A 48,102-nucleotide genomic window follows, 5' to 3' on the forward strand; every position below is an offset into this window, starting at 1 on the left:
AGGACGCCGCCCTTTCAAGGCGGTAGCACGGGTTCGAATCCCGTTGGGGGCACGCAAAACTCTATGCATTTATTTGTTGATGCATAGATTTTGGTCCTGTGGAGCAGTTTGGAGTGCTCGCCACCCTGTCAAGGTGGAGGCCGCGGGTTCAAATCCCGTCAGGACCGCTGCAACCGCAAGGTTGCGTGGCTGGGTAGCTCAGTTGGTACGAGCGATCGCCTGAAAAGCGATAGGTCGCCGGTTCGACCCCGGCCCCAGCCACAACTAAGGCCCCGATCTCCGGATCGGGGCCTTGTTGCGTATCCACGGAGTCCCTCAGCGGAAGGGAGCCCAGCGCGGCCCGCGAGAACCTCGTCGGAGGAGTTCCGCGCGTCCCGAGTCCCGAGTCCCGAGTCCCGAGTCCTACGGTGAGCAGGGCCGCGGCGAACGTGGCGGCGGCAGATTACCGGCGGGCCTAGTCGTCGGCGTAGTCGGTCGAGACGGCGAGCTGCCGCCATGCGGCCAGTTCGGCGGCGCGGCTGTGCAGCGTGTCGTCCAGGGCGCCGACACAGTCGCTGCCCAGGGGCAGTCGCGCGGGCGGCTGCCCCTGGGCAGTCGTCGCGACGATGGCTTCGGCGGCGGCTACGGGGTCGCCGGGCTGGCTGCCGCGGCGTTCGGCGAGTTGCCTGGCGAAGGTGCGGACGGTGCCGTCGTAGGCGTCGATGGGGTGTTCGGCGTGCCGGAAGCTGGTGTCGTCGAGGAAGTCGGTGCGGAAACTGCCCGGCTGCACGCATGTGACCGTGATGCAATACGGGGCGGCCTCGGCGGCCAGGGCCTCGGAGATGCCTTCCACCGCGTGCTTGGTGCCGGCGTAGGCGGACAGTCCGCCGACGGTGGCGATGGCGGCGATGCTTGAGATGTTGACGATACGGCCGCCGCCGGCGGCGCGCATGAGGGGCAGCACGGCGCGGGTGACGGTGAGAAGTCCGAACACGTTGGTGTCGAAGAGCTGTCGCACTTCGGCGTCGGAGGTCTCCTCGACGGCACCGAGCAGGCCGTACCCGGCGTTGTTGACCAGGACGTCGATGCCGCCGAACGCACTGACCGCTTCAGCGACGGCGGCGGTGACCTGGTCGGGGTCGGTGACGTCCATGCGCACGGCCAGCAAGTTGCCGGCCTCATCCGGGAAGTGCTTGGCGACGGAGCGGGGGTCGCGGGCCGCGGCCACCACCCGGTGGCCTGCGCGCAGTGCTGCGGCGGTGATCTCCCGGCCGAAGCCTCGGGACGCTCCGGTGACGAGCCAGACGCTCATGGTCGGTGTTCCTTTACAGAGTCGGTGGTGGTACCCAGGCGGTGGCTGCCGAGCAGCGCGAGTGCGTCTGCGGCGGGGCTGGCCGGCGCTGCCTGGTAGACGACGAGCTGCTGGCCCGGGCTGGAGTTGACGGTCAGGGTCTGGTAGTCGAGTTCGACGTCGCCGACCAGGTGGTGGCGGAACCGCTTGGTCTCCGCGACCTTGTTCCGCACGTCGTGACGCGCCCACAGCTGGGCGAAGTCGGGGCTCTTCAGCGACAGCTCGCCGATGAGCGCGATGGTCGCGGGGTCGTCGGGGTCGGCGCCCGCCCCGGCGCGCAGTGCGGCGGTGCAGTTCTCGGCGATCTGCGGCCAGTCCCGGTAGAAGGTGCGGGCTGCCGGGTTCAGGAAGACCGCGGTGACCAGATTGGTCTCCTCGCCCATCCAGTCGAACAGGGCCTCCCCCAGCGGGTTCGCGGCAAGCTGGTTGAGGCGGCGGTCGAAGATGAGCGCTGGGTTGGTGTGCCAGTCGTCCATGAGGCGGACCAGCGATGCGTGCGCGTACTCGCGTCGGCCCCGGGCCTTCCGCGGCGGCACGGGGCCGGCCAGGGTGCGCAGGTGCGCGGCGGCGTCCTCGCCCAGGGCGAGCGCGCCCGCCAGGGCGTCGACCACCTGGGGTGAGGGGCGCCGGTCGCGGCCCTGCTCCAGGCGGATGTAGTAGTCGGTCGACACGCCCGCGAGCATCGCCACTTCCTCCCGGCGCAGCCCCGGCGTGCGGCGCACCCCGCCGGGCAGGCCGTGCACCTGGGGGTCGGCGGCGGCCCGCCGCGCCCGCAGGAACTGGGCCAGGGGGCCCATGTCTGCGGTCACGAGAACGAGCCGAGGGTGTCGGTACCCAGACTCCACGCCATCGTCAGGTGCTGCCGTGCCACCTTCCATCCGTCGGCGGTGCGCACGAGGTTCCAGGTGTAGGAGCCACCGATGTCGAAGTGCGCGCCCTTCCGGCCGGCGTCGGGGACACCGACGAACAGCATGTACCCGATGCCGGTGGCGGTGTCGCCGTCGATCTCGAAGTGCGTGTTGAGGAGGTAGTGGAACATCGAGCCGTACGCGTCCTCGGCCGCGATCACCGTCTCCTTGATCGTGGACGCGCCGTACAGCGGTTCCCACGGGCCGAAGGCCAGCTCGGCGTCGGGGGTCCAGCAGTTGATCCAGGTGTCGTAGTCCTTGTGGTCCAAGGCGCGCCAGCCGCGCACGAGCAGCCCGCGGATTGCTTCCTTGTCCACCAGGTCGTGCAGCGCTTTCGCGAGCTGTGGAGACTGAACGGCGGTGTCGGTCATCGGATTTCCCTTTCGGTGCCCGCCCCTGCCTGCGGGGGAGTGCACTCAACGTAGGGACGGGCCGAGGGATCTGGGTGGACCTGCCGCTCCCACCCAGGGCCCGTGCGGTGGGGCGCCCCGGACTCGCCGGGCTCAGGGCAGGACATGCAGGCCGAGTGCGGTGGCGATGACGGCGGCTTGGTCGGGGTCGATGACCGCCTTGTTCAGCTTGGTGGTGAGCGGGTCGAGGCCATCGAGGTTGCTGTACCGCAGGTCGCATTCGGTGAGGTCGGCGCTGTGGAGCCAGGCCGCGGACAGGTCGCAGCCGGTCATCTCGGCCTTGCCCAGCAGGGCTCCGGTGAGGTCGGCCTCACGCATCCGGACGCCGCGCAGGGTGCAGCCGCGCAGGTCGGCGCCCGGAAGGCCGGCGAACGACCAGTCGCCGCCCTCCACCATCACCGCGCCCCAGCTGCACGAGTCGAACATGCTGCCGACGAACTTGCAGCGGGTAAACGCCGCGTCGAAGAACGAGCAGCGGACGAAGGTGCAGTTGGTGAACGCGGCGTCGCGGTGCACCGAGGCGTTGAACCGCACACCGCGGAACGTGCACTCGGTGAAGACCGCGCCGTCGTCGACGAGTTCCATCATGTCCACGTCGACGAACAGCACCTGGTCGAACCGTTCTCCGTGAAGTTCCGCGGCCCGCCACTCCGCCGCACGGACGGTACCGGTGGTCGGCGGTGCGGGCGCGCCGTGCTTGCGGTCAGCCACGGCGGGCCCGGAGCGGGCGGCCGGGAGTGGTCTCGTGCGTCATGCGGCAGGTCCTCCGACCTTTTGACTGAACGGCCGTTCACGCTACAGTTTGGCATGAACGAACGTTCAACCGAAAAGGTGAGGAAACCGGAGATGCCCAGAAGTCCCGAAGCTTCGGCCGCCGTCCGGGACGCCACCCGGGCCCGAATCCGCCGGGCGGCGGTCCTGGTGATGGCGGAGCAGGGCTACCAGGCCACCACGCTGCGCCAGGTCGCCGCCCGCGCCGGGGTCGCTGACGGTCTGCCGTCGCGCTACTTCGGCAGCAAGGCCGGCCTGCTGATCGACATCGCGGACGGCTGGCGCGACCGCACCAGGGCTGCTCTCGCCGCCCACCCCGGCGGCGGTCCGGAACACACGCTGCGGCTGCTCGTCCGCTCGGCCCTGCTGGGACTGGACACCGCTCCCGAGGAGGTCGACGAGGGGCGCGCGGTCGCCGCGCTGCTGGCCGACCCCGAGGCCAGGAGAGTCCTGCGCGACGCCGGAGCCGACATCGCCTCCGCCGACCTCCTGCAAGCCCTGGCCGACGCCGTCTCCCAGACCGGCTCACCCGACCCCGAAGGCGACCGGCTGCTCCTCCTGGCCGGAATCCGCGGCGGACTCGTCCTCGCTGCCGAAGACCCCGATTTCCCCCTGCGCCGCCTGGAGGAAGCCCTGCTCGACCGGGTCCTCAGGCACGCCCGGTAAGCCGGCCCCCCGCGCCCGGGCCGCCCCCGCACACCCCTGAAGGAAGCACCGCATGGACAGCACGCCCGTTCCCTCCGGCACCATCCGCCCGTTCCAGGTGTCCGTGCCCCAGGCCGCCCTCGACGACCTGGACGAGCGCCTCGCCCGCACCCGCTGGCCCGACGAGCTTCCGGACACCGGCTGGGAGTACGGCGTGCCGGTCGGCTACCTGCGCGACCTCGCCGAGTACTGGCGCACCGGCTACGACTGGCGCGCCCACGAAGCCCGGCTGAACGAGTTCCCGCAGTTCCTCACCGAGATCGACGGCGCCCGGGTGCACTTCCTGCACGTCACCTCGCCCGAGCCCGATGCCGTGCCGCTGATCATGACCCACGGCTGGCCCGGCTCGGTCCTGGAATTCCTCCACGTCATCGGACCTCTGACCGACCCACGCGCCCACGGCGGCGACCGGGCCGACGCCTTCCACGTCGTGGTCCCTTCCATCCCCGGGTTCGGCTTCTCCGGCCCCACCCGCGAGACACACTGGGACTACCGCCGCGTCGCCCGCGCCTGGGCCGAGCTGATGGAACGCCTCGGCTACCGCCGCTACCTGGCGCAGGGCGGCGACTTCGGCTCCGGCATCTCTCGGGAACTCGGCCTCGTCGCGCCCGACCGGTTGATCGGCATCCACCTCAACAGCCCGCCCACCTTTCCCGCCGGCGACCCGTCCGGCCTCGACGACCTGGACCGCGAACGGCTGGACAGCTGGACCCGCCACCAGCAGGAGACCTCCGGGTACGTCGCCGTCCAGTCCACCCGGCCGCAGACCCTCGCCTACGCCCTGCACGACTCCCCGGTAGGTCAACTGGCCTGGATCGTCGAGAAGTTCAAGGAGTGGACAGACTCGGTCGGCACCCCGGAAACCGCCGTCGACCGCGACCACATGCTGACCAACGTCACGCTCTACTGGCTGACCGGCACCGCCGGGTCCTCCGCCCGCCTCTACAAGGAGTCCGCACGCGTGTGGGGCGCCGCCGAGGAATCGCAGGTCCCCACCGGGATGGCCGTCTTCCCCCATGACGTCACCCTGCCGGTCAGGGCGTTCGCCGAACGACTCGACCGCATCGTGCACTGGACCGAGATGGACCGCGGCGGCCACTTCGCCGCCATGGAGGAACCCGACCTCCTCACCGCCGACATCAGGGCGTTCGCCCGCGCCCTGAAGGAGACGAGCCGATGACAAGGCGGTGGTTTTCCCGCCTCGACCACCAAGACTTCAGCGTCGTCGACGCCGGGACACTCGATCTCAGCGACGGCGTGTGGTGGCCAGTGGACCCCGGCTCACCCGAATGGGACGGCGTAGGAGCGGCACCGGGCCGCTACCGACTGCTGCTCGCCCTGCGGGAGGCGTCAGTCGTCGCCGCCGTCGTATGCCTGACGGACGAGCCCCCTGCCACCTGGAGCCCGGTCGGTACGCAGTGCCTGTGCCGGACAGGGCTGCTGTGGCTGACCGGACAGACGTCAACCGCGCCCGAGGTTCTGGCGGAGCGGGTGGCCGCGGCGCTGCCCCGGCTGGACCGCGACGGTGACGAGGACCCCGTCGACCTGGTGACCGAGGCGCTGGGCCAGGACGTCCCTGAGGGAGTCCCCGCCGCGTTCGCCGCAGGGTGGGAGCGCTACCCGGAGGGTCTCTGGATCATCTGGGGCGGCCACGAAGGGCCCGGTGTCACCCCTGGCCACGACCCGGAAGGCCGCACCACGGCACTCCTGCTGTGGTGAGCACCTGACGCTGTCGGGGATCTCGGGGCAGCACGGCCCGAGGAACCGTGCCGTGGCTTCCTCTTTCCGGCCTGCTGATCCCGGAGTTGACCGTGCGGGTCGCTCGCGCCAGTAACCCGAGGGGCACGACGGCGATGGCGATCCGCGGCCACCCCGGAGGGCCGCGGAGCAACGAGGGCTTCGAGCAGTGGCACCCGTGGGACGGACGGCCGGGGCTGTCGCCACGTCGCAGGGGAACACCTCCGCCACCTCCCGGCATCACGTTTCGCAATGTCGCAGCATCGACTCACGCCCCCGGAATGATGGGCATCCCCCATCGACTCAGCCACCACGATTTGCAGACGCAACAACAGGCCGCCCCGCGCTGGCACCTCAGCGCGGGGACAGGATCGAGGGGGCGAACGAGGCTCAGCCGACCCCAGAAGGGGCTTAGCTACCGGGCTCCCGTACATCGCCGCAGGTCAGCAAGGTGACGATGTCGGGTTCGCATCCCGTTGGGGGCACGCAAGAGCATGTGCGAGACTAGTGCTCGCACGTGTGCTTGGTCCTGTGGAGCAGCTTGGAGTGCTCGCCACCCTGTCAAGGTGGAGGCCGCGGGTTCAAATCCCGTCAGGACCGCTTGCAGTTCATTTCGGTGAACTGCGCGGCTGGGTAGCTCAGTTGGTACGAGCGATCGCCTGAAAAGCGATAGGTCGCCGGTTCGACCCCGGCCCCAGCCACCAGCAACGCGGTGGGGCCCCGATCTTCGGATCGGGGCCCCACCGCGTTCCCGGCCGTCTCTCGCACGCGGGCCACGGGCGACGCGCAGCCACCGCCGATTGCCCGCCTCCGGGCAGAGCACTCCCCCCGGCGGCCCGGCCCCACACCCCCCACCTGAACGGTGCAGCCCCGGCCCGCCGTGCGGCATCGCTCGGCGGGCCGGGGCGGCTGGGCATCAGCCCTGCTGGACGCCGGGGCGCCGGTCCTCGACGACGTAGCTCGCCCGGGTCGAGACCGGGGCGCCGGGGCGGGTGACGTACGGCAGGACGCGGAAGTCGCTGCGCCAGCGCCGCTCGTTGACGTTCACCCGGACGTAGCCGCGCTGGGCGTTGAAGAACTTCATGTGCGGGTTGGCCGCCAGGAAGGTGCGGCCCTGGTCGGTCATGTCCGAGCCGTCCGAGCCGCTGCTGATGGAGGTGCCGACGAACTCGGTGGCCACGGTGGCCGAGTCGGGGTTGCTGAAGTCGCGCTTCAGGTCCCACGCGTAGTTGGTGTGCCGGTCACCGGTGACCACCACCAGGTTGCGCACCCCGCGGTCCTGGGCCGCCGCCAGCACCCGGTCGCGGTCGGCCACGTAACCGTCCCACGGGTCCAGCCACACGTTCGTCTTCTCCGGGCTGGGGTCCCAGTCGGTCTGGCCCATCGGGCACTGGTTGCCCAGCACCTGCCACCTGGCACGGGAGTTGCTGAACCCGTCCAGCAGCCACCTGCGCTGCTGGGCGCCGAGGATCGTGCGCTGCGGGTCGAAGCGCTCGGTGCACTCGGCGGAGTTGCCGTCGCCGCACGGCTGGTCGTCGCGGTACTGGCGGGTGTCGAGCATGGTGAAGTCGGCGAGGGTGCCGTAGTTCAGCCGGCGGTGCAGGCGTACGTCGGGGCCGACGGGCATCTGTGCCCTGCGCAGCGGCATGTTCTCGTACATGGCCTGGAAGGCCGCGGCCCGCCGCTGCCGGAACACCGCGGGGTCCTGGTCGGGCTCCTTGTCGACCTGGGAGATGTCGCCGGCCCAGTTGTTCTCCACCTCGTGGTCGTCGATCGTCATGATCCACGGGAAGCGGGCGTGGGCGCGTTGCAGCGGGGCCTCGGACTTGTACAGCGCGTACTGCAACCGGTAGCGGGCGAGGTCGAAGGTCTCACCGTGGAACTTCTCGTCCGTGGTCACACCGCGCTTGTTCTTGCCCACGCCGGACTCGTAGATGTAGTCGCCCAGGTGCACGACCAGATCGAGGTCTTCCTCCGCCATGTGGTCGTAGGCGGTGAAGTACCCGTCCTGCCACGCCTGACAGGACGCGAAGGCGAAGTTGAGGTCGCGGGGGCGGGACCACGCGGCGGGCACCGTACGGGTTCTGCCCACCGGCGAGATGTGACCCCGCACCCGGAAGCGGTAGAAGTACACGCGGTCGGGCGCCAGGCCGTGGATCTCCGGGTGCACCGAGTGCCCCAGCTCCGGCAGCGCCACCACGCTGCCGCGCCGGACCACGTAGCGGAACCGCTCGTCAGCGGCCACCTCGTAGTGCACCCGCACCGGCTTGGGGGACATGCCACCCGTGCCGTCGGCGGCGAAGGGCTCCGGCGCCAAGCGCGTCCACAGCACCACCCCGTCGGGCCGCGGGTCGCCGGACGCGACACCGAGGGTGAAGGGGTCGGCACTCTTCGCGGGCGCCGCGAACGCGCTTCCAGCGCTCCACGCGCCGGTACCCAACAACACGGCAGCAGCACTTGCGCCGCCAACGCCAACCACCCGGCGGCGGGTCATCTCTCCAGAGCGCGTGGGCATGGATCTCCTCCTGCGACAGAAAACGGAATGATCCGCTCGATGTTCGGGAGTGCCCATGACATCCATGCCGGTGCCGCATGGCTTCTTGGTTAAAGGTTCAAGAGGAGGCTCAGCCGGAAAATCACGGTGCTGTCAGCACAGAGGCGTGGAGTCGCAAAGAAATGAGGACATAGGAAAGCAAGAGCGCAATACGCCGGAAATCATTGATCAGAATTGATTTCCGACCTTTCATGATTTGAGTCGTTCATGACCCGGGCAGTGATTCCGGGGATTCCCACTCCCATCCCCCACACCAGGATCACGGCCTCAATAGCGCGCCATCCCTCCGCTTTACGTCCACACCGGCTGACGGGAGCGGGCGCGGGGCGCCGACAGGGCCCGTACGTCCTGACCCCGCGGGGCCGGGTCACAGAACCGTCGGCCCCGCGGGGTCATTCATGCGTGCGCCGGGCAGCGCCCGCGGGGGCGCACTACGCCTGGGCGCCGTTGCCCCGCGCGAGGAGGGTGAGCAGGGCGTCGGCGGCGGGTCCGGAGGAGGCGGGGTTCTGGCCGGTGACGAGCAGGCCGTCGGTGATGACGTAGGGCTGCCAGTCGCCGACCTTGGAGTAGTCGGCGCCGAGCCGCTTCAACTCGTCCTCCACGAGGAAGGGGACGACGTCGGTCAGTTCCACCGCGGCTTCCTCGCCGTTGGTGAAGCCGGTGACCCTCCGCCCCTGGACGAGGGGCGTGCCGTCGGGGTTGGTGGCGTGGCGCAGGACACCGGGGGCGTGGCAGACCAGGGCGGCGGGCTTGCCCGCGCGCAGGACGGTTTCGATGAGTCGTACGGAAGCGGGGTCCTCGGCCAGGTCCCACAGCGGGCCGTGGCCGCCGGGGTAGAAGACGGTGTCGAAGTCGTCGGCGGAGACGGAGTCGAGCCGGAGGGTGTCGGCGAGGGCCGCCACGGCCTCGGCGTCGGCCTCGAAGCGGTGGGTCTGATCGGTCTGGAAGGCGGGTTCGTTGCTCTTCGGGTCCAGCGGCGGCCGACCGCCCCGGGCGGAGGCGAGGACGACCTCGGCGCCGGCGTCCTTGAAGCGGTAGTAGGGGGCCGCGAGTTCCTCCAGCCAGAAGCCGGTCTCGCGGCCGGTGGTGCCGAGTTCGCCGTGCGAGGTGAGAACGATGAGGATCTTCATGCCGTGAGTCCTTTTAGTAGACCGGTCGTCTTTACTGAGGTGCGGCAAGCGACCGGTGCGTTCAGGTGACCTGCTTGGGACGGGAGACCTCCCGAACCCGGGAACCCTTCTCGGGCCCGGGCGCGGGCCCTACGGATCCGGAGGCGGGCCCTACAGGCGCAGGAGCTGACGGGTGACCGTCGTCGCCGTGTCCAGCGGGCCTACGTCGCGGTGGATCTTGGCCATGACGCTCGCCCCGAGCCACATGTCGTACAACGCCTGCGCAAGGTCGCGCGGCGCGCCGTCGACGGATATCGAGCCGTCCTCCAGACCGGCCGCGATCGCCCGCTCCAGGCGGTCGACGACGGCGGTGGTGCCCTCCTTGAGGGCGATCCGCATCGCCTCCGACAGGTCGGAGACCTCCGCGCCGAGCTTGACCGCCAGGCACTTGCCCTGACATGCGTCGACGCTCTGCGTCTCGCGCCAGTTCCGCCAGTAGTTCATCAGCCGCTCGGCCGCGGTCAGGCCCGGCTCGGCGAGTACGCGGTCCAGGTCCGCCAGGTAGTCGGCGAAGTAGGCCCGCATCATGGCCTCACCGAAGGCGTCCTTGGAGGCGAAGAAGTGGTAGAACGACCCCTTCGGCACCCCGGCCGCGGAGAGCACTTCGTTGATGCCCACCGCGGAGAATCCCTTGCGGGACATGATCCGCTGGGCGGCGTCGAGGATGCTGCGGCGGGTGTCGCCCTGTGTGGTTGGCATGGCTCGACCCTAGCTCCCATTAGACCAGTCGTCTATCGCGTTGCGCACGTCAGCGGTCAGCCGTACGACCCGGCGCGTCAGCGGCCGACGAAGTCCAGCAGGATCTCGTTGACCTCGGCCGTGTGGGTGGTGAGCAGCCCGTGCGGCGCGCCGTCGATCTCCACGTACTCGGCGGCGGGCAGGGCCTCGGCGAAGCGGCGGCCGGTGGCGTCGATCGGCAGGGTGCGGTCGCCCGTGCCGTGCACGATCAGGGCGGGGACGTCGATCCGCGGGATGTCGGCCCGGAAGTCGGTGGCCCAGGTCAGCGGGGCGGCGGCGGAAGCGATCGGCCCCGCGCCCGCCGCGACGTTCCAGGCGTTGCGCACGGCCTCCTCGCTCACCCGGGTCCCCAGGTTCTCGTCCAGGTTGAAGAAGTCGGCGTAGAAGCCGGTGAAGAAGGCGTAGCGGTCCTTCTTGACCGTCTCGGACACGCCCTCGAAGAAGGAGAGCGGGGCGGCGCCGGCGGGGTTGTCGTCGGTGATCGCCAGATACGGCTCCAGTGACGCGAGGAACACGGCCTTGGCGACCCGGCCGGAGCCGTAGACGGACAGGTAGCGGGCGACCTCGCCGGTGCCCATCGAGAAGCCGACCAGGATCGCGTCGCGCAGGTCGAGCGTCTCCATGACGGTGTTCAGGTCGGCGGCGAACGTGTCGTAGTCGTAACCGGTCGCGGGCTGGCTGGACTTGCCGAAGCCGCGCCGGTCGTAGGTGATGACCCGGTGGCCCGCCGCCAGCAGCGCGGGGACCTGCCCCTCCCAGGAGTTGCCGTCCAGCGGGTAGCCGTGGATCAGCACGACCGGCCGCCCGGCACCCTTGGCCCCCTTGTCTTCGTAATGCAGTTCGATGTCGGTGCTGTTCTCCGTACCGACCTTGATGCGTCCCATGTCGCCTTCCCCTTCCGGGAGTTCGATGTCCTTCGCGTTCCGACATCGATGACTATACGACCGGTCTACTCGACCCGCTACCCCTTCCGCGGCGGATGTCGGCCAAGCCGCTCCCGCAGGGGCCGGCGGCAGCCACGGCCCGCCCCTCCGGCCGGCCGCCCCGCCGGCCGGGGCCACCACCGGGCCCGTCCCGCACCCGGGGAGCCAAGCGCCAGGGCCCGCGACGTGCGGATCAGGGCACCGTGACGACCACCTTGCCGCGGGTGTGGCCGCCGGCGTTCAGGCGCTGGGCCTCGGCCGCGCGTTCCAGGGGGAAGGTCTTGGCGACCTCCACGGCGATCTCGCCGGCCTCGGCGAGGTCGGCCAGCGCCGTCAGGTCAGTGGCGTCGGGGCGCACCCACAGATAGCGCCCGCCGAGCGGGACCACCGCCGGGTCCACGATCGACGCGATCCGGCGGGGGTCCTTCACCAGGTCGGCCGAGACCGTCACCGCATCGCCGCCCACCAGGTCGAACACCGCGTCCACGCCCTCCGGCGCGAGCTCCCGCACCCGGTCGCCGAGGCCGTCGCCGTAGCGGACCGGCTCGCCGCCGAGGGCGCGTACGAAGTCGTGGTTGCGCGGGCTGGCCGTGCCGATCACCCGGGCGCCGCGGTGGCGGCCGAGCTGTACGGCGAGCGAGCCGACGCCGCCGGCCGCCGCGTGCACCAGCAGCGTGTCGCCGGGGCCCACCCGCAGCGCGCCGATGAGCGCCTGGTACGCCGTGAGCCCGGCCAGCGGCAGTCCCGCCGCCTCCGCGAAGCTGAGACCGGCGGGCTTGCGGGCCAGGGTGCGCACCGGGGCCGCCACGTACTCCGCGAACGTGCCGCCCGACAGGGAGTCCTTCCGTACGTAGCCGATGACCTCGTCGCCCTCGCGGAACTCCGGGGTGTCGAGCCCGCCGCGGACCACCACTCCGGCCACGTCCCAGCCCGGCACCACCGGGAAGGCCACGTCGAGCAGCGAGTTCAGGTGGCCGGCCTGCGCCTTCCAGTCGACCGGGTTCACCGCGGCGGCCTCCACCCGCACCAGGACCGCATCGGGCCCCACCTTCGGCTCGGGCAACTCGCCGTACTCCAACACCTCAGGGCCGCCGTAGGCCCGGTAACTCACAGCCTTCATGGACGCGTCCTCCTTGGACGTGGGGGTGTGGGGCGGGTACGAGGAGTGGAGCGGTGTCGGAGGTACGGGGCGTGGCGCGGCAGCGGAGGGGCGTCGCGCGGGCGCGCCGCCGGGGCCGGGCCCGCCGCCCGAGCGGGGACGCCGCCCGAGCACGGACGCCGGGTGCCCCGGCGCGCCGTACCCGGGCCCCCGACCACGCTAGGCCGCCGGCTCGACGACGAGCGCCCGCGCCGCACGGCCGCCCGGGTGGTGGCGTCACGGGGCTTTGGGCCGTCTGCCGGGTTCAGGCCCGGCCCGCTCCTCCCCCGGCCCCCCGGCAGGAGGGACAGCCGCCCCGCCCGCTCCCCCGGCAGGCCAGCGCCCTCCCCCGGCGAGTCCCGGCCACCCGCGCGGCCCCCGCAGGGCCCTCACGCGCGCCCCCGTTCGCAAATGGTTCGCCAGCTCTTTCGTCGAGGTGAGATCCTTGGCCGCGTATGTCCACTCAGCCTGCCCCCGCCCTGCCCGCCCTGCTGGGGCGGCTTCCCGAGCTGATGCTGCGCGATGAGCAGCGGCTGGGGCGCCGACTCGACGGTGCGCGCGGGATTCGTAAGCCCGAGGCCCGTGCGGCCGTGCTCGCCGAGATCGCCGGCCAGATCGAAGCGGCCGAACGGCGGGTGGCCCAGCGCCGCGCCGCAGTGCCGCAGATCAGCTATCCGGAGTCGCTGCCGGTCAGCCAGAAGAAGGACGAGATCCTGGCGGCCATCCGCGACCACCAGGTGGTGATCGTCGCGGGCGAGACCGGTTCCGGCAAGACCACCCAGATTCCGAAGATCTGCATGGAGCTCGGACGCGGCGTGCGCGGGCTCATCGGCCACACCCAGCCGCGCCGGATCGCGGCCCGTACGGTGGCCGAGCGGATCGCCGACGAGCTCGGCACCCAGCTCGGCGAGACCATCGGCTGGAAGGTGCGGTTCACCGACCAGGTCGGCCCGGACACCCTGGTCAAGCTGATGACGGACGGCATCCTGCTGGCCGAGATCCAGACCGACCGCGAGCTGCGCCAGTACGACACGATCATCATCGACGAGGCCCACGAGCGCAGCCTCAACATCGACTTCATCCTGGGCTACCTGGCCCAGTTGCTGCCCCGCCGCCCCGACCTCAAGGTCGTGGTGACCTCGGCGACGATCGACCCGGAGCGGTTCGCCCGGCACTTCGCGGCCTACGCGACGGTCGGCGGCGCGGCGGGCACCGCGGGCCCGGCCGGCCGCAGGACCCGCCGGGGCGTCCGCCGCGGCGACCGGGCACGCGACGCGGCGGGCCAGCGGCCCCAGGACGAGGGCGCGCCGGCGAGCGACGGCGCGGCAACGCGCGGCAGCGCGCCCACCGAGGACGGCACGGCCCCGGCCGGCCGGGCCGAGCCCACGCCCGCCGACCACCCGCAGGGCCAGCCCGCCGGCCACCCCCAGAACGACCCCGCCGCCCGGCCGGCCGAGGCCCCCGCACCGGGCACCGGCACCGGCACCGGCACCGGCACCGAGCCGATCGCCGCGCCGATCATCGAGGTCAGCGGCCGTACGTACCCGGTCGAGGTGCGCTACCGGCCGCTGCTCGAAGAGGGCGGCCAGGACGGCGACCGGGACCAGGTCACGGCCATCTGCGACGCGGTGGACGAGCTCCAGCGCGAGGGGGAGGGCGACGTCCTCGTCTTCCTCTCCGGCGAGCGGGAGATCCGCGACACGGCCGACGCGCTGGAGAAGAAGAAGCTGCGGAACACGGAGATCCTGCCGCTGTACGCCCGCCTCTCGCACGCCGAGCAGCACCGCGTCTTCCAGCGACACTCCGGCCGCCGCGTCGTGCTCGCCACCAACGTGGCCGAGACCTCGCTGACCGTCCCCGGCATCCGGTACGTGATCGACCCGGGCACCGCCCGCATCTCCCGCTACAGCCACCGCACCAAGGTGCAGCGGCTGCCCATCGAGCCGATCTCGCAGGCCAGCGCCAACCAGCGGAAGGGCCGCTGCGGCCGAACCAGCGACGGCATCTGCATCCGGCTGTACTCGGAGGACGACTTCCTCACCCGTCCCGAGTTCACCGACGCCGAGATCCTGCGGACCAACCTCGCCTCGGTGATCTTGCAGATGACGGCGGCCGGGCTGGGTGACATCGAGCGGTTCCCGTTCATCGACCCGCCGGACCGGCGCAACATCAAGGACGGCATCGACCTGCTGCACGAGCTGGGCGCCATCGAGGCCCAGCGCCCCGCGGCCGGTGGTGACGGCGACGGCGGTGCGGACGCCAGCGGTCCGGACGCCGGGGACGCCTCGGAGGCCGACGACGCCGACACCCGTGTCGAAGCCGAGGGCGGAGCCGGCACCGGTGCCCGTGCCGAGGGCGGCTCCCGCGGCGCCGGCCGGCCGCCCCGCCGCGGTTCGGGCGCGCAGGGCGCCGGCCGCAAGGGCCGCGGCCAGCGGCTGACCACGCTCGGTCGCAAACTCGCCCAGTTCCCGGTCGACCCGCGGCTCGCCCGGATGATCCTGGCGGCCGAGCGCAGCGGCTGCGTGCGCGAGGTGATCGTGATCGCCGCCGCGCTCTCCATCCAGGACCCGCGCGAACGCCCGGTCGACAAGCAGATGCAGGCCGACCAGCAGCACGCCAGGTTCAAGGACGAGACAAGCGACTTCCTGGCACTGCTCAACCTGTGGCGGTACGTACGGGACCAGCAAAAGGCGCTGTCCTCCTCCGCCTTCCGCCGCATGTGCCGCTCGGAGTTCCTGAACTACCTGCGGATACGCGAATGGCAGGACATCTACAGCCAGTTGCGTACGGTCGCCAAGAACATGGACATCGAGGTGTCGTCCACCGACACCGAGATCCCGGCCGACCAGGTGCACCAGGCGCTGCTGGCCGGTCTGCTGTCGCACATCGGGCTCAAGGAGATCGCCGAGGACGCCGCCAAGACCGGCCAGAAGGGCCAGGGCAAACCGGCCGGCAAGCCCGCGGGCAAGGGCGACTACCTGGGCGCGCGGAACGCCAAGTTCGCGGTCTTCCCCGGCTCCGCGCTGTTCAAGAAGCCGCCGCGGTGGATCATGTCGGCCGAGCTGGTGGAGACCTCCCGGCTGTGGGCCCGGGTGAACGCCAAGATCGAGCCGGAGTGGGTCGAACCGCTCGCCCAGCACCTGGTCAAGCGCACCTACAGCGAACCGCACTGGGAGCAGAAGCAGGCCGCGGTCATGGCGTACGAGCGGGTGACGCTGTACGGGGTGCCCATCGTCGCCCAGCGCAAGGTCAACTTCGGCAGGATCGACCCGGTCACCAGCCGCGACCTGTTCATCCGCAACGCCCTGGTGGAGGGCGACTGGCGCACCCATCACCAGTTCTTCCACGACAACCGCAAGTTGCTCGGCGAGGTCGAGGAGTTGGAGCACCGGGCCCGCCGGCGCGACATCCTGGTCGACGACGAGACGCTGTTCGACTTCTACGACCAGCGGGTGCCCGAACACGTCGTCTCCGGCGCGCACTTCGACTCCTGGTGGAAGCACAAGCGCCGGGACGAACCGGAGTTGCTCAGCTTCGAGAAGTCCATGCTCATCAACGAGCAGGCGCAGGGCGTCAGCAAGGACGCCTATCCGGACACCTGGTGGCAGGGGCGACTGAAGTTCCGGGTGACCTACCAGTTCGAACCGGGCGCGGACGCGGACGGCGTGACCGTGCACGTACCGCTCCAGGTGCTCAACCAGGTCACCGCCGACGGCTTCGACTGGCAGATCCCGGGCCTGCGGCAGGACCTGGTGACCGAGCTGATCCGCTCGCTGCCCAAGCCGATCCGCCGCAACTACGTGCCCGCGCCCGACTACGCGCGCCGCTTCCTTGAGCGGGTCACGCCGACCGCGGGGCGCAGCGGCGGCGGCGCGGCGCAGGGCAGCCTGACCGACGCGCTCGGCCGGGAGCTCCAGCGCATGGTCGGCATCAAGATCGACCCGTCGGACTGGGACCAGACGAAGGTCCCCGACCATCTGAAGATCACCTTCCGGGTGGTGGACGAGCGGCGCCGCAAGCTCGCCGAGGACAAGGACCTGGTGGCCCTGAAGGCCAGCCTGCAACCCAAGACGCAGGCCGCGATCAGCAAGGTCTTCGCGACCTCGAAGGAGAGCGCGGGCATCGAGCAGCGCTCCGGCCTGACCTCCTGGACCGTCGGCACGCTGCCGCGCACCTTCGAGACCCGGCGCGGCGGCCAGCCCGTCAAGGCGTACCCGGCGCTGGTGGACGAGGGCGCGTCGGTGGCGGTCCGGCTCTTCGACTCCGAGCCGGAGCAGGAGCGCGCGATGTGGGCCGGCACCCGCCGGCTGATCCTGCTCAACCTGCCGTCGAACCCCGCCAAGTTCGCACAGGGCAAGCTGGACAACGCCGCAAAGCTGGCGCTCTCCCGCTCCCCGCACGGCAGCGTGCAGGCGCTCTTCGACGACTGCGTGTCGGCGGCCATCGACCGGCTGGTCGCCGCCCGCGGCGGCCCGGCCTGGGACGAGGAGTCCTTCCGCAAGCTCTTCGACGCCGTACGGGCCGATGTGACCGACGCGACGATGGACGCGGTCCGCAAGGTGCGCGAGGTGCTGGCGGCCTGGCAGGCGTGCGAGCGCCGGCTGCGGGCCACCACCAGCCCGGTCCTCGCCCCGTCGCTGGCCGACGTCAGGGAACAGCTCGGCGCGCTGGTCAAGCCGGGTTTCGTCACCGAGCACGGCATCCGGCGGCTGCCGGACGTGATGCGCTACCTGGTCGCCGTCGACCGTCGGCTCCAGCAACTGCCGCACCACGCCGAGCGGGACCGCACCCGCATGGCGAAGGTGCACGAGATGCGCGACGAGTACCTCTGGCTGCTGGAACAGCTCGCCATCAAGCACCCCGGCCGCCCGGTCCCCAAGGAGGCCCAGGAGATCCGCTGGATGATCGAGGAACTCCGGGTGAGCTACTTCGCCCACGCCCTCGGCACCGCCTACCCCATCTCCGACAAGCGCATCGTCAAGGCGGTCGACGCGGCGGCCCCGTAACCCCCGTAACCCCACCCACGCGCCCCACCAGGGCCCCGCAGCACCGCCAACCGGCACGCTGCGGGGCCCTCGTCGGTACGCCCGGGCGGCCGGGGCTCCGGGGACTCCGCGGGCTCTGGACTCCGCAGGCTCTGGGGCCGCAGGCTGTGCGGTCGTCGCCGGGGCGCCTGGCTGGGGCGGCGCCTGGCCGGAGGCGCGTGGGCCGCACGCGGGACCGCGCCCCGGCAGCCGTGCCGGGCCCCTCCTCGGGAGCGTGGGGGCGCGCTTCGGTGTGGCCGGCGCCGGGTTGGCCGTACGAGCCGCCCCGGCCCGCGCACCGTGCCGTACGCGCACGGGGCCGACGCGTACGGGGCCGGTGGCCGTCGGGGGCATCCACCTCGCGCACGGGCGTGGGATGACGGGCATGGGACGAGGGACCACCCCCACGTGCGCGGGGAGCAGCGCCCGCCCCCGCCCCCGCCCTCGCGCGTGGGTGCGCGGGGTCGCTGTTGGGTGGGTCGGGAACGCGGTTCGACCCCACCCCCTGACCTGCTGTAGAGTCTCTTCTCGCAGCCGGGTCCACCGCGACACGGCGCGAAGAGATGGTCCTGTGGAGCAGTTTGGAGTGCTCGCCACCCTGTCAAGGTGGAGGCCGCGGGTTCAAATCCCGTCAGGACCGCAGTAATGAAGAGGCCCGCATCCCCCGAAGATGCGGGCCTCTTCGCATGTGCGCCCCACCAACAGCGCCCCGCCGGCGCCTCACCCTCCCCACCACCAACCCCGGCCGCTGCCACCAACCAACCCACCCCCCAACCCGCCCACCAACCCAGCACTCCACCCGTCCCCACCCCGCCCCACCACCGGCAACCCGACCGCAACCCAGCTCCGGCCCGGCGCCCCCCTCGCCCGATTCGCCCGAATCACCCACCACCGCCGATGGCCGAAACCAGCCCCTCCAACCCCCACCACGTCCCACGCACACCCACCACCAACCGGCCGCACCGACCCCCTCACCCAACCCCACCCGACCGCCCCGCCCCTGGGAACGGTCAACACCCCCACACCCGCGCAGCACCCCGCCCCCGCACACACCCCGCAGACCCACACCCGTACGACCCGTACGCCTCGCCCCCGAGCCCGGCGTACGCCCACAGCCCCAGCCGGGGCGAGCAGCCCCGTAGGCGCACGCCGGCGGGTCGCCGGCCGACGGGGGCCCACGCCGGGGCCGCCAGGGGGCGCTCCCGCCGCATTTCGCAGCCTTCCTGCCGGCCTTCGACCAGGTCCGCGGGGGCGGCCGGCACGCGCTCCGGCAGAACGGAACACGCTGACCCGTATGTGTTCACCCGTCCCTGCGCCTTGACTGGCGCACGCGCCGGCGGTACCCAGTCAGGAAGGCCGTGGGGGCCGGGAGGTACGTACATGGCGACGTCGACCAGGCACGAGACGAGGGCGTTGCTGCGCGCCCATCTCTCCGCAGCGATCGGATACCGGCACCTGACCCGGCACTGCCCGGTCTGCCACCGGCTGTTACGACTGGCCCTGGAGCAGCCGGGCCCGTCGGTCGCGCCCGCGGCGAGCACCCCGGCCGGCCGGACCCGTCCACCGGAACCGGGCACCGGACCGACCCGGACGCCCACCGGGCCGGCCGCCGACACGACGCGGGACGAAAGTCCCGCCGGCCAGTGACCAACGGCGCTGTGTACGCCCCGTGTCCGGTGACAGGGTGAAGGCGTCCGGATACGAGGAACGCATATCGCACTCAAGGCATAGCGACAAGTACGAGTCGCTGTGACGGGTGTCACCGAAAGACTTTCTACAGTGGGGGAACTTACCCCCCTCCTACACCCTCTCAATTTAATATGTGCAATTGCACCCTGCCGTAGGAGCGTCGCCGCGGGGGCTCGAAAGTGGGCCGGTTCGGCCGGTATGTCGCCCGGCGGGCCGCGCCGGGGCGACCCCCAGCTACCCCCTCGTCACGCGGGGGCGAGTCGGACGCGCGACGGGCGGCCCCGCCGATCGGGCAGGGCCGGGGCCGGAGCAGGGCGGGAGCGGGCACAAAAAAGATCGCGCTGGACCCGGCGGAGTCCAGCGCGATCGACGACTTACCCAAGTCACACGGGCGTGGCGCCTGTTGGGGCAGACGCCGGTCGTATGGAGCAAACGGGCGCAGACCGGATTGGGGGACCCGGTTTTGCCCGGTTATGCGGTTGTTCAGGCTTCGCTGCGCTGCTGCGGGATGCCCGCCAGGAGTGCACGGACCTCCGCTTCGCGGTAGCGCCGGTGTCCTCCGAGCGTGCGGATGGACGTGAGCTTGCCTGCTTTTGCCCAGCGTGTGACCGTCTTCGGGTCCACGCGGAACATCGTGGCAACCTCAGCCGGGGTCAGCAGCGGCTCGGCATCAGGGGTGCGAGCGGTCATGAGCGGCCTCCTCGGGAGAACCGAACCATCACGGTTCTTTCCTCTAAATTCTGCACCTTGACCCGCGTTGCCCGAAATGGCGGACGCGGGCCGAGTCGGTTATAGGACGAACGGCTTGTCCTCGGCACTACAACTACACCATCTGTCCAGCCACGTCGGCCAAACCGATGGAATTGCCCTCTCAGGTGTTCAACCTCGACGGAAGCCGATGGACCATGCCATAACGGACAGTCACTCCACCGTGACGATCAGTCACAGAGGGACCACGCGTCACCAGACCCACCAAGGAGCGCAATAGCGATACTTCCGCCCTTAGTTGGACGGAAGGAGCCCTTCCGGGACTCCTTGTCCTATTTTGGCACGAGGGTGGGGGATGGCCGCAAGGCCCGAACTTAGTGCTTTAGATCACGGTTGAGGCAATCGCCCCGGATCAGGACCAACGTCCCGATCCGGTCACGCCAGCACCCGCCGGCGCGTGACGACGCTCCCCAGCTTGACCCGGCCGCGCCGTACGCAACACCCCGTAACGCCCCTGAACCGCCGTCTGTGACGTTACTTCAGCTAGATCGTTGCCGATCCCGGACAGCGCTCCAACGTTCCGTCAGCCGCTCATAGGCGGCCCCGGCCCGCGCGCCGTCGCCGTCACGCAGCGCGGACAGGCCCTCCGCGACGTCCGCCGCCGAGTGGTCCTCCTCCAACTGCTGCTCCGGGAGGGCGTGTACGAGGCCGCCGTAGTCCAGCTCGACCAGCGAGCGGGGGTGGAATTCTTCAAGCCAACGCCCCACGTCCACCAGGCCGTCGATCAACGGACCCTCGTCCAGCGCCTCCTTGAGCGCCTTGAGGCCGCGCGCCACCCGCCGCCTGGCCTCCACCATCGGCGTGCGGTACCGCAGCACGAGGCCGTCGTCGCCCTTGGCGTACTCCCGCTCGGCGTCGGCGAACAGCACGAACCAGCGCACCGGCACGTGCCAGGTCGCGCTGCGAATCCACGGCCTGGCGTCCGGATTCCGTTCGAGCCAGCGCTCGAAATCGGCCACCGCCTGGCGGCGCACCACCAGCGGCAGCGCGGCGTCGATCAACGGCGCGGGCAGGTGCTCGGCGACCTCCTCCAGCGCGATCCAGCCACGGAGCCTGGTGCGCCAGGGGCAGATGCAGGTGACGCCGTCCACCACGGCCACGAACGCGTCGTCGCTCTCGTGCACCGGAACCGGAACCGGCGGCACCGGAAGCAAGTCCGCGAGCGAGCGGCGCAGTTCGTCCTGGGCACTGGGGGTGCGCTCGCGGCGCGCGTACTCCGCCCAGTGACTGCGCTCCGGCTCCGGAAAAGCGGCCAGTGGCTCATAGACCCGCAGATAAGCCGCGTACGGGACAATCACCGAAGACGCCAAGGCCACGCCCGCTCCCTCATAGGCCGAAGTTCCGTCCCGGGGGGCCTCGCCGCGCCGCCCGGCCGCTCGCATCGTCCCACGCACACCGCTCCCGGGTGAGTGATCCTCCGCACTGTGCGCTACCTCTGACGCCACAGGTCTTACGCTCTTGCCAACCGGCCCTCCCCCACCCCCCGGAGGGCGCCCACCACGACTTATGGGAGTCACCACCGTGACTGACGTACGTCCGACCGTCAGCGTCGACGGTCCGACACCGAGCCGCGCGAGCGATCCGCTTTCCGTGCTCTTCCAGTCCGACCAGGGCGGCCACGAGCAGGTCGTGCTCTGCCAGGACCGCGAGACCGGGCTCAAGGCCGTCATCGCCATCCACTCCACCGCCCTGGGCCCGGCCCTCGGCGGCACCCGATTCCACGCCTACGCCTCCGACGAGGAAGCCGTCCTGGACGCGCTGAACCTCGCCCGCGGCATGTCGTACAAGAACGCCCTCGCCGGCCTCGACCACGGCGGCGGCAAGGCCGTGATCATCGGCGACCCCGCCAGCACCGCTGACGGCGGCATCAAGAGCGAGGAGTTGCTGCTCGCCTACGGTCGGTTCGTGGCCTCGCTCGGCGGTCGGTACGTCACCGCCTGCGACGTCGGCACGTACGTGACCGACATGGACGTAGTGGCCCGCGAGAACCGCTGGACCACCGGCCGCTCCCCGGAGAACGGCGGCGCCGGCGACTCGTCCGTGCTCACCTCCTTCGGCGTCTTCCAGGGCATGCGCGCCTCGGCCCAGCACACCTGGGGCGAGCCCACCCTCAAGGGCCGCACGGTCGGCGTCGCGGGCGTCGGCAAGGTGGGCCACCACCTGGTCGCACACCTCGTCGAGGACGGCGCCAATGTGGTGATCACCGATGTGCTCGGGGCCTCCATCGACCGGGTCCGGGAGCGCTTCCCGCAGGTCAAGGTGGTCGACTCGACCAGCGACCTGATCACCGGCGAGCTCGACGTGTACGCGCCGTGTGCGCTCGGTGGCGCGCTCGACGACGTCAGCGTGCCGGCCCTGACCGCCAAGGTGGTCTGCGGCGCGGCCAACAACCAGCTCGCCCACCCCGGCGTCGAGAAGGACCTCGCCGACCGCGGCATCCTCTACGCGCCGGACTACGTGGTGAACGCCGGTGGCGTGATCCAGGTCGCCGATGAGCTGCACGGTTTCGACTTCGACCGGGCCAAGGCCAAGGCGACGAAGATCTTCGACACGACGCTGGCCATATTCGACCGGGCCAAGTCCGAGGACATCCCGCCCGCCGAGGCGGCCGACCGGATCGCCGAACAGCGCATGGCCGAGGCCCGCCGCGGCTAGTCGCCGACCGGCCGGGGCCGAAGGTCCCGTGGAAGCGAGGACGCCGGCTACGGCACCACCCCCCGCCGCGGCAGCCGCCGTCGCTTCCGCCCTCCCCGGCACCTGGCCCGCACCGCAGCACTGTGGGCCCCCGCCGCGGCGCCGCCGCACCTGAGCGGCGCCGCGGCGGACCGCCCCGCCCCGCGGAGCAGCCGTGATCCGGCCCACCTCCGCCATCAGCGGGCGGCGCACCCGGCCGACGGCAAGGACGAAGGACAGTGGTGTGGTGTCCGCGAGCACGCCTCGCGGACACCGCACCGACCGAACGCCTTCCGGTCCGCACCACGCGCGGCACCCGGCACACACCACCCGCACCGCCCGCACCACGTGCGGCACCCGGGCCCCGGGTCCTCCGCGCCCCCGGCCGCGACGCCCGCAGGGCCCGCCGCACAGCGCTCACGCACCCGCGCGGCCGTCCGTGAGCGGCCGAAAACCACAGCATCAGGCGGCCTCCGGCCCCGCGCTCCCCGCCCGGCCGTCGCCCGGCCCCACACAGTCCCGTACCGGAGCCCGCACGGCCGCGTACGGGCCCCGAGCGCGCCGCTCCGCGCCCGCCCGCGCACACCGGCTCCGCGCCCAGCAGCGCGGGGTCGCCGGGGGCCGCCGGCGCACGCCACCGTGAACCCGCCGGGCGCAACCAGGACAGCCCGCGCCGCTGCCGCGCCTCCATGCTCCCGGGCGGTCAGGAGCGATCTGGGCCGATCAGGAATCGTCGCAGCTTCGGACACAGCCGGCACCGTGGACGGACGGAAGTGCGCCCGTACCGGACGGCGAGAGATGCCACATGCGCGACAAGCGGTCTGAAATGCGCGATCCCGGGGCGATCACCGCCAAGCGTTGGGCTGGTTCGCGCCTGGCCGTCACCCGTTCGCAGCCCGTCGGCCATCGGCCCGACCGATGCCGGCCGGCTGCGGGTCACTCGTGGGCAGACCGCGGGCCGCCGCCGGGCTCCGGGCGGGCGTGAGGGAGAGATCGCTCACGGCCCGTCGGCGGGTCGGCGCCCAAGACGGGTTAAAATCGCTGCTGACCAGCGAGGACGGGGCGCCTCGCCGGTTCTGCCGAGTGGCACGTGCCGTGGGCGACGTACCGTATGGCCAAAGAAGCAGGTACCGTTGAAGCCCTACGGACCGGTCTCTCCGTCGAGAGCCCGCTCCGACTCATGAACGCGTGTCAAGACTCTGGGGCCGTCGAGCCCCGTCACCGAGGGGGTCGAGCCATGGGGCGCGGCCGGGCCAAGGCCAAGCAGACAAAGGTCGCCCGCCAGCTGAAGTACAACAGCGGTGGGACGGATCTCTCACGCCTGGCCAACGAGCTAGGCGCATCGACGACAAAGCAGCCGCCGAACAGCGAGCCGCACGACGATGAGCTGGATGACGACCCGTACGCGGAGTACGCGGATCGTTACAACGACGAGGGCGACGACGAGCCGTCCGAGTCGTCTGCTCATCGCCGTCGCGCTTGACGTCGCGCGTCCACAGCACGTCTTCGGCGTTCACAACACCGACACTGACCCGGTCCAGGGCCCGCCCCGGACCGGGTTCTGTGCTGCCTTCAGCTTCAGCTCGCGTAGTCACCGGTCAGGGTCACGGCCTCGGTACGGTCACCGCGCTCGGTGATCTCTCCGGCGATCCAGGCGCCCACGCCGCGGTCGGCGAGGGTGGCCAGGGCGACGTCGACTGACTGCGGCGGCACGATCGCGATCATGCCGACGCCCATGTTCAGCGTCTTCTCCAGTTCGCTGCGCTCGACCGCGCCGGCCTGGCCGACCACGTCGAACACCGGGTCCGGGGTCCACGAGGCGCGGTCGATGCTGGCGTGCAGACCGTCCGGGATGACCCGGGCCAGGTTGTTGGCGAGCCCGCCGCCGGTGATGTGCGAGAACGCGTGCACCTCGGTGGTCCTGGTGAGCGCCAGGCAGTCGAGCGCGTAGATCTTGGTGGGCTCCAGCAGCTCTTCGCCCAGGGTGCGGCCGAACTCCGGCACCTCGCGGTCCAGACTCCAGCCGGCCCGGTCGAAGAGCACGTGCCGCACGAGCGAGTACCCGTTGGAGTGAAGTCCGGAGGACTCCAGGGCGATGGCGACGTCACCGGTGCGGATGCGGTCCGCGCCCAGCAGCCGGTCGGCCTCGACCACGCCGGTGCCCGCACCCGCCACGTCGAAGTCGTCGGCGCCCAGCAGGCCCGGGTGCTCGGCGGTCTCGCCGCCGACCAGCGCACAGCCGGCGAGCACGCAGCCCTCGGCGATGCCCTTGACGATGGCGGCGACCCGCTCCGGGTAGACCTTGCCGACGCAGATGTAGTCGGTCATGAAGAGCGGCTCGGCGCCGCACACCACCAGGTCGTCCACGACCATGCCGACCAGGTCGTGGCCGATGGTGTCGTACACGCCCAGGCGGCGCGCGATGTCCACCTTCGTGCCGACGCCGTCGGTGGCCGAGGCGAGCAGCGGGCGCTCGTAGCGCTTGAGCACGGAGGCGTCGAAGAGCCCGGCGAAGCCGCCGAGGCCGCCGACGACCTCGGGCCTGGTGGCCTTCTTCACCCACTCCTTCATCAGCTCGACGGCGCGGTCGCCCGCTTCGATGTCGACACCCGCGGCGGCGTAACTGGCGCCGCCGCCGACGGGAACTGTCTCAGGCATGGCTGGAACCTTCAGATTGTGATGGGGGTGCGGGTTACGGACGACGCAGTGCGTCGGCCCCGCCCACACCGGCGGTCAGCGTCTGCACGCCGTCCGCGTCGGGCTTGGCCACCCCGGCCGTCTCCGACTCCAGGAGGTGCTTGCCGAGCAGCTCCGGGTCGGGCAGGTCCATCGGGTACTCGCCGTCGAAGCAGGCGCGGCACAGCTTCGGCTTGTCGATCGTGGTCGCCTCGATCATCCCGTCGATGGAGATGTACGCGAGCGAGTCGGCCCCCAGCGACTTGCCGATCTCCTCGACGGAGAGCCCGTTGGCGATCAGCTCGGCGCGGGTGGCGAAGTCGATGCCGAAGAAGCAGGGCCACTTGATGGGCGGCGAGGAGATGCGGATGTGCACCTCGGCCGCGCCGGCCTCGCGCAACATCCGGACCAGTGCGCGCTGGGTGTTCCCGCGGACGATCGAGTCGTCCACGACCACCAGTCGCTTGCCCCGGATGACTTCCTTGAGCGGGTTGAGCTTGAGCCGGATGCCGAGCTGCCTGATGGTCTGGCTCGGCTGGATGAACGTACGGCCCACGTAGCTGTTCTTGACCAGGCCCGAGCCGTACGGGATGCCGCTGGCCTCGGCGTATCCGACGGCCGCCGGCGTGCCGGACTCCGGGGTCGCTATCACCAGGTCGGCGTCGGCCGGCGCCTCGGCGGCCAGCTTGCGGCCCATCTCGACGCGCGAGAGGTAGACGTTGCGGCCGGCGATGTCGGTGTCGGGGCGGGCCAGGTAGACGTACTCGAAGACGCAGCCCTTGGGGCGCGCGTCGGCGAACCGGGACGAGCGCAGCCCGTCCTCGTCGACCGCGATCAGCTCGCCGGGCTCGATCTCCCGGATGAAGCTGGCGCCGCAGATGTCGAGCGCCGCGGTCTCGGACGCGACCACCCAGCCGCGCTCCAGCCGGCCGAGGACCAGCGGGCGGATGCCCTGCGGGTCACGGGCCGCGTACAGGGTGTGCTCGTCCATGAAGACGAGGCTGAAGGCGCCCTGCACCTTGGGCAGCACGCGCTGCGCCGCGGCTTCGATGGTCAGCGGCTTGCCGTCGTCATCGGCCTGGCCCGCGAGCAGCGCGGTCACCAGGTCGGTGTCGTTGGTCGCGGCGACCTGGGTGGCCCGGCCCCCGTCCCGCGGCAGCTCGGCGACCAGGTCGGCCAGCTCGGCGGTGTTGACGAGGTTCCCGTTGTGACCGAGAGCGATCGACCCGTTGGCAGTCGCCCGGAAGGTCGGCTGCGCGTTCTCCCACACCGAGGCACCGGTGGTGGAGTAGCGGGCATGGCCCACGGCGATGTGGCCGCGGAGCGAACCGAGGGAAGTTTCGTCGAATACCTGGGAGACCAGACCCATGTCCTTGAAGACCAGGATCTGGGAGCCGTTGCTCACTGCGATTCCCGCGGACTCCTGTCCACGGTGTTGCAGGGCGTACAGCCCGAAATAGGTGAGTTTGGCGACCTCTTCGCCGGGAGCCCAGACACCGAAGACGCCGCAAGCGTCCTGGGGGCCCTTCTCGCCGGGAAGGAGATCGTGGCTGAGTAGTCCGTCACCACGCACAAAAGACACTGTACCCGCGGTTGAGGGTCAGACGTTCGGTCCACCCGGGCACGGCCACTCACCCTCCGTAATCACTTCCGCCCCATCCGCCCGGAAAAACGGGCTGTCACTCGGGGTGTACGTCCTGCCGGTAGGACGGAACGGCGCCGGCCGCCGGGCGGCTGCCGGGCCCAGATGAGATGAGGGACACATCGGGGCGGGGGTCGGTGGTCCGTGGGGGCCGGGTCCGTGGGGGCCGGGGCGGGGCCCGGTGGTCGCTCGGGTTGGGGCCCGGCGGTTGGTGCGCCCGGAGCCCGGTGGTCGCTCGGGCTGGGGCCCGGTGGGTCCGTGGGACCGAAGCCCGGCGGTTGGCGGGCCGGGGCCCGGCGGTTGCGGGCGGCTGGCGGGGGCCCGGAGTGCGGCTGGGGAGCGCCCGTCAGCCGTCCCGGTCAGCCGTCCCCTCACCGCACCACGTCGTAGACGACCTTCTGCACACCGTTCCCGTACGCCTCCTGTTCGACCAGGTGCAGCTTCTGTGCGTCCTTGTCCGTGGTGCTGAACAGGCGCTCGCCCGCGCCCAGCAGGAGGGGGAAGACCAGCAGGTGGTAGCGGTCGATGAGGGCCGCGTCGGAGAGGGCGTGGTTCAGCTTGGCGCTGCCGTGGATGATGATGGGGCCGCCCTCGGTCTGCTTGAGGGCCGCCACCTCGTCCAGCGAGCGCAGGATCGTGGTCGGGCCCCAGTTGGTGACCAGGTCGGACTCGGCGAGCGTGGTGGAGACCACGTACTTGGGCATGTCCCGGTAGCCGGTGAACTCCGCCATCTCCGGCCAGACCGGACTGAAGCCCTCGTAACTGACCCGGCCCAGCATCAGCGCCGTGGCCTCCTCCTGCTCCCGGCCCTTGATCTCGAACGCCTCGGGCAGGAACTCCACGTCCTTGAAGGTCCAGCCGGCGTTGCGGTAGCCGCTCTCGCCGCCGGGGGCCTCCATGACGCCGTCCAGGGAGATGAAGGCGGTGCTGATCAACGTGCGCATGTCGGATGCTCCTGGGTGGGTTCGGGTCGTCGCAGCACGACGGTCGCTCGTCAGCCCGGGGGCCGGAGCCGAGGCTGGGCCGGGAGCCCGTCCGTCTGCTCCGCACCCTAGGGGCGACCTCTGACAATCGGCCGTCGGTGCAGGTCGGACCGTGTGCGGTCGGCGCGGTGCCGTTCCCGGCCGGCCGTCGCGGAGGGCGCGCCGCGGGCACTTGGGCGCTCGGCCCGCGGCCCGCCGGGCGCCGGCAACCAACCACCCGGCCAAGCCCGCAGACACCCCAACCCCCAGGCGCTCAGCCACCCGGCCACCGGCCCCCAGCCCCCGCACCCGGCCGCCGCGCGCCCCGGTCGAGGGCCCGGGTCGGGCCCTCGGCGAGGGGGCACGCGGCGGCGTGGGGCAGCGCGGCACGGGGGTGTGTGTCGGCTTGTGCGGGGGTGGACCGCGGGGTGGGGCGGCGTTACGAGGCAACGCTCAACGCGGGCCCGCCGATCCCCCAACTTCCGTATATACAAGGGTAGTTGCCGTCAGCGACGACGAGTGCGGGGGTCAGCCGACGGCGTTCGGGAACGCCTTCTTCAGGTTCGCCTCGGTCGCCAACTCGTCCTGTGCGCGGCCCGGCTTGTCGGCCTTCGGCTGCTGGCGGTAGGTCTGCGCCTTGTCCGTGCTCTTCAGGTCGCGGTCCAGGCCGAGTGCGGCCCGTACGTCCTGCTCCTCGTCCAGGTTGAAGGTGCTGTCCACCTTGGCGAAGACCGCGCCGCGGGTGAACGCCTTGGTGCCGGCGGCCTGGTTGAGCTGGGCGGCGGCGCGCTCGGTCAGTCGGACGCGGGAGTCCAACTTCACCTGCCGCTCCTCGACGTTCAGGGTCTGCCGCGAGATGAGCTCGCTGCGGGCGTAGCCCAGCGCGAACGACTGGGCGTCGTTCACCGAGCCCAGCACCGCATTGCGGGTCAGGTCGCTCTCGAACTCCGCGAGCCTGGCCACCTGGCGGGTCTTGGTGTTGACCACCGCGAGCCCGCGGTCCTGGTAGAGGACCCGGCCGCCGATGCGGCCGTCCAGGTTGGTGATCACGCCGCTGGTGACGTCGAGTTGGAGCTGGGTGCCGGCGGGGGCGGCCTCCCGGGTCTGGCCCTGGCCGTCGACGCGGACCAGGCGCAGCCCGTGTTCCCGCAGCCGCTCCACGGTCTGCGGCGTCACTGCGAGGTGGGTGCTGCCGTCGACGACCGCGATGGCGCCGCGGGGCGCGTCGATCGGGGCGGCGGGGGCGGCGCCGGCCGTCCCCGGGGTGAGGGCGAGGCCGAGGGCGACGGTCGCGGTGGCGGCCACCGCACCGGCACGGCGCGCGGCGCCGCCGGCGGTCGGACGGGGGGCCGGGGGGAGGATCGGGGGGAGAGAAGACATTGCGTGACGTTCCTTTCTGAAACGGTCGGATCGCACTGTCCACACAAGGCGACTTCCGGTGACGCCGCGACTTCAGCGGGTGATTCGGGTGGCGCGGGTCACCCGCTTGCCCGGCCGGCCCAGCACAGTGCGCCCGGCCCGTGTTCATCCCCCTGGCATTGACAGGTGCGCGTGCCGTCGGACAGGCTCCTGGACCATGCCGCTCGTCCTTGATCCTTCGATCTTGCTGGTAGCGCGCCGCCACGTTGACCTGGTCCGTGTCGCGAGCGCGATCTGTCGCCACGCCTGAACGGCCCCGCCGAACGGCTCTGCTGAACGGATCTGCTGAGCGCCTCCGCGCCGGCCGCGCCCCGACGCACCTCGCGGACGCGTCGACGTCCACCGCCTCCCGTCCCCCGACGCCACCGCCCGCGCCCGCGCGGTAGGAACTGCGGCGCCCCGGCGGGCGGTTCCGCCCGTACTGCCGCGCGTTCGTCGTCCGCCGCGGCCGTCTGACCTCGGTCGTACGCGGACGTCGTACGCCATTGCCGTACGCGGATGTCGTACGCGCAGGTGTCGTACGTGGACGTCGTACGCCGGTGTCGTGGGTCGGAGCCGTCGATCCGCAGCAGTCGATCCACAGCCGTGCCGCTGCGCCCTGAGGTGCCGTGCGCCCGTACGCCCATGCGTCCGCGCATCCCGTTCCGGTGCCGCCGTGCGTCCGCGCCCCCTGCGTCCGTGCCACCGCACGGACGCTCCCCCACCGCCCCCACGCCCCGTGATGACGCGCGCCCGGCGCCTCCACAGCCGCCGCGCGCCGCGTCCCCTCCCCAGCTAAGGACTCGCCGTGACCTCCTCGCACCAGCCGAGCCCCGCCGAACGCCCCGCCCCGACCGGGCAGTCGGCGCACGCACCCACCGACCCGGCGCCCGCCACGCCCTCCGCCCCGGACGCCGCCCGTACGAGACCCGCCACGACCGGCACGGCCGGCTCACCCACCACGGCCGACACGGCCGGCGCCACCCACACCCCGCTGACCCGGCGCGCCTTCGGTGGGGTCGTCGGGGCCACCGCGGCGACCGTCGCCGTCGGTACCTCCGCAGCCGCCGCGACCGGTGCCGAGTCCGCGGCGCAGGTCGCCCCCGCGGCGGCCCACGGGTACGGCCCGGGCCACGAGGGCGGCGGCGAGCGGGAGTTCGAGGCCGCCACCGGCCGGCACTCGCGGCGCCCCAACATCCTGTTCATACTCGCCGACGACCTCGGCTGGGCCGATCTCTCCTCGTACGGCTCGCCCGACATCCACACCCCGCACCTGGACCGGCTGGCCCGCCAGGGCGTGCGGTTCACGCAGGCGTACTCCGGCTCCGCGACCTGCTCCCCCACCCGGTTCAGCCTCTACACCGGCCGCTACCCGGGCCGCGCCAAGGGCGGGCTCGCCGAGCCGATCGCCGACAAGAGCGTCGGGCTCGACCCGAACCACCCCACGCTCGCCTCGCTGCTGCGCGACTCCGGGTACGCCACCGCCCTGATCGGCAAGTGGCACTGCGGCTACCTGCCCGACTACAGCCCCACGGCCTCCGGTTGGGACGAGTTCTTCGGCAACTTCGGCGGCGCCCTTGAGTACTACTCCAAGCTCGGGCTGAGCGGCGAGTACGACCTGTACGAGGGCGACGCCGAGTACAAGGACCTGCGCTACTACACGCGGATCATCACCGAGCGGGCGAGCGAGTACGTACGGCCCGGGCACGGCGGCAAGCCCTGGCTGCTCAACCTCAACTACACCACCCCGCACTGGCCGTGGATCGCCGACGGCGACGAGGCGGAGAGCGCCCGGCTCACCGCCCGGATCAGGGCGGGCGAGAAGGGCGTGCTCAACCACCGCGAGGGCGGCTCGCTGGCCACCTACCGGAAGATGGTGGAGGACCTGGACCGCTCGATCGGCACGGTGCTCGCCGCGCTGCGCGACTCCGGCGAGGAACACAACACGCTGGTGATCTTCTCCAGCGACAACGGCGGCGAGCGCTGGTCCTACCAGTGGCCGCTGTCGGGCAACAAGTTCACCCTCGAAGAGGGCGGCATCCGGGTTCCCAACATCGTGCGCTGGCCGGCCAGGCTGCGCCCGCACCAGGTCAGCCACGAGCCGCTGGCCACGTACGACTGGACGGCGACGCTCCTTGAGATAGCCGGCGCCCGGCCGCACCCGGCCTACCCGTTGGACGGCGCCAGCCTCGCCGGCTACCTGCTGCGCGGCCAGCGGCTGCCCGAGCGCGACCTGTTCTGGCGGGTGCGCGGCGAGCGCGCGCTGCGCCGCGGCGACTGGAAGTACTACCGCGGCGCCGACGGCCGCGACAAGCTCTTCCACCTCGGCGACGACCCCCGCGAACAGGCCAACCGCGCCACCGTCGACAAGGCCCGCCTGGCCGGACTGCGCACCGCCTGGGAGAAGGTCGACGCGACGCTGCTGCCGTACGAGGACTGAGCGGCGGGGCGCTCGGGGCCGCCCGGGGCGGATCTGGGGGTGCCCCGCGGTGGTCGCGGCCACGCGCGCGGGGCCGCGTGCGGGAGGTGTCCGGAGCGGGGGGGGGGGGGGGGGGGCCCCGCGCGCCCACGCGCGCGGGGCCGAACCGGGGGAAACGGCCGGGGCGGTCCCGTTTCGCGCACCCACGCGCGCGGGCGCGCACGAGGCCGTGCCGGCGGGGCGCCCGCAGCCGCTACCCCAGCACCGGCAGGTACTCCGCCAAATCGGCCCGTTCACCGCTGGCGCTGACCGTGCCCGCGTCCAGTTCGTGGGACCAGGGGGTGCGGCCGGTGGCGAGCCTGAGCCAGGTCAGCGGGTCGGTCTCGACCACGTTCGGCGGGGTGCCGCGGGTGTGCCGGGGGCCGGCCACGCACTGCACCACCGCGAACGGCGGCACCCGCAGTTCCACCGAACCGCCGGGCGCCCGGGCCGCCAGCGCATCGGCCAGCAGCCGGGTCACGGCGGCCAGCGCCTGCCGGTCGTGGGCGACGGCGGTGCCGGTGGCCGCGGTCAAGTCGTCGCCGTGCACCACCAGTTCCAACAGCCGGGTGACGAGGAAGTCGTCCACCGTCATCCACCCGTACCGGGAGTGGACCAGGTCCGCGCCGGCGGCCGAAGCCACCGCGGCGGCCAGCTCCGCCGCGCCGGAGTCGAAGCGGGCCAGCAGTTCGGCCGGCGCGCCGGCGCCGGACAGGTCGTCCGCCTCCGCGACGGCGATCCGCGCGATCTCCTCGGCCTGCGTGCCCAGCGCGACCACGTAGCCGCGCAGGTCCAAGTCGGCGGCCGTGCCCGGCGGCGCGGGTTCGGCGGCCAGTCGGCGGGGCAGCGTCTCCAGGCAGACCGCGACGTGCACGATCAGTTGCCGCACCGTCCAGGCCGGCAGCCGCGACGGCGCGGCCAGCAGCGGCCCCGCGTCGGGCGCCGCGCACAGCACCGCGACCGCCTCCCGCACGGCTCTCACCTGCCCGTCCAGGGCGGCTCGCACCTTCTGCGGGTCGTAGCTACGGGCGCGGGGTTTACGCGAAGCGGAAGCCATGCCCGCCAGGGTAGAGCCAGGGCACCACCCGGCGGCCCACACGTCCGCGGCCCCGCCCGCGCCACGCGCCCCCGTGCGCCGTACGCTCCGTGCGCCGGGAGGCCCGTACGCCGGAACCCGTACGACGAGAACCCGTGCACCGGGCCCGTACGACAAAGAGCCATGTACGACAAAGCCCCGTACGGCAAAACCCTGTGCGACAAGCCCCGTGCGCCAGAAGCCGCCCACGCCGAAGGGCCCGTACGAACCATCCGTACGGGCCCTCCCGGCGCGATCAGTCAGCCGTCGGTGCTCAGACGAGCAGCCCCGGGATGGTCGCCTCGTGTGCCTCGCGCAGCTCCGTCAGCGGGATGCTGAACTGGCCCTGCACCTCCAGCGCGTCGCCGTCCACCACGCCGATGCGGGTGGCGGGCAGGCCGCGGGCGCCGCACATGTCGGTGAAGCGCAGTTCCTCGCTGCGCGGCACCGCCACCACGGCGCGGCCGGCGGACTCCGAGAACAGCGCGACGAACGCGTCGTCAACCGCCGTGCCGGACGCCGAAAGGCCCTCCGGCAGGACGATCCGGGCGCCGTGCCCGCCGCGCAGGCAGGACTCCACCAGGGCCTGCACCAGGCCGCCGTCGGAGAGGTCGTGCGCCGCGTCGATCATGCCGTCGCGGGAGCCGGAGATCAGGATCTCGGCCAGCAGCCGCTCCCGCTCCAGGTCCACCTTGGGCGGCAGCCCGCCGAGGTGGTCGTGGACGACCTGGGACCAGGCCGAACCGCCGAACTCCTCGCCCGTGTCGCCGAGCAGGTACAGCAACTGGCCCTCGGTGCCGAAGCCGATCGGCGTGCGGCGCGCCACGTCGTCGATCACGCCGAGCACCGCGACCACCGGGGTCGGGTGGATGGCCGCCTCGCCCGTCTGGTTGTACAGCGAGACGTTGCCGCCGGTCACCGGCGTGCCGAGCTGCTGGCAGCCGTCGGCCAGGCCGCGGATGGCCTCCGCGAACTGCCACATGACGGCCGGGTCCTCGGGCGAGCCGAAGTTCAGGCAGTCGGAGATGGCGAGCGGCTTGGCGCCGGCCGCGGCGACGTTGCGGTACGACTCGGCGAGCGCGAGCTGCGCCCCGGCGTACGGGTCGAGCTTGGCGTACCGGCCGTTGCCGTCGGTGGCGATGGCGACGCCGAGGCCGCTCTCCTCGCTGACCCGGATCATGCCGGAGTCCTCGGGCTGCGCCAGCACCGTGTTGCCCTGCACGAAGCGGTCGTACTGGTCGGTCACCCAGGACTTGGACGCCTGGTTGGGCGAGGCGACCAGTGCGAGGGTCTGCGCGCGCAGCTCGTCGGCGGTGCCGGGGCGGGGCAGCTTGCCCGCGTCATCGGCCTGGAGCGCGTCCTGCCAGTCGGGGCGGGCGTAGGGGCGCTCGTAGACGGGGCCGTCGTGGGCGACCGTGCGCGGGTCGACGTCCACGATCTTCTCGCCGTGCCAGAAGATCTCCAGCCGGTCGCCGTCGGTGACCTCGCCGACGACGGTGGCGATGACGTCCCACTTCTCGCAGATCGCCAGGAAGCGGTCGACCTTCTCGGGCTCGACCACGGCGCACATGCGCTCCTGCGACTCGCTCATGAGGATCTCCTCGGGCGAGAGCGTGGAGTCGCGCAGCGGTACGTCGTCGAGTTCGACGCGCATACCGCCGGAGCCGTTGGAGGCGAGCTCGGAGGTGGCGCAGGAGAGGCCGGCAGCGCCCAGGTCCTGGATGCCCACCACCAGCTTCTCGGCGAACGCCTCCAGGGTGCACTCGATGAGCAGCTTCTCCTGGAAGGGGTCGCCGACCTGCACCGCGGGGCGCTTGGACGGCTTGGTGTCGTCGAAGGTCTCGGAGGCCAGGATGGAGGCGCCGCCGATGCCGTCGCCGCCGGTACGGGCGCCGTACAGGATGACCTTGTTGCCGGTGCCGCTGGCCTTCGCCAGGTGGATGTCCTCGTGCCGCATCACGCCGATGGCACCGGCGTTGACCAGCGGGTTGCCCTGGTAACAGGCGTCGAAGACGAGCTCGCCGCCGATGTTGGGCAGGCCCAGGCAGTTGCCGTAGCCGCCGATGCCGGCGACGACGCCGGGCAGCACGCGCTTGGTGTCCGGGTGGTCGGCGGCGCCCATCCGCAGCGGGTCGACGACCGCGACCGGGCGGGCGCCCATCGCGATGATGTCGCGCACGATGCCGCCGACGCCGGTGGCCGCGCCCTGGTACGGCTCCACGTACGAGGGGTGGTTGTGCGACTCGACCTTGAAGGTGACCGCGTACCCCTCGCCGATGTCGACCACACCGGCGTTCTCACCGATGCCGACGAGCAGCGCATCGCTCTCGGGGGCCTTCTCGCCGAACTGGCGCAGGTGCACCTTGCTGCTCTTGTACGAGCAGTGCTCGGACCACATCACGGAGTACATGGCCAGCTCGGCGCCGGTCGGGCGGCGGCCGAGGATCTCCCGGACCCGGGCGTACTCGTCTTCCTTCAGGCCGAGTTCGGCCCAGGGCAGCTCGACGTCGGGCGTCTCGGCCGCGTGCTTCACGGTGTCCAGGGTCATGCGGAGACCAACTTCCTCAGAATCGAGGTGAAGAACCCGAGCCCGTCGGTGCCGCCCGTGCCGACCTGCGGGTCGACCGCGTGCTCCGGGTGCGGCATCAGGCCGACGACGTTGCCCGCGGCATTGGTGATGCCGGCGATGTCGCGCAGCGAGCCGTTCGGGTTGACGTCGAGGTAGCGGAAGACGACGCGGCCCTCCGCCTCAAGTTCGTCCACGGTCCGCTGGTCGGCGACGAACTGGCCGTCGATGTTCTTCAGCGGGATGTGGATCTCCTGGCCCTGGCTGAAGTCGCTCGTCCAGGCGGTGTTGGCGTTCTCCACGCGCAACTTCTGGTCCCGGCAGACGAAGTGCAGGTGGTTGTTCCGCAACATCGCACCGGGCAGCAGATGGGTCTCGGTAAGGACCTGGAATCCGTTACAGATACCCAGGACCGGCATGCCCGCCTTGGCCTGTTCGATGATCGATTCCATCACCGGCGAGAAGCGGGAGATGGCCCCGGCCCGCAGATAGTCGCCATACGAGAAGCCACCGGGCAACACCACGGCGTCAACCTGATGAAGATCCTTGTCCCGGTGCCACAGCGGAACCGGCTCAAGCCCCGCGATACGGACCGCGCGCTGGCTGTCGCGATCATCGAGGGTGCCCGGGAACGTGACAACTCCCACGCGTGCGGTCACGACTCGACCTTTACGACGAAGTCCTCAATGACGGTGTTCGCTAGGAACGTTTCCGCCATCTCGCGGATACGGGCGAGGGCGTCGTCATCGACCGGTCCCTCCACCTCAAGTTCAAAGCGCTTGCCCTGACGAACGTCGGAGATCCCGTCGAAGCCCAGGCGGGGCAGTGCGCGCTGCACCGCCTGGCCCTGCGGGTCGAGGATCTCGGGCTTGAGCATGACGTCGACTACGACGCGTGCCACTGGCACTCCCGGTGGTGTGGTGCGGTGTGAGTTCTGGGGAGCAACCCCCAGGGACCCGAAGGCAGATGACATAACCCTACATCCCCCCAAAATCTACGCGCATAGATAAGGTGAACCCCCGGTCACGTTTAAGCATCGGCGTGGCCGAACCCTGGGGAAAGCCGGGGGGAAAACGTATCGTCCCGATTGTCGAGAGACACGCGGAGAGAATTCCCAGGGCTTCACAATGCAATGCCCACCGCTGTACAAATGAAAAAGCATTGATTCCTCACCTCCGGAACCCATGCATCGCGGCACTTCATCCAGCGAGTGCCAGGCGGTGCAGCCCGAAAGGACCGATATCCGTGGCACAGCGCGTAGTGGTCACAGTCTCTGACGACATCGATGGCGGAGAAGCCTCGGAGACGGTCACGTTCGGCCTCGACGGTAAGTCGTACGAGATCGACCTCAACTCTGCCAATGCGAAGAAACTGCGCGGCGCCCTCGCCCCGTACATGGAGGCGGGCCGCAAGCGCTCCCGCTCCGGCAAGACCTACCGGCGCACCGCCGTCGCCCCCGACCCGGCCACGGTGCGGGCCTGGGCCCAGTCGCACGGCATGGAGGTGCCGCCGCGCGGGCGCATCCCCAAGAAGATCTACGAGGCGTTCAACTCGGCCGGCTGATCCGACCGATCCGGTCCGGGGATCGCGCCCGTACGCGTCCCGGATTCGCCCACGCGCCCCGGCGGGAACCACCGTCGGGGCGCGCCCGGTAAGGCCCGGACCATCTCCCGCGAACCCGGAGTTGCATCGCACCCCCTTTGATCGGCTAGAGTCTGGAGCACGCCGAAGGGGACGGGCCGAAAAGCCCAGAACTTCGATCATGCGGGTGTAGCTCAGTAGTAGAGCGCCCCCTTTCCAAGGGGGAGGCGCAGTGTGCGATCCCTGTCACCCGCTCCACTGCTCAACCGGTCTATTCGATCAGGTAGAGTGGTCCACACGCCAGCCGATGAAAGTCGGTCGGTGGCAAATGCGGACGTGGCTCAGTTGGTAGAGCATCACCTTGCCAAGGTGAGGGTCGCGAGTTCGAATCTCGTCGTCCGCTCAGTGAATATGTCGAAGGCCCCGGTCATCACGACCGGGGCCTTCGACATATGCCCGCACCTTCCGCTCTCCCCCATCCGGCGCCCCCTCTTCCGGTGCCCCTTCTCCTGACACCTCAGGTTCCGCGGCCTCCGGCTCCCCTTCGCCTTCCCCCTCCCCCGGGGTCCTTCGTTCTTCTCAGCCCTTCCGACCTTTCCGATATCTGCGCGCGAGCAACCGCTATCCGCTCCCCCGGCAAACGACCAGTAAAGAAGTCCCGGTGGGTGACCCGCCCGGTGGGTGGGTGTGTGGGTGTGAACCTGCCCGGTGGGGGGTGGGTGGTTCCGGCCGATGGGAGTGGCTGGTCGGCCGGTGGGGGTGTGGGTGGGTTCCGGCGGCGCCGTGGGGTGGGTCGTCCGGGTCGTCCGGTGGACGTGGTGTGGCGGTGGACACATCGGCGGGCGTGGGACGCCGGTGTGCTCCGTTCGCCCGCAAGGTTGGCTATAGTAGGACGCGCACCACACGGAAACGTGCGGTTCATGCGGACGTAGCTCAGTTGGTAGAGCGCAACCTTGCCAAGGTTGAGGTCGCGAGTTCGAACCTCGTCGTCCGCTCGGTGAAGGCCCCCGGTCAGTGATCGGGGGCCTTTTGCATGCCCAGGGTGGGTGGGGGCGCGTCCCTGAGTGCGGGTTGGGTTGCTCGCCTCAGGGTGGTCACCCCGGGAGGCAGGGTTGCTCGCCTCGGGGTGCGGGTGCGGGTGCCGGTGGGTGGGACGGGGCGTGGGTGAGGCTGTCCGCGCGGCCCCGGGGCTAGTGGGGGGCCGTCCGCCCGGCCCTGGGCCTGGTGGGGCCTGCGGGGCCGGGCGGGGGCCGCGGGTGGCGTCAGGACCAGGTCAGGCCCGTGAGGCGCTCGTACGCCTCCACGTACTTGGCCCGGGTCTGGTCCACGACCTTGGCGGGGAGCGGGGGCGGCGGCAGCTCGCCGGTGCGGTCCCAGCCGGCCGCCGGCGAGGTCAGCCAGTCGCGGATGAACTGCTTGTCGAAGGACGGCTGGTCACGGCCGGGCTCCCACACGTCGGCCGGCCAGAAGCGGGACGAGTCCGGGGTCAGCACCTCGTCCGCGAGCACCAGCCGGTCGCCGTCGTAGCCGAACTCGAACTTGGTGTCGGCCAGCAGGATGCCGCGCTCCCTGGCGATGTCGCGGCCCCTGCCGTACACGGCGAGCGTGGCCTGCCGCAGCTCGGCCGCGCTCTCCGCGCCGACCTGTCGGGCCACCTCCTCGTAGCTGACGTTCTCGTCGTGGTCGCCGACGGCGGCCTTGGTGGCCGGGGTGAAGATCGGCGCGGGCAGCTCGGAGCCGTTCTGGAGGCCGGGCGGCAGGGCGAGGCCGCAGACCGTGCGGTTCGCCTCGTACTCGCGCAGGCCCGAACCGGCCAGGTAGCCGCGGGCGACGCACTCCACCGGGACCATCCGCAGCGCGGTGCAGACCACGGTGCGGCCCGCCCAGTCGGCCGGGGCACCGGCGGGGAGGTCGTCGACGGTGTTCCAGGCCCGGGCGACGTGCCCCGGCATCAGGTCGGCGAGTTGGTCGAACCACCAGAGGGAGAGCTGGGTGAGGACCCGGCCCTTGTCCGGGATGAGGCTGGGCAGCACCCAGTCGTACGCGGAGACCCGGTCGCTGGCCACCATCACCAGTTCGCCGGCCGCGTTCCGGTACAGGTCACGGACCTTTCCGGTGTGCACGTGCACCAGGCCAGGCACCTGAGCGGGTTCGGGCTTCTCGATGAATCCGGACACGGTTCCTCCCGGTGGTTTTGTCCAAGAACCTCGATTCTCGCGTATCGGGTCGGATGCGGCCGACCTGGGCCCGCCCAGGTCGGCCGATGCACCGCGGACCGCCGGGGTGCGCCGCCGCACCGGGCCCGATCAGGGGCTCAGTCGCGCTTGCAGATGCGGTCGAGGAGGTTGGCGGTGGCCCGTTGGATGCGGGCGTCGACGTGGCCGGGGCGGTCGAGCGCCGGGGACCAGGCGAAGGTGCCGGCCGCGAAGACCAGGGCGCCGCTCGGCGCGCGGTACAGCGAGGTCTCCTGGTGCCGGGGGGTGCCCTCGCCGTCCTCGTACGGGGAGTGGGCGAGCAGGATGCGACGGACGTGCTGCGGGAGGCTGGTGCGCGGGAAGTAGCGGTCGGCCTCGCCGGCGACCATGCCGGGCAGTTCGTCGCCCTCGCCGGCGCCCGTCGCCTCCCACAGCCAGTGGTCCGCGTTGCGCACCACCAGCGGGGCCGGTTCGGGCACCCGGCCCGCGTACTGGATGCCGATCAACTGCTGCTCCGGGCTGGCCACCTCGCGCCACAGCGCCGGGCGGCCCGGGCCGCGGCGCTTGCGGCAGGTCAGCAGCCGGTCCGGGCCGGCCGGCGACGGGGTCAGATCGACCTGCCAGTACATGGTGTTGGCGGACAGGAAGACCAGCGAGGTGCCGCCGTCGCGCGCCTGCTCGGCCTTGCGGCGCATCGGGACCGACCAGTACTCGTCGTGACCGGGGAAGACCATGCCCCGGTAGCGGCCGGGGTCGATCCGGCCGGCGTGCAGGTCGCGGGTGTTGGCGTAGCCGAGGTCGTAGCCGTACCGCTCGGCCCAGCGGATGAAGTCGTACGCGTGGCCGACGTGCAGCGGGAGCCCGGCGCTCGCGTACGGCCGGTCGAAGGAGAGCGTGGTCGCCGCGTCCTCCTCGCCGAGCAGCCGCCCCTGCTCGTCCCACGCGTGGTAGAGGCTGGCGCCGGTGCGGCCGTCCTCGGGGTAGAGGTTGTACGCCTGCCAGGTGACGTCGGGCAGGACCAGCAGCAGGTCGGCCGGGTCCTGGTCGCGCACCGTGAACGGGATGTGGCTGCGGAAGCCGTCGCGCGTGGTGAGCACCGCGACGTACGCGCCGACCTGCCAGTACGAGGGGACCTGGAGCCGCCAGGAGAGCCACCAGTGGTGGCAGGAGACGGTGCGCTCGGCAGCGAGCGGGGCGGGCTGGACGATGCCCGCCAGCCGCGGGCTGGTGGTGATCTTCGCGGCGCCCTCGCCGCCGTAGTGGCCGATGCGGTAGATGTCGACGCTGAACTCCTGCGGCGGGTTGACCGTCACCCGGAAGTCGATGGCCTCGCCCGGGGCGACGGCGCCGGCGCTGGCGAACCCCTTGATCTGGCGCTGCACGTCGTCGGCCATCCGGGGGCCGCTGCGGTCGCCGGTGCGGCCGGTGCGGCGGGCGGCTGCGTACGCGCCCCAGCGGGCGTGCAGGCGGTCGTCCGCGTCCGTCGCCCGCGCGTCGTGGCCGCGGGGCAGCGGGAAGGTGGTCGCGCCGGGCGCATCCACATGGTCGACGTACCAGGGCACGACGTGCCCGGTGTCGTCGAAGTAGTGCTCGCTCCCCCGCAGCCAGGGCAGTGGGCCCTGGCCGAACGGGTCCGAAACGGCGTGTGCGACAGCGCCGGACTCCCAGCGCCGGATGTGCTCCGTGCCCACGTGCGCTCCCCTCCCTGCGTACCGCATCCGGGTCCGCACGACCGAGCGCGCCGTGCTGTCGGGTCGCTGCGGACCGGGCCCCGTCCGGGGGGGTCGTCACACCCCGTCACCCGGCGGGCATCGTCGTCCCCGCCAGCCGGCCCCTGTTGGCCCCTGCGCTTTTCTCTCGAATGACAACGACTGATCCCAGCACATCACATTTCGCGCCCACACCGTCACTGTTCGTCGCGAAATGGTGTGCGGAACCGGCGGATCGATGCCCGGCGGGGCGCACACCCGCCCCTCCCGACGAGCACCCGCACGCCCCGTGTCCCCCGGGGCGCACGCGGTGGGGCGATAGGGGCGCAGGGGCACGGTCGGTAACGGGCTGGGGGTGTACGGGGTGAGGGGTGTGCGGGGCTGTGAGCTCGCGGCGCTGTGGGTGTGCGGCGCTGCGGGTGTGGGGTGGGTGTGCGGCGCCGTGGGGTGGGGCGGGGCGTCCTGGGGCGGCGTACCGGAGCGGGCGGGCGCGCTCTCGGGGGCTGCCGGTGGGTGCGTGGGGCTGCGCGTACGCGCGTACGCGGGGGAGGTGAGGGACGCACTCGCGTACGCGGGTGGGGCGGGGCCCTGGCCGGGTGGGGTGGGGTGGGGTGGGGTTGCGCGTACGCGGGCGGGGTGGAGCCCGTGCCGAGTGGGGTGGGGTTGCGCGTACGCGGGTGGGGTGGGACGGACCCGTGTCAGTGAGGTGGGCTTCGCGTGCGCGAGTGGGGTGGGGCTGCGGAGACGCGAGTGGGGTGGAGCTGCGGGTACGCGCGTACGCGGGTGAGTGGGTGGGCCTGCGCCTGGATGGACCCCGCGCCCGGGTGGGGCCCGACCGGGAGGGCCCTCACCGGGTGGGGTCTGTGTCGGGTGGGTCAGACGAGGCGGATGGGCTTGTCGGGGCGGGCGCCGACGTCGTTGAGCCAGGTGCGGAGCGGCTCGGGGTCGCCGTCCTCGACGAGGCTGAGCACGTGGGGCGCGAGGTCGGTCCGGCGCTCGCCGTCGATCAGGAGGGACGGGCCGTCGAGCCAGTCGAGCCCGGGGGCGGCGCCCGCGGTGTCCATCGCGGCGCAACAGACCATCGCGGTGACGTGGTCGGCGAGCAGTTCGCGCCCCGTACGGGGTGGCTGGAGCGGGAAGAGCGGGGCGAGCCCGTCCAACCAGGGCTCCCCGCCGGCGCCCACACCCGGTACGGCCGCCGCCGGCCCGTGCGCACCGGCCGAGGCCGCCGACCGGCGCTGCTCGGCCTCCTCGCGGGCCAACTCCGTGGTGAGCCGGGCCGCGAGCCGGTCGGCTATCGCCGCGGGATCGGCATCCGCCCCACCGGGCACGGCCAACTCCGCGAACATCCGGTCCAGCGTGGGCTCCACCCCGAGGTCGGGGCCGAAACCCGCGTCGGGCCCCGGGGTGGGGGCGGCGGCCGGGCTCAGCGCGTCGGCCTCCGGCCCTGAGGTGGTCGAGTCCGAGGTGGTCGGGACCGAGCTGGTCGGGTCCGAGGTGGTCGGCTGGGGGGTGACCGCGTCCGGGGCGGCCGGGCCCGCCGGGCCGAGGGCGGCCGAGCCTGACGCGGCTGGGTCTGCGGTGGTGACACCTGCCGTGGAGGCGGCTGCTGCGGGGCCGGCCGGGCCCGAGGCGGCCGGGCCCGGGGCGTGCGCCTCCGGCGGGGTGGGGGCGGCTGGCACGGGTCTCGTCGGGGCGGGCTCGGTCGGAGTGGACCCGGTCGGGGCGGGTTCCGTCGCGGCGGTCGGCTGCGCAGTCGGTTGCGGGTGCTGCGGTACGGGGGGTGGGGCGGGGGTGGCGTCGGCGGCCGGCGGGGGCGTGGCCGGGGCGCTGTCCTGCGGGGTTGTGGCCTGGCCGGCCGGCGGGGTGGCGGGGCTCGGCGCCGCCGGCGGGGCGGTCGCGTGGGATCGGTCCGTCGATGCGCAGGGCTGGGCGCCGGCAGGTGGGGTGGTGGCCTGACCGGCCCGGAGGGCGGCGGGGCTCGGGGCAGCCGGCGGGGCGGTCGCGGGGGCCTGGCCCGTGGGCTGTGCCGGGTGGGGACGGTGGGTCGGTGGGTGGGGGAGGGTGCCGAGGGCCGCGTGCAGGCGGGCTGCCTCCTGGCGCCACTTCCGGTCCACGACCTCCTCCGGATACTGCTCCCAGTCCACCGGGGACCACGCCGGGCTGGGCGTCGCGGGGCCGCCGTGGAAGAGGCGGGCCGCCAGCAGCGAGGTCGCCTCGTCGATGGCGCCCGGTTCTTCCAGCAGGTCACACGCGGGCCGCTCGCCCAGGCGGGAGGCGAAGCCCTCGGCGAGCCGGTCGCGGCGGGAGAGTTCGGTCAGCGCGGCCACCACACCGGCGTCCAGCCGCGCCGGCCAGCGGCCCATCCGCCAGGCGGGCAGCGCCACCCGGGTGAGCAGCCGGTCCCAGCCGGCGTAGGCGAGGCCGACCTGTTCCTGGGCGACGATGCGCAGCCCGTAGTCCACGTGCTGCGCGCGCTGGGCGGCGGCAGCAGCCACGCCCCGCTCCATCTCGGCCGCGTGGTCCCGGCAGGCCCGCAGCAGCAGCCGTGCCACCCAGCCGACGAAGGCGTACCAGGGGCGCCGGACGGCACGGCCGACGGCGGCCAGCGGCGCGCGGACGCCCCGGCGCGGGGCGGGCCCAGGCGCGGGCGTGGGCGGCGCAGTGGTGCTCGCGTCGGCCGCCGCGAAGGGCCCCGCGCCGGCGGCTTCGGCGCCGGGCTGGTGAGCAGAGTCCAGGGTGTCGAGGGCACCGGGTGGGTCGAAGGGGTCGAGCGGCCCGGAGCCGTAGCGGCCGGCGGGCGTGGCCGGGGGCGGCGGCCCGTCGGGCCTGGCGTGGGGGGCGCCCACCGTGCTGCCCGGGGCGGCGCCCGCCGTGGTGGCCGGTGGTGCGGTGCGGGTGGTGGTCGCACCGGTGCGCTCGGGCGCGTACGCGACCGGGCCCGGGTGGGCGGGCGCCGGCCGCCGGAGGTGTGCGGGCGCTTCGGGCGCGGGGTCGGCGGGGGCGGCCCCCACCTCGTACGGCGCGCGGACCCCGGCGGAGCGGGCCGAGTGGGCCGGCGCGGCGACGGCGGCCGGCACCCGCCCCGCGGGCGCACGCCCGGGCGTACGGGCAGCAGCGGCGGCGGAGTCCTGGTCGACGCCCGGGGCGACGGGGCCGTACACACCCCCTGCGTACGGAGCCGGCGCGTACGGGTCCGGGCCGTAGGGCTCCGGGGCGTACGCCTGCGGGTCGCGGGCGTCGGTGAGCAGGACCGGGTCGGGGGCCGGGGCCTGCCACGGGCCCGTCGTCCGCTCGTCGTCCGGGCCGTCGCCACGCTCCGGCCCGGGGCGCGGCCCGGCGTGCGCGTCCCCGTACGGATCGGCGGCGGGGTACGGATCAGCGTCGAGGTCCGCGTACGCGTCATGGGGCGGGTGGTCGGCGCGGACGGCCAGGGCCACGGCGGCGTCCAGGCCGCGCACGAAGCGGCGGGCAGCGGCGATGTCCGGGTGGGCGGCGGGGCCGGTGCCGGCCACCACCGGGGCCAGCAGCGCGCGGAGTTCGGCGACCCGCATCCACCACAGGAAGGGCGAGCCGATGACCAGCACCGGAGCCGTGGACGTGGCGCGCTCAAGGTCGTCCGGGCGGGCCGGCGCGCGGTCGGCGGCCGGCCCCGGTCCCGGCACGGGATCGGGCGCGGGGTCGCACCAGGGGGCGTGCGCGGCGCCGCGGGCGAGGCCGGCGGGGGCGCCGTGCGCGGCGTTGACCGTCGCATCGGGGGGCGGCGCCGCGCCGGGGGGCGGCTCGGGCGCACTCCGCGCGGGCGCGTGCGTGGCCGGGGTCTGTGCCTCGCCCGCCGGTTCCGCTGGCCGCCGCGCACCCCGTCGCAGCCGGCCGAACCTGCTGGTCCTGCGGCCGATGGCGCCGGCCGCGGCGCGGCGGCGGGCGCTGGCCCTGGCCCGTCGGGCGCTGTGTGTGCGGTCTTCCAGCCAACTGTCGCAGTCTGGTGTCAGGGCTATCGCGGACGGGGCGGGCACGCCGAGTTCGTCGGCGAGGTCGTGCACCAGTCGGTACAGGTCGGGGGCGCTCGCCCGCGGGATGGGCACGGTGGGGCTGAGCGCGGGGCGCGCCCGCGCGATGGCCACCGTGACGGCCGCGGCCACCAGCAGGGTCAGCGCGGCCAGGCCGACGGCGACCCAGCGCGCGGTGCGCCAGCCGGCGCCCGCGCCGCCGATGTGGCCGGTGCTGCCCCCGACGAGGAGCAGCACCGCGACGGCGGTCGGCAGCAGCGCCACGGCCTGCGCGGCACCGCGCACGCGCAGCACCGCGAGCGCTCGTGCACGAGCTCCCGGCGTATCGGCTTCCGGACCTGCCATGAGACGGATCACCCCCTACTGCCCTGCGGTGAATGCGACAGCGGACGTCGCCGGCGTGCGTACCCCACCACTGTCGCACCGGCTACTGACACCGCAATGTCGGTGTGCGAAGGGCCCCCGGCCCGCGCGGCAGCCGCTGCGCCACTTGCCGCAGCGTGCTTGCGCGGCACACTAGTTGCGGCCGGGAATCACGTCACCCAGATAGCCAAGCGCTCACTCAATGGAATGGCTTCATACAGGGGTAGGAACCATTCCGGTCAGATAGCGGAACCTGCGCCTGATGGGTGAACGACGAGGCCGGGGGCGGTGCCTCGGCCGAGCGCCCGTGCGGCGCCGGGGCGTGTGCCCAGGGCGTGCCGCAGGGGGTGGTGCGCCGGCGCGGCCGTACCGAGCCCGCCGACCCGCACCCGCCCCGGCCGCCGCCCGGGGCCCCGCGACCGCTGCCGCCCCAGGTCTTGGACCGACCACCATCGCCGCAGGTCAAAGCGGGTGTACGGGCCGGCGTCCGGCCCGCCAGCCGACCCCCGCGACCGGCTCCAGCCACCAACCGCTCGCCGGCGACGGCCACCGTAACCGTGCCGGTTTCGGGGCCCGGGGCAATGCCCCGCCCGGCATCCCGCTCGCGCCGCCCGGACCGTCTCCGCCGCCGTGCCCACCGCAGTACGCCCGCCGCACCGGCGCCGCCCACAAGTGGCTGGACGCCCGTCGTACCGTCGGGTGTTCCGTCGGTGGCACGGCCAGGTCGGGGCCAGTACGGGGGCCGGCACGGGGCCGCCGTCACGCACCGTGGGTGATGCGGGCCGCCGGCAGCCGGCGTGCGGACCGCCGCGCCCTGCGGCCCGGCCTGCGGCGGGAACACGCCGGCGGGGGCGGGCGGCGGGTATGCGCCGCGGGCGCGGCGGATGCGTCCGGTCGCCGGGGCGTCGAAGGGGCGCCAGGGGGTGCGGGAAGCCGCGGGCGGGTGCGTTCGGCCGCGCTCGGCGGTGTGGCGGGGGTGCGAGCGCCGTCCGCCGGCGGGTCGGTGCTGGGGCGCCGATGCCGCGGGGATCGAAGGCCGTGGGCTGCGCGGGCCGCGGCGGCGCCGACCGCGCGACGATGCACCCGACCGCCCGCCCCGCGTACGCGCGTACGCCGGCGGCGGGCCCGGCCGTACGCCGATCGCGCTCCACCGACCGGGCCCCGTACACCATCGGCCTGACCCGTACGACGCCAGCCCGGGGCCCGGCACACCGGACGCCGCCGTACCGCTCCCGGCAGGGCCAGGGCCGGGGCGCCGGGCACGGGCCAAGCGGGCACGGGCCAGGGGGGCCTTAACCTCCGCGCGCCCCGCGCGCCCGCGCGCGATGGCGACGCCGCGCGGACCACACACCGGGCAGCACCACGGCCACCAGGCCAACCGCGCCCAGGGGCCGGACCGCTACCGGCTAACGCCTACTGCGGCTCCGCCGCACGCGCGGCGATGTCCGTCCGGTGGTGGGAGCCGTCCAGGCCGATCACGTCGAGCGCTCCGTACGCGCGCTCGCGTGCCTTCGCCAGGCTGGAGCCGGTGGCCGTCACGGACAGCACCCGGCCGCCGGAGCTGACGACCTCGCCGGACTCGGCCAGTTTGGTGCCGGCGTGCAGCACGTACGTCTTCTCGTGCTCGGCTGCCTCGGCCAGGCCCGTGATGGGGTCGCCGGTGCGCGGCGTGCCGGGGTAGTTGTGCGAGGCGATGACGACGGTGACCGCGGCGCCTTCGCTCCAGCGCAGCGGCGACTGGAGTTCCAGCGTGCCGGTGGCCGCCCGCAGCAACACGCCGGCCAGCGGCGTCTTGAGCCGGGCCAGTACGACCTGGGTCTCCGGGTCGCCGAAGCGGGCGTTGAACTCGATGACCCGCACCCCGCGCGAGGTGATGGCGAGCCCCGCGTACAGCAGGCCGGAGAACGGCGTGCCGCGGCGGCGCAGTTCGTCGACGGTCGGCTGGAGGACGGTTTCGAGCACCTCGTCGACCAGCTTGGGGTCGGCCCACGGCAGCGGCGAGTAGGCGCCCATGCCGCCGGTGTTGGGGCCCTCGTCGCCGTCCAGGGCGCGCTTGAAGTCCTGCGCCGGCTGGAGCGGGAGGACGGTCTCGCCGTCGGTGATCGCGAACAGCGACACCTCGGGACCGTCCAGGAACTCCTCGATGACCACCCGGTCGCAGGCGAGCGCGTGCGCGCGGGCGACGGCGACGTCCTCGGTGACCACGACGCCCTTGCCGGCCGCGAGACCGTCGTCCTTGACGACGTAGGGCGGGCCGAAGGCGTCGAGCGCCTCGTCCACCTCTTCGGCGTTGACGCAGACGTAGCTGCGCGCGGTGGGAACGCCCGCCGAGGCCATGACGTCCTTCGCGAACGCCTTGGAGCCTTCGAGGCGGGCCGCGGCTGCGGACGGGCCGAAGCACGCGATGCCGCGGTCGCGCACGGCGTCCGCGACCCCGGCGACCAGCGGCGCTTCCGGGCCGACGACGACCAGGTCCACACCGAGCGAGCCGGCGAGGTCGGCGACCGCGATGCCGTCGAGGACGTTCACCTGGTGCTGCTCGGCGACCTCGGCGATGCCAGCGTTGCCGGGCGCGCAGTGCAGCGCGGTGACGTCGGGGTCGAGCGAGAGTGAGCGGCACAGGGCGTGTTCGCGGGCGCCGCCGCCGATGACGAGGACCTTCACGGGCCCAGCCTAAACGTCGCCGCCCGCGGCCCCGCACCCGCGGCACGGCAACGCGGTGCCGCGGGTGCGGGGCCGGGTCGAAGTGGCGGGCGGGAGAGGTGGCGCGCGGGCGTACCGGGCGCGCCGCGAACGCCCGCACCCTCGCGAACGTCTCGCCCTCCCACACACAAACGCCCTCGCGAACGCCCTCGCGCGCGAGGAGGCACGGCCACACCCGTACACCTGGCCGCTGCCGTGGGGGGGGGGGGGGGGGGGGGGGGGGGGGG

General features: G+C 72.6%; 32 protein-coding genes, 9 tRNA genes and 2 pseudogenes (1 of these 43 cut by a window edge). 20 read left to right on the forward strand and 23 right to left on the reverse strand.

Going from position 1 to position 48,102, the window contains the following annotated elements; genetic code table 11:
• The 3 genes from ACMA1D_RS27615 to ACMA1D_RS27625 form a co-directional block, all read left to right on the forward strand.
• Nucleotides 1-52, forward strand: a tRNA-Glu gene (locus ACMA1D_RS27615) (it extends 21 nt beyond the left edge of the window).
• Between the two features lie 40 nt (nucleotides 53-92).
• A tRNA-Asp gene (locus ACMA1D_RS27620) sits at nucleotides 93-167 on the forward strand.
• A gap of 20 nt (nucleotides 168-187) precedes the next feature.
• Nucleotides 188-261: transfer RNA gene (locus tag ACMA1D_RS27625), tRNA-Phe, on the forward strand.
• Between the two features lie 193 nt (nucleotides 262-454).
• Here ACMA1D_RS27625 and ACMA1D_RS27630 read toward each other — a convergent pair.
• From ACMA1D_RS27630 to ACMA1D_RS27645, 4 genes are all read right to left on the reverse strand, one after another.
• Entirely contained in the window at nucleotides 455-1,291 is an 837-nt protein-coding gene (locus ACMA1D_RS27630) for an oxidoreductase (protein ID WP_414726725.1), read from the reverse strand.
• Nucleotides 1,288-2,139 (reverse strand): helix-turn-helix transcriptional regulator, encoded by an 852-nt coding sequence (locus ACMA1D_RS27635; RefSeq protein ID WP_414726726.1) that lies wholly within the window; start codon nucleotides 2,137-2,139, stop codon nucleotides 1,288-1,290. Before ACMA1D_RS27635 ends, ACMA1D_RS27630 begins: the two co-directional genes overlap by 4 nt.
• Nucleotides 2,136-2,609, reverse strand: coding sequence for a nuclear transport factor 2 family protein (locus tag ACMA1D_RS27640; protein WP_414726727.1), 474 nt, complete (start codon nucleotides 2,607-2,609; stop codon nucleotides 2,136-2,138). Before ACMA1D_RS27640 ends, ACMA1D_RS27635 begins: the two co-directional genes overlap by 4 nt.
• 132 nt (nucleotides 2,610-2,741) lie before the next feature.
• Entirely contained in the window at nucleotides 2,742-3,359 is a 618-nt protein-coding gene (locus ACMA1D_RS27645) for a pentapeptide repeat-containing protein (protein WP_414726728.1), read from the reverse strand.
• A gap of 135 nt (nucleotides 3,360-3,494) precedes the next feature.
• On the opposite strand from ACMA1D_RS27645, the gene ACMA1D_RS27650 reads away from it, so the two are divergent.
• From ACMA1D_RS27650 to ACMA1D_RS27670, 5 genes are all read left to right on the forward strand, one after another.
• Nucleotides 3,495-4,085, forward strand: coding sequence for a TetR/AcrR family transcriptional regulator (locus tag ACMA1D_RS27650; RefSeq protein ID WP_349994021.1), 591 nt, complete (start codon nucleotides 3,495-3,497; stop codon nucleotides 4,083-4,085).
• A 52-nt stretch (nucleotides 4,086-4,137) separates the two neighbouring features.
• The gene (locus ACMA1D_RS27655; RefSeq protein ID WP_414726729.1) at nucleotides 4,138-5,304 is read left to right on the forward strand and encodes an epoxide hydrolase family protein; all 1,167 of its coding nucleotides are present in this window, start codon (nucleotides 4,138-4,140) and stop codon (nucleotides 5,302-5,304) included.
• Nucleotides 5,301-5,843 carry a hypothetical protein gene (locus tag ACMA1D_RS27660; RefSeq protein ID WP_414726730.1) on the forward strand — a complete coding sequence of 181 codons (543 nt, stop codon included), beginning with the start codon at nucleotides 5,301-5,303 and terminating at the stop codon, nucleotides 5,841-5,843. The genes ACMA1D_RS27655 and ACMA1D_RS27660 overlap by 4 nt, the downstream gene beginning before the upstream one ends.
• Before the next feature lie 543 nt (nucleotides 5,844-6,386).
• Nucleotides 6,387-6,461: transfer RNA gene (locus tag ACMA1D_RS27665), tRNA-Asp, on the forward strand.
• Nucleotides 6,462-6,488: 27 nt separating this feature from the next.
• Nucleotides 6,489-6,565: transfer RNA gene (locus tag ACMA1D_RS27670), tRNA-Phe, on the forward strand.
• Nucleotides 6,566-6,777: 212 nt separating this feature from the next.
• On the opposite strand, the gene ACMA1D_RS27675 is transcribed toward ACMA1D_RS27670, so the two are convergent.
• From ACMA1D_RS27675 to ACMA1D_RS27695, 5 genes are all read right to left on the reverse strand, one after another.
• The gene (locus ACMA1D_RS27675; RefSeq protein ID WP_414726731.1) at nucleotides 6,778-8,376 is read right to left on the reverse strand and encodes an alkaline phosphatase D family protein; all 1,599 of its coding nucleotides are present in this window, start codon (nucleotides 8,374-8,376) and stop codon (nucleotides 6,778-6,780) included.
• Nucleotides 8,377-8,846: 470 nt separating this feature from the next.
• Nucleotides 8,847-9,545: a type 1 glutamine amidotransferase domain-containing protein gene (locus ACMA1D_RS27680; RefSeq protein WP_414726732.1), complete on the reverse strand. Its 699-nt coding sequence runs from the start codon at nucleotides 9,543-9,545 to the stop codon at nucleotides 8,847-8,849.
• A gap of 150 nt (nucleotides 9,546-9,695) precedes the next feature.
• Nucleotides 9,696-10,283 (reverse strand): TetR/AcrR family transcriptional regulator, encoded by a 588-nt coding sequence (locus ACMA1D_RS27685; protein ID WP_414726733.1) that lies wholly within the window; start codon nucleotides 10,281-10,283, stop codon nucleotides 9,696-9,698.
• Nucleotides 10,284-10,360: 77 nt separating this feature from the next.
• The gene (locus tag ACMA1D_RS27690; protein ID WP_414726734.1) at nucleotides 10,361-11,206 is read right to left on the reverse strand and encodes an alpha/beta fold hydrolase; all 846 of its coding nucleotides are present in this window, start codon (nucleotides 11,204-11,206) and stop codon (nucleotides 10,361-10,363) included.
• A gap of 232 nt (nucleotides 11,207-11,438) precedes the next feature.
• Complete coding sequence (locus tag ACMA1D_RS27695) at nucleotides 11,439-12,365, reverse strand: NADP-dependent oxidoreductase (protein ID WP_414726735.1); 927 nt, start codon at nucleotides 12,363-12,365, stop codon at nucleotides 11,439-11,441.
• 473 nt (nucleotides 12,366-12,838) lie between these two features.
• Here ACMA1D_RS27695 and ACMA1D_RS27700 point away from each other — a divergent pair.
• From ACMA1D_RS27700 to ACMA1D_RS27715, 4 genes and pseudogenes are all read left to right on the forward strand, one after another.
• Nucleotides 12,839-13,645 (forward strand): annotated as a pseudogene (locus ACMA1D_RS27700) (DEAD/DEAH box helicase); the annotation flags it as partial.
• Between the two features lie 249 nt (nucleotides 13,646-13,894).
• Nucleotides 13,895-17,389, forward strand: a pseudogene (gene hrpA / locus ACMA1D_RS27705) (ATP-dependent RNA helicase HrpA); the annotation flags it as partial.
• A gap of 583 nt (nucleotides 17,390-17,972) precedes the next feature.
• Nucleotides 17,973-18,047 (forward strand) — tRNA-Asp (locus tag ACMA1D_RS27710).
• 740 nt (nucleotides 18,048-18,787) lie between these two features.
• Nucleotides 18,788-19,054: a DUF6274 family protein gene (locus tag ACMA1D_RS27715; protein WP_414726736.1), complete on the forward strand. Its 267-nt coding sequence runs from the start codon at nucleotides 18,788-18,790 to the stop codon at nucleotides 19,052-19,054.
• 525 nt (nucleotides 19,055-19,579) lie between these two features.
• Here ACMA1D_RS27715 and bldC read toward each other — a convergent pair.
• Both bldC and ACMA1D_RS27725 read right to left on the reverse strand, forming a co-directional pair.
• Nucleotides 19,580-19,786 (reverse strand): developmental transcriptional regulator BldC, encoded by a 207-nt coding sequence (bldC, locus tag ACMA1D_RS27720; RefSeq protein ID WP_003949541.1) that lies wholly within the window; start codon nucleotides 19,784-19,786, stop codon nucleotides 19,580-19,582.
• A 557-nt stretch (nucleotides 19,787-20,343) separates the two neighbouring features.
• Nucleotides 20,344-21,180 (reverse strand): hypothetical protein, encoded by an 837-nt coding sequence (locus ACMA1D_RS27725; RefSeq protein WP_414726737.1) that lies wholly within the window; start codon nucleotides 21,178-21,180, stop codon nucleotides 20,344-20,346.
• Nucleotides 21,181-21,370: 190 nt separating this feature from the next.
• On the opposite strand from ACMA1D_RS27725, the gene ACMA1D_RS27730 reads away from it, so the two are divergent.
• Nucleotides 21,371-22,519: a Leu/Phe/Val dehydrogenase gene (locus ACMA1D_RS27730; protein ID WP_414726738.1), complete on the forward strand. Its 1,149-nt coding sequence runs from the start codon at nucleotides 21,371-21,373 to the stop codon at nucleotides 22,517-22,519.
• Nucleotides 22,520-23,774: 1,255 nt separating this feature from the next.
• Entirely contained in the window at nucleotides 23,775-24,020 is a 246-nt protein-coding gene (locus ACMA1D_RS27735) for a DUF3073 domain-containing protein (RefSeq protein ID WP_349994779.1), read from the forward strand.
• A 95-nt stretch (nucleotides 24,021-24,115) separates the two neighbouring features.
• Here the strand turns inward: ACMA1D_RS27735 and purM are convergent, their stop codons facing one another.
• The 4 genes from purM to ACMA1D_RS27755 form a co-directional block, all read right to left on the reverse strand.
• Entirely contained in the window at nucleotides 24,116-25,195 is a 1,080-nt protein-coding gene (gene purM, locus ACMA1D_RS27740) for a phosphoribosylformylglycinamidine cyclo-ligase (RefSeq protein WP_414726739.1), read from the reverse strand.
• A 34-nt stretch (nucleotides 25,196-25,229) separates the two neighbouring features.
• Nucleotides 25,230-26,786: an amidophosphoribosyltransferase gene (gene purF / locus ACMA1D_RS27745; protein WP_349994777.1), complete on the reverse strand. Its 1,557-nt coding sequence runs from the start codon at nucleotides 26,784-26,786 to the stop codon at nucleotides 25,230-25,232.
• 440 nt (nucleotides 26,787-27,226) lie between these two features.
• Entirely contained in the window at nucleotides 27,227-27,799 is a 573-nt protein-coding gene (locus tag ACMA1D_RS27750; RefSeq protein WP_414726740.1) for a dihydrofolate reductase family protein, read from the reverse strand.
• Nucleotides 27,800-28,345: 546 nt separating this feature from the next.
• Complete coding sequence (locus ACMA1D_RS27755) at nucleotides 28,346-29,197, reverse strand: hypothetical protein (protein ID WP_414726741.1); 852 nt, start codon at nucleotides 29,195-29,197, stop codon at nucleotides 28,346-28,348.
• Nucleotides 29,198-29,393: 196 nt separating this feature from the next.
• Here ACMA1D_RS27755 and ACMA1D_RS27760 point away from each other — a divergent pair, with 196 nt between their 5' ends.
• Nucleotides 29,394-29,486, forward strand: coding sequence for a putative leader peptide (locus ACMA1D_RS27760; RefSeq protein WP_315971006.1), 93 nt, complete (start codon nucleotides 29,394-29,396; stop codon nucleotides 29,484-29,486).
• A 723-nt stretch (nucleotides 29,487-30,209) separates the two neighbouring features.
• Nucleotides 30,210-31,655 (forward strand): sulfatase-like hydrolase/transferase, encoded by a 1,446-nt coding sequence (locus tag ACMA1D_RS27765; RefSeq protein ID WP_414726753.1) that lies wholly within the window; start codon nucleotides 30,210-30,212, stop codon nucleotides 31,653-31,655.
• Between the two features lie 232 nt (nucleotides 31,656-31,887).
• Here the strand turns inward: ACMA1D_RS27765 and ACMA1D_RS27770 are convergent, their stop codons facing one another.
• The 4 genes from ACMA1D_RS27770 to purS form a co-directional block, all read right to left on the reverse strand.
• Nucleotides 31,888-32,730: a sterol carrier family protein gene (locus ACMA1D_RS27770; RefSeq protein ID WP_414726742.1), complete on the reverse strand. Its 843-nt coding sequence runs from the start codon at nucleotides 32,728-32,730 to the stop codon at nucleotides 31,888-31,890.
• 292 nt (nucleotides 32,731-33,022) lie between these two features.
• Nucleotides 33,023-35,296: a phosphoribosylformylglycinamidine synthase subunit PurL gene (gene purL, locus ACMA1D_RS27775; protein ID WP_414726743.1), complete on the reverse strand. Its 2,274-nt coding sequence runs from the start codon at nucleotides 35,294-35,296 to the stop codon at nucleotides 33,023-33,025.
• Nucleotides 35,293-35,973, reverse strand: coding sequence for a phosphoribosylformylglycinamidine synthase subunit PurQ (gene purQ / locus ACMA1D_RS27780; protein WP_349993267.1), 681 nt, complete (start codon nucleotides 35,971-35,973; stop codon nucleotides 35,293-35,295). The genes purL and purQ overlap by 4 nt, the downstream gene beginning before the upstream one ends.
• Nucleotides 35,970-36,215 (reverse strand): phosphoribosylformylglycinamidine synthase subunit PurS, encoded by a 246-nt coding sequence (purS, locus tag ACMA1D_RS27785; RefSeq protein ID WP_184569141.1) that lies wholly within the window; start codon nucleotides 36,213-36,215, stop codon nucleotides 35,970-35,972. The genes purQ and purS overlap by 4 nt, the downstream gene beginning before the upstream one ends.
• Before the next feature lie 344 nt (nucleotides 36,216-36,559).
• Between purS and ACMA1D_RS27790 the strand changes: the two genes are divergently transcribed.
• From ACMA1D_RS27790 to ACMA1D_RS27805, 4 genes are all read left to right on the forward strand, one after another.
• Nucleotides 36,560-36,877, forward strand: coding sequence for a histone-like nucleoid-structuring protein Lsr2 (locus ACMA1D_RS27790; protein ID WP_414726744.1), 318 nt, complete (start codon nucleotides 36,560-36,562; stop codon nucleotides 36,875-36,877).
• Nucleotides 36,878-37,078: 201 nt separating this feature from the next.
• Nucleotides 37,079-37,153: transfer RNA gene (locus tag ACMA1D_RS27795), tRNA-Gly, on the forward strand.
• A 72-nt stretch (nucleotides 37,154-37,225) separates the two neighbouring features.
• Nucleotides 37,226-37,298, forward strand: a tRNA-Gly gene (locus ACMA1D_RS27800).
• Between the two features lie 519 nt (nucleotides 37,299-37,817).
• Nucleotides 37,818-37,890: transfer RNA gene (locus ACMA1D_RS27805), tRNA-Gly, on the forward strand.
• Nucleotides 37,891-38,157: 267 nt separating this feature from the next.
• On the opposite strand, the gene ACMA1D_RS27810 is transcribed toward ACMA1D_RS27805, so the two are convergent.
• The 4 genes from ACMA1D_RS27810 to purD form a co-directional block, all read right to left on the reverse strand.
• Entirely contained in the window at nucleotides 38,158-39,072 is a 915-nt protein-coding gene (locus ACMA1D_RS27810) for a phosphoribosylaminoimidazolesuccinocarboxamide synthase (protein ID WP_414726745.1), read from the reverse strand.
• A 137-nt stretch (nucleotides 39,073-39,209) separates the two neighbouring features.
• Nucleotides 39,210-40,781, reverse strand: a complete 1,572-nt coding sequence (locus ACMA1D_RS27815; protein WP_414726746.1) for a N,N-dimethylformamidase beta subunit family domain-containing protein — start codon at nucleotides 40,779-40,781, stop codon at nucleotides 39,210-39,212.
• Between the two features lie 893 nt (nucleotides 40,782-41,674).
• The gene (locus ACMA1D_RS27820) at nucleotides 41,675-45,154 is read right to left on the reverse strand and encodes a hypothetical protein (RefSeq protein WP_414726747.1); all 3,480 of its coding nucleotides are present in this window, start codon (nucleotides 45,152-45,154) and stop codon (nucleotides 41,675-41,677) included.
• A 1,431-nt stretch (nucleotides 45,155-46,585) separates the two neighbouring features.
• Nucleotides 46,586-47,836, reverse strand: coding sequence for a phosphoribosylamine--glycine ligase (gene purD / locus ACMA1D_RS27825; protein WP_414726748.1), 1,251 nt, complete (start codon nucleotides 47,834-47,836; stop codon nucleotides 46,586-46,588).
• Nucleotides 47,837-48,102: the final 266 nt, after the last annotated feature.

Source organism: Streptomyces sp. 796.1, from assembly GCF_047525675.1.
In the GTDB taxonomy this organism is placed as follows: domain Bacteria; phylum Actinomycetota; class Actinomycetes; order Streptomycetales; family Streptomycetaceae; genus Streptomyces.

What these genes read in the sequence shown, in the direction of transcription:
- ACMA1D_RS27630 (WP_414726725.1), bottom strand. Translation starts at nt 1,291, where the DNA reads ATGAGCGTCTGGCTCGTCACCGGAGCGTCCCGAGGCTTCGGCCGGGAG.
- ACMA1D_RS27640 (WP_414726727.1), bottom strand. Translation starts at nt 2,609, where the DNA reads ATGACCGACACCGCCGTTCAGTCTCCACAGCTCGCGAAAGCGCTGCAC.
- ACMA1D_RS27650 (WP_349994021.1), top strand. Translation starts at nt 3,495, where the DNA reads ATGCCCAGAAGTCCCGAAGCTTCGGCCGCCGTCCGGGACGCCACCCGG.
- ACMA1D_RS27655 (WP_414726729.1), top strand. Translation starts at nt 4,138, where the DNA reads ATGGACAGCACGCCCGTTCCCTCCGGCACCATCCGCCCGTTCCAGGTG.
- ACMA1D_RS27660 (WP_414726730.1), top strand. Translation starts at nt 5,301, where the DNA reads ATGACAAGGCGGTGGTTTTCCCGCCTCGACCACCAAGACTTCAGCGTC.
- ACMA1D_RS27675 (WP_414726731.1), bottom strand. Translation starts at nt 8,376, where the DNA reads ATGCCCACGCGCTCTGGAGAGATGACCCGCCGCCGGGTGGTTGGCGTT.
- ACMA1D_RS27680 (WP_414726732.1), bottom strand. Translation starts at nt 9,545, where the DNA reads ATGAAGATCCTCATCGTTCTCACCTCGCACGGCGAACTCGGCACCACC.
- ACMA1D_RS27685 (WP_414726733.1), bottom strand. Translation starts at nt 10,283, where the DNA reads ATGCCAACCACACAGGGCGACACCCGCCGCAGCATCCTCGACGCCGCC.
- ACMA1D_RS27690 (WP_414726734.1), bottom strand. Translation starts at nt 11,206, where the DNA reads ATGGGACGCATCAAGGTCGGTACGGAGAACAGCACCGACATCGAACTG.
- ACMA1D_RS27695 (WP_414726735.1), bottom strand. Translation starts at nt 12,365, where the DNA reads ATGAAGGCTGTGAGTTACCGGGCCTACGGCGGCCCTGAGGTGTTGGAG.
- ACMA1D_RS27715 (WP_414726736.1), top strand. Translation starts at nt 18,788, where the DNA reads ATGGCGACGTCGACCAGGCACGAGACGAGGGCGTTGCTGCGCGCCCAT.
- bldC (WP_003949541.1), bottom strand. Translation starts at nt 19,786, where the DNA reads ATGACCGCTCGCACCCCTGATGCCGAGCCGCTGCTGACCCCGGCTGAG.
- ACMA1D_RS27730 (WP_414726738.1), top strand. Translation starts at nt 21,371, where the DNA reads ATGGGAGTCACCACCGTGACTGACGTACGTCCGACCGTCAGCGTCGAC.
- ACMA1D_RS27735 (WP_349994779.1), top strand. Translation starts at nt 23,775, where the DNA reads ATGGGGCGCGGCCGGGCCAAGGCCAAGCAGACAAAGGTCGCCCGCCAG.
- purM (WP_414726739.1), bottom strand. Translation starts at nt 25,195, where the DNA reads ATGCCTGAGACAGTTCCCGTCGGCGGCGGCGCCAGTTACGCCGCCGCG.
- ACMA1D_RS27750 (WP_414726740.1), bottom strand. Translation starts at nt 27,799, where the DNA reads ATGCGCACGTTGATCAGCACCGCCTTCATCTCCCTGGACGGCGTCATG.
- ACMA1D_RS27755 (WP_414726741.1), bottom strand. Translation starts at nt 29,197, where the DNA reads ATGTCTTCTCTCCCCCCGATCCTCCCCCCGGCCCCCCGTCCGACCGCC.
- ACMA1D_RS27760 (WP_315971006.1), top strand. Translation starts at nt 29,394, where the DNA reads ATGCCGCTCGTCCTTGATCCTTCGATCTTGCTGGTAGCGCGCCGCCAC.
- ACMA1D_RS27770 (WP_414726742.1), bottom strand. Translation starts at nt 32,730, where the DNA reads ATGGCTTCCGCTTCGCGTAAACCCCGCGCCCGTAGCTACGACCCGCAG.
- purL (WP_414726743.1), bottom strand. Translation starts at nt 35,296, where the DNA reads ATGACCCTGGACACCGTGAAGCACGCGGCCGAGACGCCCGACGTCGAG.
- ACMA1D_RS27820 (WP_414726747.1), bottom strand. Translation starts at nt 45,154, where the DNA reads ATGGCAGGTCCGGAAGCCGATACGCCGGGAGCTCGTGCACGAGCGCTC.